The sequence below is a fragment of the Kitasatospora sp. NPDC002965 genome, assembly GCF_040611255.1.
Classification (GTDB): domain Bacteria; phylum Actinomycetota; class Actinomycetes; order Streptomycetales; family Streptomycetaceae; genus Kitasatospora.
Map to the genome: position 1 here is coordinate 1 of NZ_JBEXNT010000055.1, position 54,920 is coordinate 54,920.

48 protein-coding genes and 2 pseudogenes are annotated in these 54,920 nt (G+C 74.9%); 16 read left to right on the forward strand and 34 right to left on the reverse strand.

What is annotated here, in order from left to right; translation table 11 throughout:
- Positions 1-169: 169 nt before the first annotated feature.
- Positions 170-1,423: pseudogene (locus ABZY91_RS21525) on the reverse strand (MFS transporter); the annotation flags it as partial.
- On the opposite strand from ABZY91_RS21525, the gene ABZY91_RS21530 reads away from it, so the two are divergent.
- The 4 genes from ABZY91_RS21530 (at position 1,422) to ABZY91_RS21545 (ending at position 3,467) form a co-directional block, all read left to right on the forward strand.
- Positions 1,422-1,658 (forward strand): DUF2277 domain-containing protein, encoded by a 237-nt coding sequence (locus ABZY91_RS21530; protein ID WP_329879259.1) that lies wholly within the window; start codon positions 1,422-1,424, stop codon positions 1,656-1,658. The pseudogene ABZY91_RS21525 and the gene ABZY91_RS21530 overlap by 2 nt on opposite strands.
- 149 nt (positions 1,659-1,807) lie before the next feature.
- Entirely contained in the window at positions 1,808-2,044 is a 237-nt protein-coding gene (locus ABZY91_RS21535; RefSeq protein ID WP_329879258.1) for a DUF6296 family protein, read from the forward strand.
- A gap of 147 nt (positions 2,045-2,191) precedes the next feature.
- Complete coding sequence (locus tag ABZY91_RS21540; protein WP_329879257.1) at positions 2,192-2,476, forward strand: DUF427 domain-containing protein; 285 nt, start codon at positions 2,192-2,194, stop codon at positions 2,474-2,476.
- Positions 2,477-2,579: 103 nt separating this feature from the next.
- Positions 2,580-3,467, forward strand: a complete 888-nt coding sequence (locus ABZY91_RS21545) for a hypothetical protein (RefSeq protein ID WP_355404480.1) — start codon at positions 2,580-2,582, stop codon at positions 3,465-3,467.
- 242 nt (positions 3,468-3,709) lie between these two features.
- Here the strand turns inward: ABZY91_RS21545 and ABZY91_RS21550 are convergent, their stop codons facing one another.
- From ABZY91_RS21550 to ABZY91_RS21570, 5 genes are all read right to left on the reverse strand, one after another.
- A complete protein-coding gene (locus tag ABZY91_RS21550; protein ID WP_355404483.1) occupies positions 3,710-4,111 on the reverse strand; it encodes a hypothetical protein in 402 nt (133 codons plus the stop codon).
- Positions 4,112-4,220: 109 nt separating this feature from the next.
- Positions 4,221-4,382, reverse strand: a complete 162-nt coding sequence (locus tag ABZY91_RS21555) for a hypothetical protein (protein ID WP_329879254.1) — start codon at positions 4,380-4,382, stop codon at positions 4,221-4,223.
- A 340-nt stretch (positions 4,383-4,722) separates the two neighbouring features.
- On the reverse strand, positions 4,723-5,937 hold the full coding sequence (locus tag ABZY91_RS21560; protein WP_355404486.1) for a cytochrome P450: 1,215 nt from the start codon (positions 5,935-5,937) through the stop codon (positions 4,723-4,725).
- Between the two features lie 142 nt (positions 5,938-6,079).
- Positions 6,080-6,325 carry a ferredoxin gene (locus tag ABZY91_RS21565; RefSeq protein ID WP_329879252.1) on the reverse strand — a complete coding sequence of 82 codons (246 nt, stop codon included), beginning with the start codon at positions 6,323-6,325 and terminating at the stop codon, positions 6,080-6,082.
- Positions 6,326-6,560: 235 nt separating this feature from the next.
- The gene (locus ABZY91_RS21570; protein WP_355404488.1) at positions 6,561-8,105 is read right to left on the reverse strand and encodes an ATP-dependent DNA ligase; all 1,545 of its coding nucleotides are present in this window, start codon (positions 8,103-8,105) and stop codon (positions 6,561-6,563) included.
- A 332-nt stretch (positions 8,106-8,437) separates the two neighbouring features.
- Here ABZY91_RS21570 and ABZY91_RS21575 point away from each other — a divergent pair, with 332 nt between their 5' ends.
- The gene (locus tag ABZY91_RS21575; protein WP_355404491.1) at positions 8,438-8,932 is read left to right on the forward strand and encodes a GNAT family N-acetyltransferase; all 495 of its coding nucleotides are present in this window, start codon (positions 8,438-8,440) and stop codon (positions 8,930-8,932) included.
- A 57-nt stretch (positions 8,933-8,989) separates the two neighbouring features.
- Here the strand turns inward: ABZY91_RS21575 and ABZY91_RS21580 are convergent, their stop codons facing one another.
- Both ABZY91_RS21580 and ABZY91_RS21585 read right to left on the reverse strand, forming a co-directional pair.
- The gene (locus ABZY91_RS21580; protein ID WP_355404493.1) at positions 8,990-9,592 is read right to left on the reverse strand and encodes a dihydrofolate reductase family protein; all 603 of its coding nucleotides are present in this window, start codon (positions 9,590-9,592) and stop codon (positions 8,990-8,992) included.
- A pseudogene (locus ABZY91_RS21585) lies at positions 9,589-9,816 on the reverse strand (ArsR family transcriptional regulator); the annotation flags it as partial. The gene ABZY91_RS21580 and the pseudogene ABZY91_RS21585, both read right to left, overlap by 4 nt.
- A gap of 231 nt (positions 9,817-10,047) precedes the next feature.
- On the opposite strand from ABZY91_RS21585, the gene ABZY91_RS21590 reads away from it, so the two are divergent.
- The 3 genes from ABZY91_RS21590 (at position 10,048) to ABZY91_RS21600 (ending at position 13,995) form a co-directional block, all read left to right on the forward strand.
- Positions 10,048-10,971 (forward strand): RNA polymerase sigma-70 factor, encoded by a 924-nt coding sequence (locus ABZY91_RS21590; protein WP_355404495.1) that lies wholly within the window; start codon positions 10,048-10,050, stop codon positions 10,969-10,971.
- A gap of 139 nt (positions 10,972-11,110) precedes the next feature.
- Positions 11,111-12,154 (forward strand): CAP domain-containing protein, encoded by a 1,044-nt coding sequence (locus tag ABZY91_RS21595; RefSeq protein WP_355404498.1) that lies wholly within the window; start codon positions 11,111-11,113, stop codon positions 12,152-12,154.
- A 221-nt stretch (positions 12,155-12,375) separates the two neighbouring features.
- Positions 12,376-13,995 carry a sigma-70 family RNA polymerase sigma factor gene (locus ABZY91_RS21600; RefSeq protein WP_355404500.1) on the forward strand — a complete coding sequence of 540 codons (1,620 nt, stop codon included), beginning with the start codon at positions 12,376-12,378 and terminating at the stop codon, positions 13,993-13,995.
- 155 nt (positions 13,996-14,150) lie between these two features.
- On the opposite strand, the gene ABZY91_RS21605 is transcribed toward ABZY91_RS21600, so the two are convergent.
- The 4 genes from ABZY91_RS21605 to ABZY91_RS21620 all read right to left on the reverse strand — a co-directional run bounded on the left by ABZY91_RS21605 (position 14,151) and on the right by ABZY91_RS21620 (position 18,103).
- Positions 14,151-14,399, reverse strand: coding sequence for a hypothetical protein (locus ABZY91_RS21605; protein WP_355404502.1), 249 nt, complete (start codon positions 14,397-14,399; stop codon positions 14,151-14,153).
- 92 nt (positions 14,400-14,491) lie between these two features.
- Positions 14,492-15,382, reverse strand: a complete 891-nt coding sequence (locus tag ABZY91_RS21610; RefSeq protein ID WP_355404505.1) for a hypothetical protein — start codon at positions 15,380-15,382, stop codon at positions 14,492-14,494.
- Entirely contained in the window at positions 15,369-15,890 is a 522-nt protein-coding gene (locus ABZY91_RS21615; RefSeq protein WP_329879245.1) for a SigE family RNA polymerase sigma factor, read from the reverse strand. Before ABZY91_RS21615 ends, ABZY91_RS21610 begins: the two co-directional genes overlap by 14 nt.
- A 680-nt stretch (positions 15,891-16,570) precedes the next feature.
- Positions 16,571-18,103: a M1 family metallopeptidase gene (locus tag ABZY91_RS21620; protein WP_355404507.1), complete on the reverse strand. Its 1,533-nt coding sequence runs from the start codon at positions 18,101-18,103 to the stop codon at positions 16,571-16,573.
- Between the two features lie 508 nt (positions 18,104-18,611).
- Here ABZY91_RS21620 and ABZY91_RS21625 point away from each other — a divergent pair.
- Entirely contained in the window at positions 18,612-19,514 is a 903-nt protein-coding gene (locus ABZY91_RS21625; protein ID WP_355404509.1) for a carbohydrate kinase, read from the forward strand.
- 48 nt (positions 19,515-19,562) lie between these two features.
- Here the strand turns inward: ABZY91_RS21625 and ABZY91_RS21630 are convergent, their stop codons facing one another.
- The 9 genes from ABZY91_RS21630 to ABZY91_RS21670 all read right to left on the reverse strand — a co-directional run bounded on the left by ABZY91_RS21630 (position 19,563) and on the right by ABZY91_RS21670 (position 24,930).
- Positions 19,563-20,090 carry a 2'-5' RNA ligase family protein gene (locus ABZY91_RS21630; protein WP_329951768.1) on the reverse strand — a complete coding sequence of 176 codons (528 nt, stop codon included), beginning with the start codon at positions 20,088-20,090 and terminating at the stop codon, positions 19,563-19,565.
- Positions 20,077-20,688, reverse strand: coding sequence for a GNAT family N-acetyltransferase (locus ABZY91_RS21635; protein ID WP_355404512.1), 612 nt, complete (start codon positions 20,686-20,688; stop codon positions 20,077-20,079). The genes ABZY91_RS21630 and ABZY91_RS21635 overlap by 14 nt, the downstream gene beginning before the upstream one ends.
- Before the next feature lie 7 nt (positions 20,689-20,695).
- Positions 20,696-21,346 (reverse strand): GNAT family N-acetyltransferase, encoded by a 651-nt coding sequence (locus ABZY91_RS21640; protein ID WP_355404515.1) that lies wholly within the window; start codon positions 21,344-21,346, stop codon positions 20,696-20,698.
- Positions 21,241-22,083 (reverse strand): hypothetical protein, encoded by an 843-nt coding sequence (locus ABZY91_RS21645; protein ID WP_355404518.1) that lies wholly within the window; start codon positions 22,081-22,083, stop codon positions 21,241-21,243. The genes ABZY91_RS21640 and ABZY91_RS21645 overlap by 106 nt, the downstream gene beginning before the upstream one ends.
- Complete coding sequence (locus ABZY91_RS21650) at positions 22,047-22,703, reverse strand: hypothetical protein (protein WP_355404520.1); 657 nt, start codon at positions 22,701-22,703, stop codon at positions 22,047-22,049. Before ABZY91_RS21650 ends, ABZY91_RS21645 begins: the two co-directional genes overlap by 37 nt.
- Entirely contained in the window at positions 22,700-23,134 is a 435-nt protein-coding gene (locus ABZY91_RS21655) for a hypothetical protein (protein ID WP_355404522.1), read from the reverse strand. The genes ABZY91_RS21650 and ABZY91_RS21655 overlap by 4 nt, the downstream gene beginning before the upstream one ends.
- Positions 23,135-23,294: 160 nt before the next feature.
- Positions 23,295-24,143, reverse strand: coding sequence for a helix-turn-helix transcriptional regulator (locus tag ABZY91_RS21660; protein WP_355404524.1), 849 nt, complete (start codon positions 24,141-24,143; stop codon positions 23,295-23,297).
- Between the two features lie 9 nt (positions 24,144-24,152).
- Positions 24,153-24,674: a DUF6879 family protein gene (locus tag ABZY91_RS21665; RefSeq protein WP_355404526.1), complete on the reverse strand. Its 522-nt coding sequence runs from the start codon at positions 24,672-24,674 to the stop codon at positions 24,153-24,155.
- Between the two features lies 1 nt (position 24,675).
- Entirely contained in the window at positions 24,676-24,930 is a 255-nt protein-coding gene (locus tag ABZY91_RS21670; protein WP_355404528.1) for a hypothetical protein, read from the reverse strand.
- Between the two features lie 325 nt (positions 24,931-25,255).
- Here ABZY91_RS21670 and ABZY91_RS21675 point away from each other — a divergent pair, with 325 nt between their 5' ends.
- Positions 25,256-26,344, forward strand: coding sequence for a MerR family transcriptional regulator (locus tag ABZY91_RS21675; RefSeq protein ID WP_355404559.1), 1,089 nt, complete (start codon positions 25,256-25,258; stop codon positions 26,342-26,344).
- Between the two features lie 242 nt (positions 26,345-26,586).
- Here the strand turns inward: ABZY91_RS21675 and ABZY91_RS21680 are convergent, their stop codons facing one another.
- A complete protein-coding gene (locus ABZY91_RS21680; RefSeq protein ID WP_355404530.1) occupies positions 26,587-27,705 on the reverse strand; it encodes a serine hydrolase domain-containing protein in 1,119 nt (372 codons plus the stop codon).
- Positions 27,706-27,893: 188 nt separating this feature from the next.
- On the opposite strand from ABZY91_RS21680, the gene ABZY91_RS21685 reads away from it, so the two are divergent.
- On the forward strand, positions 27,894-28,553 hold the full coding sequence (locus ABZY91_RS21685) for a TetR/AcrR family transcriptional regulator (RefSeq protein ID WP_355404531.1): 660 nt from the start codon (positions 27,894-27,896) through the stop codon (positions 28,551-28,553).
- 443 nt (positions 28,554-28,996) lie between these two features.
- Positions 28,997-29,968 (forward strand): polysaccharide deacetylase family protein, encoded by a 972-nt coding sequence (locus ABZY91_RS21690; RefSeq protein ID WP_355404532.1) that lies wholly within the window; start codon positions 28,997-28,999, stop codon positions 29,966-29,968.
- A 33-nt stretch (positions 29,969-30,001) separates the two neighbouring features.
- Here ABZY91_RS21690 and ABZY91_RS21695 read toward each other — a convergent pair whose 3' ends face one another.
- Positions 30,002-30,439, reverse strand: coding sequence for a YchJ family metal-binding protein (locus ABZY91_RS21695; protein WP_329951756.1), 438 nt, complete (start codon positions 30,437-30,439; stop codon positions 30,002-30,004).
- Positions 30,440-30,950: 511 nt separating this feature from the next.
- Between ABZY91_RS21695 and ABZY91_RS21700 the strand changes: the two genes are divergently transcribed.
- Positions 30,951-36,107: an amino acid adenylation domain-containing protein gene (locus tag ABZY91_RS21700; protein ID WP_355404534.1), complete on the forward strand. Its 5,157-nt coding sequence runs from the start codon at positions 30,951-30,953 to the stop codon at positions 36,105-36,107.
- Positions 36,104-41,644, forward strand: coding sequence for an amino acid adenylation domain-containing protein (locus ABZY91_RS21705; RefSeq protein ID WP_355404536.1), 5,541 nt, complete (start codon positions 36,104-36,106; stop codon positions 41,642-41,644). Before ABZY91_RS21700 ends, ABZY91_RS21705 begins: the two co-directional genes overlap by 4 nt.
- Before the next feature lie 157 nt (positions 41,645-41,801).
- On the opposite strand, the gene ABZY91_RS21710 is transcribed toward ABZY91_RS21705, so the two are convergent.
- Complete coding sequence (locus tag ABZY91_RS21710; RefSeq protein WP_355404538.1) at positions 41,802-42,443, reverse strand: NAD(P)-binding domain-containing protein; 642 nt, start codon at positions 42,441-42,443, stop codon at positions 41,802-41,804.
- Between the two features lie 160 nt (positions 42,444-42,603).
- Between ABZY91_RS21710 and ABZY91_RS21715 the strand changes: the two genes are divergently transcribed.
- Positions 42,604-44,253: a PQQ-binding-like beta-propeller repeat protein gene (locus tag ABZY91_RS21715; protein ID WP_355404540.1), complete on the forward strand. Its 1,650-nt coding sequence runs from the start codon at positions 42,604-42,606 to the stop codon at positions 44,251-44,253.
- 31 nt (positions 44,254-44,284) lie between these two features.
- Here the strand turns inward: ABZY91_RS21715 and ABZY91_RS21720 are convergent, their stop codons facing one another.
- The 10 genes from ABZY91_RS21720 to ABZY91_RS21765 all read right to left on the reverse strand — a co-directional run bounded on the left by ABZY91_RS21720 (position 44,285) and on the right by ABZY91_RS21765 (position 54,063).
- On the reverse strand, positions 44,285-44,617 hold the full coding sequence (locus ABZY91_RS21720; RefSeq protein ID WP_355404542.1) for a hypothetical protein: 333 nt from the start codon (positions 44,615-44,617) through the stop codon (positions 44,285-44,287).
- 71 nt (positions 44,618-44,688) lie between these two features.
- The gene (locus ABZY91_RS21725) at positions 44,689-46,032 is read right to left on the reverse strand and encodes an aldehyde dehydrogenase family protein (protein ID WP_355404544.1); all 1,344 of its coding nucleotides are present in this window, start codon (positions 46,030-46,032) and stop codon (positions 44,689-44,691) included.
- Between the two features lie 96 nt (positions 46,033-46,128).
- Positions 46,129-47,895 carry an asparagine synthase-related protein gene (locus tag ABZY91_RS21730; protein WP_355404545.1) on the reverse strand — a complete coding sequence of 589 codons (1,767 nt, stop codon included), beginning with the start codon at positions 47,893-47,895 and terminating at the stop codon, positions 46,129-46,131.
- Positions 47,896-47,943: 48 nt separating this feature from the next.
- Positions 47,944-48,489 (reverse strand): hypothetical protein, encoded by a 546-nt coding sequence (locus ABZY91_RS21735; protein WP_329875603.1) that lies wholly within the window; start codon positions 48,487-48,489, stop codon positions 47,944-47,946.
- 40 nt (positions 48,490-48,529) lie between these two features.
- Positions 48,530-49,384: a hypothetical protein gene (locus ABZY91_RS21740; protein WP_355404547.1), complete on the reverse strand. Its 855-nt coding sequence runs from the start codon at positions 49,382-49,384 to the stop codon at positions 48,530-48,532.
- Positions 49,381-50,514: a hypothetical protein gene (locus ABZY91_RS21745; RefSeq protein WP_355404550.1), complete on the reverse strand. Its 1,134-nt coding sequence runs from the start codon at positions 50,512-50,514 to the stop codon at positions 49,381-49,383. The genes ABZY91_RS21740 and ABZY91_RS21745 overlap by 4 nt, the downstream gene beginning before the upstream one ends.
- Entirely contained in the window at positions 50,511-51,740 is a 1,230-nt protein-coding gene (locus ABZY91_RS21750; RefSeq protein WP_355404553.1) for a hypothetical protein, read from the reverse strand. The genes ABZY91_RS21745 and ABZY91_RS21750 overlap by 4 nt, the downstream gene beginning before the upstream one ends.
- Positions 51,737-52,405, reverse strand: coding sequence for a cupin domain-containing protein (locus tag ABZY91_RS21755; protein ID WP_329875611.1), 669 nt, complete (start codon positions 52,403-52,405; stop codon positions 51,737-51,739). The genes ABZY91_RS21750 and ABZY91_RS21755 overlap by 4 nt, the downstream gene beginning before the upstream one ends.
- A 126-nt stretch (positions 52,406-52,531) precedes the next feature.
- Entirely contained in the window at positions 52,532-53,629 is a 1,098-nt protein-coding gene (locus tag ABZY91_RS21760; RefSeq protein WP_355404555.1) for a polyprenyl synthetase family protein, read from the reverse strand.
- Positions 53,626-54,063: a hypothetical protein gene (locus tag ABZY91_RS21765; RefSeq protein ID WP_355404557.1), complete on the reverse strand. Its 438-nt coding sequence runs from the start codon at positions 54,061-54,063 to the stop codon at positions 53,626-53,628. The genes ABZY91_RS21760 and ABZY91_RS21765 overlap by 4 nt, the downstream gene beginning before the upstream one ends.
- A gap of 330 nt (positions 54,064-54,393) precedes the next feature.
- On the opposite strand from ABZY91_RS21765, the gene ABZY91_RS21770 reads away from it, so the two are divergent.
- Positions 54,394-54,807 (forward strand): cytochrome C oxidase subunit I, encoded by a 414-nt coding sequence (locus ABZY91_RS21770; RefSeq protein ID WP_329875617.1) that lies wholly within the window; start codon positions 54,394-54,396, stop codon positions 54,805-54,807.
- Positions 54,808-54,920: the final 113 nt, after the last annotated feature.

The window sequence follows — 54,920 nt, forward strand, 5'->3', positions numbered from 1 at the left end:
GCCCGGTACTTCGAGTCGGTCGAGGTGGTCGAGCTGCACCACGACCGCAAGGCCGACGCGCCCAGTGGCCGCCGGCCCCGGGGGCCGGAGCCGGGCCGGGAACGCCCGACGGGCCAGGCCCGGCCAGTGCCTTCCGGCGGCGGTCGAGGGCCCAGGCGAGCACCGCGATCACCGCCCCCGAGGCCGCCAGCCCGGAGCCGACCAGCGTCGGCGAGGTCCAGCCGAGCCCGGCGTCGAGGGCGAGCCCACCGAAGTACGCGCCCTGGGCGTTGGCGAGGTTGAACGCGCCCTGCACGGTCGCCGAGGCGAGCGTCGGCGCGCCGCGGGCCTCGCGCAGGACCAGGGTCTGTACGGCCGGCACGATCGCGAAGCCGAACAGCCCGACCAGCACCACCGTCACCGCCGCCGACCACTCGGTGCGTGCGGTCACCGCGAACAGCGCCAGTACGGCGGCGAGCAGCAGGAACGCGGCGCAGACGGTCGGTCGCAGCGCGCGGTCGGCCGCGTATCCGCCGAGCACGTTGCCGATGGTCATCCCCACCCCGAACAGGGCGAGCACCAGGGTCACCGACCCGGTCGCGTAGCCGGAGACCTCGGTGAGCAGCGGGGTGATGTAGCTGTAGCAGGCGAAGAACCCGCCGCAGCCGAAGACCACGGTGGCCAGCGCCAGCCAGAGCTGGCCGCTGCGGAACGCGCCCAGCTCGTGCCGGAGGCCGGCCTGGGCGGGGGAGGGCAGGTGCGGGACCAGCCGCGCGATCGCGATCGTCCCGGCCACGCCGATCACGACCACGACCAGCATCGTCGCCCGCCAGCCCAGGTGCTGGCCGAGCAGGGTGGCGGCCGGTACGCCGACGATGTTGGCGACGGTCAGGCCGGAGAACATCACGGCGACGGCCCGGGCCCGCCGGTGCGGGGCGACGAGTTCGGCCGCGGCGACCGCGCCCGCGCCGAAGAAGGCGCCGTGCGGCAGCCCGGTGATCAGCCGGGCGGCGGCCAGGGACCAGAAGTCGGGGGCGACCGCGCAGAGCAGGTTTCCGGCGGCGAAGAACCCGGCGAGTGCGACCAGCACCGTCTTCCGGGGCCGGCCGGCGGCGAGGGCGGTGAGCAGCGGAGCGCCGACCACCACGCCGACGGCGTAGGCGGAGATCAGCCAGCCCGCCTGCGGGATGGAGACGTCCAGGTCGCCGGCCACTTGGGGGAGCAGCCCCATGGCGGCGAACTCGGTGGTTCCGATGGCGAAGGCGGTCACGGCCAGGGCGACCAGCGCGAGAGGCAAGGGGATACTCCGGGACGAGCGGGAGGAGTCAGGATTGTTCGGCCGAAATCCTAATCCGGTCTGATGACCACACCGTGTGGCGGTCATGGCGGACCGGTGACGTACGGGGGTCGCCAGTCGGGCGCTCGCGCGCAAGACTGGGAGCATGTGCCGCAGTATCAAGACGCTGAGACCACCCGTGACGCCCGACGCCTCCGAGGAGGACTTCCGGGCGGCAGCCCTCCAGTACGTGCGGAAGGTCTCCGGTTTCCGGGCCCCCGCCGCGCACAACCGGGAGGCTTTCGACCGGGCCGTGGACGCCGTGGCCGAGGCGACCGGGCGGCTGCTCGACGAACTGGAGGTCCGCGGCGCCGTCGCACGGTCCGCCGGAGCCTCGGCCTAGCACCGGCCACGGGCCCGCACCGGCTCGGCGGCGACCAGCGCCCGGGGCCGTGACGAGAGGCGACGACCAGCGGCAGACCGGCGGTGACCCGGAACGACCCGGAGTGACCGGCAGGACGAGCAGGACGAGCAGGGACCAGGAGGCCGGCGATGAGTTCAGCCAGCCGTTACGCACTCACCTTTCCCGGCACCCCCGGCACCCAGGCCCCGCAGGACGTCGTGGTGGTCGCCCGCACCAGCGCGACCGGCCCCGGCGGCCACCCGGTGTACGAGGACGCCAGCGGCATCGTCCGGGCCGAGATCAGCGACGCGGGGGAGGTGCGGATGCTCGCCAGCGGAGGCCATCAGACGCCGCACTTCCCGGTCCACGCCGAACCGCTGCCCTGAGCCCGCTGCCCTGAGCCCGCTGCCCTGAGTCCGCTGCCCTGAGCCCGCCGCCCTGAGCCCGCGGCCCGCTGCCACCGGGCTCCGTCCACTGTCCGGAACCCGCCCCGACCGCCGGGCCCCGCGTGCGGCGTCGGGCAGAATCGCGGTATGACCACAGCGAGCTGGCAGGGCACGGTCATCGCCGAGAGCGATGACACCACCGTCGTCGAGGGCAACCACTACTTTCCGGCCGACTCGGTGCGCGCCGAGTACCTGCGTCCGTCCGACACCACCACCGTCTGCGGGTGGAAGGGCACGGCGGCCTACTACACCCTCGACGTCGACGGGCTGACCAACCCCGACGCGGCCTGGTACTACACCGACCCGAAGCCGGAGGCGGAGCACGTCCGGGACCGGGTGGCGTTCTGGCGCGGGGTCGAGATCACCGGGTGACGCGGCGGGGCGGCGGCGGGCGGCACGCGGCCGTGGCGGGACCGTCACAGGACCCGGACACCGGTGGTGCGTACCGCGACGCACCACCGGGTACCCGCAGAACATGGCAATCTTCAGGAAGCCGGGACGCGGGAGTGAGCCCGAGCCGACCCCGGACCGTGTCGCCGACGAACTCGCCGAACTGGTCGAGGAGCTGGAACGCCCCGTCCCGGAAGCCCCAGGCGGCCCCGTGGGACAGGTCGTCGAGTACGGCGCAGGCGTCGAACGCGGCCGCCGGCGAGGTGCCCGGCTGGTCGCCGACATCGCCCGTCGGCTCGGCACCCGCGGTCAGGCCGCGGCCAGGGGCGCCGTGTACGGCGGCCGGGCCCTCGCGGAGCAGCTGATCCACACGGCGCCGCGCATCCCCGTCCGCAGCCTCTCGACACTGCGGGCCCAGCACCCCGGTGCCGCCGACCCCGACAAGCTCGCCGAGCTGCTGATCGTCGGCGCCGGCCGGGCCTCCAGCGCCCTCGGCGCCGGGGTCGGCGCCGCCGCGATGCTCCCGGTGCCTCCGGCGATGCCGCTGGAGATCGCCGCCGAGACGCTCGCCGTGGCGGCCGTCGAGATCAAGCTGATCGCCGAACTCCACGAGGTCTACGGCGTCCCCGCCCAGGGCAGCACCGCCCAGCGGGCCACCGCGTACGTCACCGCCTGGGCCAACCGCCGCGGCATCGACGGCTCCCTGCTCGTGAAGCCGGCCGGCCTGGCCGCGATGGCCCTCGGCTCCGAGGTGCGCCAGCAGGTCCGCCGTCGGCTCACCCGCAGCTCGCTGCGCCGGCTGCCCTCCCTGACGCCGCTGCTGGTGGGCGCGGGGATCGGGGCCACGGTGAACCGCCGCGACACCCGCAAGCTGGCCCGCGAGGTCCGCGAGGACCTGAAGGGCCGCCTCCCGGTGGACCCGGGCTACTGGTCGGCCGCCGCCCCGGTGCACCGGGGCGAGTCGCGCGGCTGACCGCTCGCCCCCCGGCGCCGGGCACGGGGCGCCGGGGGCGGCGGGACCGGGCCGGGCAGGCGCCGCCGGGACGCAGGGCCCGACGCGGATCCGCCGTCCGAACCCGGCCGCGGCAGCCGTGCGCGGACCCGGTAGCCGTGCGCGGACGCGGCACCCGTGCGCGGACCCGGTGGCCGGAGGAAGGCCGAAGCCCCCGGGGCCCGGGAAGTCGAGGGAGCCCCGAGAGCCGTCGGCCCGTGCCGTCAGCCCGCCGGGGGTGACGGCGCCCCGGCGCCCCGCCCGGACTTGACGCCGTTGACCATCGCCTGGTGGACGGCCCGCGCCGCGGCCTCGTCGGACGCCGGCACCGGGCTTCCCGCCACGCTGTACCAGTCCAGTGCCCCCGTGTACTGCACGGTGAGGCGGGCCTCACCGTCCACCCACGTGGTGTGCACGGTGAGGTCGCCGGAGATCGGGCCGACCTCCGTGGTGGTCACTCCGCCCGGTCCGCTGATGATCGACTGGGTGGTCCAGGTGGCCCACGAGGCCCGGGGGTCCACCGGCGGATCCACCGGTCCGGCGCCGCGCGTCCCGGCCGGTTCCGGTGCGGCCGGGCCCTGCCCGGCCGCACCGCGCCCTGCTGTGCCCTGCTGCTGTTCGGTCATGCGCCCATCCTCCCTCGCGGTCCGCCACCGCTCGCGGAGCGGCACCGTCGGTCGCGGAGGCCGCCCGTGGGAGCGGGCGGCCTCGTCGTCACTCCCCCGTCGGGAGCGGTCAGTCGCTCGCCCCCGGCTCCGCCAGGGAATCGCCCTCCGCCTGGGAGGTGTCCTGCGCGTGCTGGTTCTGCATCGAGGTGATGCCCTCCTCCGGGTCGGCCGCGCGGACGTCCTCGTCCCGGTCGGCGCCCACCTCGGAGCGTGCGCTCATGTCGGTCATCGCGGGCTCCTCTGCTCGGGCCGGCCGAGCCGCCCCGATCCGGCGCGACACGCCGCCGTGCCGGACGGACACCGGCCGTGCTCTCTCTCGCCCCTCAAGCCTGCCTCCGCGCCCGCGCCACGGCCAACCGGACCGGCCCGGAAGCCGGCGGGAGGTCGTGCGAAGGACGGTGCGGAGGCCCTACGGAGGCCGCACGGGCGACCTTCGGGGGGAAGGCTGCCCGGCCTTTCGAAGAGCATTCCTGTGACTGACCACCCGACCCGGCCGCCCCCCGAGCCCTGCTCCGCGGGACCCCGCCCGCCCCCGGTCGGCCGCCCCCGCCGGCCGACGGCCCCCGAGGTCACCAGCTGACCGGCAGCGACCTCAGCCCGTAGATCACCGCCTCGGTGCGGAAGTCCAGCTCGCTCTCCGGCACCGCGAGCCGCAGCCCCGGCAGCCGCCGGAACAGCGTGGCCAGCGCGATCTGCAGCTCCGCCCTGGCCAGCGGCTGGCCCAGGCACTGGTGCACCCCGAAACCGAAGGCGACGTGCCGTCGGGCGTCCCGGCCGAGGTCCAGCTCGTCGGTGGGCAGCCGGTCCTCGCCGCCGAACAGCCGCTCGTCACGGTTCGCGGTCGACAGCATCGCGATCACGCCCTCCCCGGCGCGGACCGGCGTGCCGCCCAGTTCGACGTCCTCCACCGCCAGCCGCGGCACCCCGGTGTGCACGATGGTGAGCAGCCGCAGCAGCTCCTCCACCGCTCCGGGGAGCGTTGCCGGGTCGGCCAGCCGGGCGGCCTGCTCCGGGTGGCGCAGCACCAGGGCGGTGGAGAGCCCGATCATGTTGGCCGTGGTCTCGTGGCCCGCGACCAGGAGCAGAAGCCCGGTCGTGGCGATCTGCCGGGGGGTGAGGTCGTCGCGGGTCGCGAGCCGGCTGAGGATGTCGTCGCCGGGCCGGTCCCGCTTCCGGGTGGCGAGGTCGCCGAGGTAGTCGAGGAGCTCGTTCTGCGCCCGGGCGACCTCCTCCTTCGCGGCGTTGATGGTGAGCAGCAGCCGGCTGCGCTCCTGGAACGCCTCCCGGTCCGCGTACGGGACCCCGAGCAGCAGGCAGATCACCAGGGAGGGCACCGGCAGCGCGAAGTGGGCGACCAGGTCGGCGGGCGCGCCCTCGGCGGTCATCCGGTCGAGTGCCTGGTCCACGATCTGCTGGATGCCGGGCCGCAGCGCCTCCACCCGCCTGACCAGGAAGTCGCCGGTGACCATCCGGCGGAGCCGGGCGTGCTCGGGGTCGTCGAGACGGAGGAAGGACGGGTTGGTGGCGATGATCTCGCGCTGCCCGACGGTGAGGAACGGGAACTCGGGCCTGCGGGCGTCGGCGCTGAACCGCCGGTCGGAGAGGACCGTGCGGACCTCCTCGTAGCCGGTGACCAGCCAGCAGGAGGTGCCGTCCGGCAGTTCGGCCCGGCTGACCGGGCCGGAGCCGGCCGCTTCGGTGTACACGGGCGGCGGGTTGTACGGGCAACGGGTGTCGTGGCGGGCCGGGAGCAGCGGGGCCGGGGCGGTGGGTGTGCTCGTCAAGGTGAGGTCTCCTCGTATGACGACGTGGGCACAGGTCGACGAAGTGATGTGTGAAGTGATGCGCGAGGCGGGGCACGCGGCACGGTGCGGCGAACGGGGCGCGGCGCGACGGGGTGGTTCGGGGGCGGGGAGGGTCCGGTGCCTACGCCGCGTCGCCGCTCGTCCGGCCGTCGGAGCCCCCGGCGGGGCCGGTGCCCTCGGTGACGGTGATCGCGCCACCCGGGCAGAGCTGGGCGGCGAGCCGGACGTCGGCGAACCGGGAGAGCTCCACGACGACCGGACGAAGCCTCACCAGCCCGTCCGCGTCGTCCTGCTCGAAGAGCTCCGGCACGGTCATGACGCACTGGCCGGAGCTGCAGCAGCGGTCCGGATCGACACTCACGCGCATGGTCGGACACCTCTCACTGGTGTGGCACCGGACTGCCCGGGCCGTGCCGCCCCCGCTGTCGGTGTCAACCTAGCCCCAGTTCCCGTCGCACACGAAGAGTGCGTGGCCGCCTTGCGTAGAATGGCCGGTTTGCCACTGCTCGTGAACGCGTGTGGCAAAACCGACGTTTGATTGCGGATCGGACGGAGTGGCGGGCCGACCGGCCCGGGTGGCCCGGCCCGGTCGCGCGGCGCCCTCACAGCCCTTCGGCGGCGGCGATCTCCCGGACGGCGGCCACGGTGTCCGCCTCGGCCGCGGGCTTGTCGCTCCGGTAGCGCACCACCCGGGCGAAGCGGAGCGCCAGCCCGGCCGGGTAGCGGGGACTGCGCTGCACACCGTCGAAGGCGATCTCCACCACCAGCTCCGGCCGCACCCGTACCGTCCACGCGTCCCGCTCGACCTCACGGGCGAGCAGCGCCGCGGTCTGCCAGGCGAGAGTCTCGTCGGTCAGCCCCTTGAAGGTCTTGCCGAGCATCACCCACGGCCCCAGCCCCGGTTCGGCGCCCGCGCGGGCCCCGAGGTGCAGGTTGCTGAGGAGGCCGCTCCGCCGCCCGCTGCCCCACTCGGCGGCCAGCACCACCAGGTCCAGGGTGTGCCGGGGCTTGACCTTGATCCATCCGGCGCCGCGCCGGCCCGCCCGGTAGCCGGCCGCCGGGTCCTTGACCAGCACCCCTTCGTGTCCGCGCGCGAGGGTGGCCCGGAAGAAGGCCAGCGCCTCGTCGCCGTCGTCGGTCTCGGCGCGCGCCACCCGCAGATCCTCCGGGACGGCCCCGGTCAGGGCGGCCCAGCGTTCCCGGCCGGGCCGGTCCACCAGGTCCTCGCCGTCCCGGTGCAGCAGGTCGAAGAAGTGCACGCTGAGCGGGACCTCGGCGCGCAGGCGTTCCGGGTCCCGGCGGGCGGCGGTCCGGGCGGCGGTCTCCTGGAAGGGGCGCGGGCGCCCGTCGGGGCCGAGCGCGATCGCCTCGCCGTCCAGCACGGCCGACCGGACCGGCAGGGCCAGGGCGGCCTCCACCACCTCCGGGACCCGCGCGGTGATGTCGTCCAGCGAGCGGGTGAAGGCCGCCACCTCGCCGCCGTCCCGGTGCACCTGGAGCCGGATGCCGTCCAGCTTCCACTCCAGTGCCGCCGGGCCGTCGATCCGCTCCAGGGCGGTCCCGACGTCCGGCGCCGAGGCCGCCAGCATCGGCCGGACCGGGCGGCCCACCTCCAGCCGGAACGCGTCCAGCGCCGGCACGCCGCCGGTCAGCGCCGCCGCCGCGACCGCCCGCGCCGAGCCCCGGAACATCAGCGCCCGGCGCACGGCCGCCGCCGGCACCCCGGCGGCGCGCGCCACGGCATCGGCCACCACCGCGTCCAGCGCGCCCTGGCGAAGATCCCCGATCAGGACCGCGCGGAGGAAGGTCTGTTCGGCCTCGGTGGCCTGCTCGAAGAGGCCCGCCAGCAGCCGGCGCCGCTCGGCCTGGGCGCCCGTGCCGTGCACGGCCGAGATCTCCTCCAGGATCCGCTCCGTCTCCCGGACCCCGAGCACGGGCTCGGCCCTGGCGGGCGGCAGATCGCGCAGGGCGGCCGGTCCGATGCCGGTCCGCATCCGCTGGGACTCGCCGGAGAGCAGTGCGACCGCCGCCGGGGCCTCCTCGGGGCCGAGGCCGCGCAGGCAGTCCGCGAGCAGTTCGGTCTTGGCCCGGCGGCCCGGCTCGGCCGCGACGGCTCGGGAGGTCAGGGCCAGGTGCCGGAGCAGCATCGCGGGCTCCTCGGGGAACGGGGGAACGGGTGGGCGGGCGGGGTCCAGCATCGACGACGCGGACCGATCGCGCGCGGCGGACACGCCCCGCTGCCGCCCGTCCCGCTCCCGGTCGGCGGTGCCGGGCGGTCGCGCTGCCCCGTGCCGCGCCGTCCTGCCGCCCTGTCGTCCTGCCGCCCTGCCGTCCTGTCCGCTGCCGCGGTGGAGTGAGGGCGGGACCGTACTTGGCCGGACTGTCGATCGGCTCCGAACCGACGGTCCGTCATGCTGTCCCGCGACCGCAGGACCGCACCAGGACCGCACCAGGACCGCAGCTACCCGGGGAGCCCGCCATGACGTCCGAGACCGCCCCCGCCCGTTGGACCGTGGACGCCCCGGACAGCGGGGACTTCGCCGCCTGGCGGGAGCTGTTCCGGGGGTACTGCGCGTTCTACCGGGTCCCGTGCCCGGAGGAGAAGGCCGAGCTGGTCTGGTCGTGGCTCACCGACCCCGCCCATGAGCTGGACGGCCTGCTGGTCCGCGACACCGACGGCACCCCGGTCGGCCTGGCCCACTACCGCCCCTTCGTCCGCCCCCTGCACGGCGCCGTCGCCGGATTCCTCGACGACCTCTTCGTCGCCCCGGCCGTCCGCGGCGGCGGGGCGGTCGACGCGTTGCTCGCCCGCCTGCGCGCGATCGCCGCCGAACGGGGCTGGAACACGGTCCGGTGGATCACCGCCGACGACAACCACCGGGCCCGCAGCAAGTACGACCAGGTCGCCATCCGCACGATGTTCGTCACCTACGACATGCCCCCGGCGGCCTCCGCCCCCGAGACGGGGCACTGACCGGCCGGGTCTTCGGGTCGCAGGGGCGCCGGCCCGTGGCCGGGCCGGGCGCCCGACTCAGCGGGCCCGGTCGTAGACCACGGCCACCGTGCCGTGCTCGCCCGCGGCCTGACTGGCGAGTGTCCACCTCCCGGTGGGCAGGCCGTCGTCGAAGAGTCGGGGGCCGCCGCCGAGGACGACGGGGAAGACCGTGAGCGCCAGACGATCGACGAGGTCGGCCGCCAGCAGGGCCTTGATGACGCTCGCGCTGGAGAGCACGAGGATGTCGCCGCCCTCGGCGGACCTCAGATCCGCGACCACCTCGGCGGTCGGTCCGTCGACGATCGTCGTGCGCTCCCAGGGCGCCTCGTGGAGCGTGGAGGAGAGCACCACCTTCTCGGTGTCGACGAGCCACCTCGCGAAGCCCACGTCGCGCGGGTCGGCCCCCTCCGTGTCGAGGACGGTGGGCCAGAACCCGAGGAAGCCCTCGGCGTTGACCCGACCGAGCAGAGCCGTCGTCGCCGGTTCGCGAAGGCCGGTGAGGTGGTCGCGGGCGACGTCGGTGTGGGCGTACGGCATCACCCAGCGCATGTCCTGCGGGTCGTCCGGCGCGGCGTAGCGGCCGTCGAGGGAGAGGCTCATGTTGGTGACGACCCTGCGGCGAGCGGTCTGCTTCGTCATTCCGTGCTCCCGGTGTCGGTGGTGTGCGGATCCGTGGCGACGGCCGCCGCGAGCTTGTCGAGGCTCTGGCCGAAGCCGATCTCGATGCCTGCGACGAAGTCCGCCGAGTCGACGGTGCTGTCGGTGATCCGCCAGCGGACGTCGAGGTCGGTTCCGGCCCCGGTGGACCGGAGGTCGAACCCGACGTGGGCGGTGAAGGCGAGGCCGCCGCCGGGCAGCAGGGGGAGAGAGTCGGAGGGATGCGCACCGGCGCCGGGCGGCGTGGCGGAGGGCGCGCGCCGGGTGGCGCGGGGCCGTCGCCGGGACCGGCCGAGCGGCCCGGCGGCGGAGGGCCCGGGGGCTGCGGTTCGGGGGTCGGGGGCCCGTGCCGTCGCACCAGGGGTCAGAATGATCATGGAAAGCCGCCTGCGCCGACGAGGCCGGGCGGGAGGGGTGCAGGGGGAAGGGGAGCCGGCATGGGCAAGGTCGAGGAGTTCGAGGAGCTGAGGCCGCTGCTGTTCTCGATCGCGTACCGGATCCTGGGCAGCGTGAGCGAGGCCGAGGACGCCGTCCAGGACGCCTGGCTGCGGTTCGACGGCTCGGCGACGCGGCCGGCGTCGACCAAGGCCTTCCTGTCGGCCACCGTGACCCGGCTCTCGATCGACGTGCTGCGTTCCGCGCGGGTGCGACGGGAGGCGTACGTCGGGCCGTGGTTTCCCGAGCCGCTGCTGAGCGATCCGTACGAGGACCCGGCGCGGTCGGTGGAGCTGGCCGACTCGGTGTCGATGGCGGCGCTGGTGCTGCTGGAACGGCTCAGTCCACCGGAGCGGGCGGTGTTCGTGCTGCGGGAGGTGTTCGCCTTCGGCTTCGACGACGTCGCCGCGGCGGTCGGGCGTTCGGAGACGGCGTGCCGGCAACTCCTCGTGCGGGCGCGGCGTCACATGGAGGCGGGGCGGCGGCGGTTCGACGTGGACCGCCGGGAGCGTCGGGAACTGGCGACGCGGTTCCTCGGCGCGCTGAAGGACGGCGACGTGGGCGGGCTCCGGCATCTGCTGGCCGCCGACGTGCAGCTGGTCGGGGACAGCGGCGGCAAGGCCCCGCAGCTGGCCAGGGCGGTCGTCGGCGCGGAGAGCGTGGCCCGGCTGCTGGGCACGGTCTTCCCCCTGCTGGCCCGGGTCGACGTGTCGTTCGAACCTCACCAGGTCAACGGCCAGCCCGGTGCGATCTTCCGCGACCGCGACGGCAGGGTCCTGTACGTCCTGGTCCTCGATGTGCTGGACGGGCGGATCCAGACCGTCCGCAGCGTGATCAACCCCGACAAGCTCGGTCACCTCGGGCCGGTCGCCGACGCCTGGGCGGTCGACCGCGAGGCGAAGCGGGCCCGTCGACGGGCGACCTGACCGCGACCGCGTACTCTTGCCGCGCCTGGCCGAGATGCTTCGGAAATTCGTTCGTACTTTCTGTTATCCCCCCTCCGCCGCGGGGTCTCCCAGGTGTCGGCACCCTCCCGACGGACCCGGATACAGGAAGCGTGCGCAGGTGAACAGCGAAGACCGGACGACCATCCTCCCCGCGACCGGACGCCAGGACGGCGTCGGTGGACGCGCCGCGCGGCGGGCCGCCGCACGGCGTCGCGGGTCCGGCCGCCGCGGCCGGCGGGGGGGCGGCCTCGGACCGATCGTGGCGGTGGTCGCAGCCGTCGCGGGGACCGGGGTGATAGCCGCGCTGGCCGGCGCCGGATTCGCGGTGTACCGCGGCGAGGAGGGCACCGACGGCGGGCAGCAGGCCGTGGCCTACGAGGCGCTGATCGCGGCCGAGGCCGGCGACCACGACGGCATCCAGGTCCCCGGGGCCGGCGCCGTCGACCCGGCCGCCGTGGCCGCGGCCTCCCCGGCCTCCGGTGACCCGGCCCGCGCCGCGACCGCGGCCCCGGCCACCGGTGGCGCGTCCACCGGTGGCACGTCCACCGCACCGTCGACGACGCCGTTGCCGTCGGCCTCCGCGGCCGTGCCTGGTCCGTCCGGCTCGGCCGCGCCCGCCTCCGGCTCCGGCACGCCGCGCAACCCCGCCGCGAGCACCTCCGCGTCCGCCACCGCGAAGCCGGAGTCTCCCGCCGCCACGACCGTCACCACCGCCCCCGCCAAGCCGTCCGCGACCAGCGCCCGGCCGACCTCCACCGCCGGACCCGGCGGGTCGAACAGCCAGTACGCGCAGCAGGTGGCGGACCTGGTCAACACCCAGCGCGCCCAGGCCGGCTGCGGGCCGCTCACCGTGGACTCCCGGCTGAACACCGCCGCCCAGGTCCACAGCGAGGACATGGCGAACCGCAGCTACTTCGACCACGCCAGCCCCGAGGGCAACCACGCCGACCAGCGCATCGAGGCGACCGGCTACCGCTGGAGCAGCTGGGGCGAGAACATCGCGCGAGGCCAGAAGGACCCGGCGGCGGTCATGGAGTCGTGGATGAACAGCCCCGGGCACCGGGCCAACATCCTCAACTGCTCCTTCAAGCAGATCGGTGTGGGCGTCCGGACCGGATCCGGCGGCCCCTGGTGGACGCAGGTCTTCGCCTCACCGTCGTGACCGTGTCCCGTGTCCCGTGTCCCGCGCCCCGTGTCCCGCGTCCCGGATCCGGTCCCGCGTTCGGCCCCGGCGGCAGGGGTCGGGGGCCGGGGCCGACCGGGGCGGACCCCCGCTGACCTCGTATTTTCCGAATCCGCGCGAATTGTTGTTATCTGAGCACTCCCCGAAGGTCTCCGAGGAGGCAGCGGCGGACGGACGACAGCAAGACGGAGTGCGGACCCATGAACGTTGACGTGCAGAGCAGGACCGGGACGACCCTGGTGCTCGCGGCCCAGGCGGGCGACCCGCAGGCGCGGGAAGCGCTGGTCGCCGCCTGGCTCCCGCTGGTCTACAACGTTGCCGGCCGGGCGCTGAACGGCCATGCCGACGTGGACGACGTCGCGCAGGAGACGATGATCCGGGCCCTCGACGGCCTGGACGGCCTGCGCGACCCCGAGGCGTTCCGCTCCTGGCTGGTCGCGATCACCATGAACCAGGTCCGTCGGCGGTCGACCGGGCAGCAGCAGGCCGCCGTGGGCGGTCTCGACGAGACCTGGGAGCTGGCCGACCCCCGCGCGGACTTCACCGATCTGACCATCCTCCGGCTCGGCCTCTCCGGCCAGCGCCGGGAGGTCGCCGAGGCCACCCGCTGGCTGGACCCGGACGACCAGGAACTGCTCGCCCTCTGGTGGCTGGAGGCGAGCGGTGAACTCACCCGCGCCGAGCTGGCCGCCGCGCTCGACCTGACTCCCCAGCACACCGCCGTCCGGGTGCAGCGGATGAAGAAGCAACTGGAGGCGGGCCGGGTGGTGGTCCGTGCGCTGACCGCCTACCCGCGGTGCCCCGAACTGGCCGAACTCACCGGAGGATGGGACGGCGCGCCCGACTCGGTCTGGCGCAAGCGGATCGCCCGGCACATCCGGGCCTGCGCCGCCTGCGACGGACTGGGCCGCGACCTCTTCCCGGCCGAGGGACTGCTGGCCGGTCTGGCCCTGGTCCCCGTCCCGATGGACTCCCCGACCGGGCTCGCCCTTCAGGCCGCCTCCGCCGCCTCGGCCGCTCCGCCCGCCGGCTCCGGAGGGACCGGGTCCGGCGCCACGGCGCCCGGCGGCTCCGGTGCGCCCCCGGCCGACCCGGCCGGAGGGCACGGCGGCTGGGCCGAGTTCGCCCGTCGGAAGACCGTCCTGGCCGGCGGAACGGCGGCCGTGCTGGCGGCGGCGACACTCGCCATGGTCTGGCCCCACCACCCGCAGCCCGGTGAGACCGTGCCCGAACCGACCACCCCCGCCGCCGCCCCCGACACCCCGTCGACGGTCTCGATACCCGCACCGCCGGAGCCCCGGCCGGAGACCCCGAGCGCGGTGCCGTCCCCGACCGTCACGGCCGCTGCCGTGCCCGCGCCCGTCGAGCCGCCCGTGCCGAGCACGCCGCCGGCCACGGTGACCCCGAGCAGCAGCCGTTCGGCCACTCCGCCGCCCAGCCCGGAGCGTCAGCTGGTGGACCTGGTCAACGCCGAGCGTGCCAGGATCGGCTGCGGCCCGCTGCGGATCGACCCCAAGCTGCACGCGGCCGCCCAGAAGCACTCCGAGGACATGGTGGCGCGCGCGTTCTTCGACCACATCAGTCCGGACGGCACCCGCGCGGACTCCCGGCTGGGAGCGGCCGGCTACCGCTGGTCGCAGTGGGGCGAGAACCTCGACCGGGGACCGAGCGCCCCGGCCGTCGTCTTCTCCCGCTGGATGGACGGCGGGATCCACCAGTCGAACATGCTGGACTGCGCCTTCAAGGACGTCGGCATCGGCGTGGCCGGCGGGCCGGCCGGCCTCTACTGGACCCAGGACCTCGGCGCGCCGCTCGGCTGATCCCCGGCCGGACCACGCGGTCCGGCCGGGGCCACCGGGCCCGCACGGTCATCGGCGGGGCGACCGCGCCCGCCTGACCGACCGTTGCGCCCACGGTCCGCAGGAGCGTCCGGCCGACTGTCAGGTCGAGTGTCAGGTCGAGGTCAGGTCGAGTGTCAGGAGGGCAGCCCGACCAGCCCGGGTGCCTGGCCCGTCACGTACCCGGTCGCCTCCCCGACCACCCCGCCGGCGTCTCCGACCTGGCCGGGCAGGACGTCCGGTGCCGAGGCCGGCAGCGCGCCCTGGAGCGGCCCGGCCAGGTCACCCTGCCCGCCGACGGCGGAGGCGTGGGCGCTGGGAGCGGTCAGGGAGGCCACGACGCCCACGGCGAGCGAGGCGACGGCGAGCATGCTGCGCTTCTTCATGCCCTGTCCAACGACGCTGCGCCACTCGGGTTACGGGCCGCCCCCGGCTGTCCCGCCCCGGCTCGCTCCGGCTGCCCGGCCCCGGCCCGCCGTCACTCGGGGGCGATGGTCGGGGCGTCCACGGCCCCGCCGGTCACCCGGATCGAGTCGAGGATCCGCTCCACCGCCAGCACCGACACGGCGTCCGACACGCGCAGGCACGCGGTCAGCTCGACGACCGCCGGCCCGGACGGCGCCTGCACCGTCCGGTATCCCCGGAGCGTACGGGTTCCGCCCTGGACGACACAGGACTTCTCGGGTACCGCGTAGAAGAGGGGCCCCGTCTGGCCCTTCTGCTCGCCCGTCACCACCGGGTCCCGGACGAGCGTGAGGCCGACCAGCATCCCGCCGGCGTCGAGCGCCCCGTCGGCCAGGCAGACCCGTTCCCTGGTCCCGTTCCTGGTCGGGCACCCCAGCTCGCCGACGAGGGGCTGGCTGGCGGTGTAGCCGCGCGCGTACGCGGTGTCGTCCTTCCGGCTGTCGGTGCCGGGGACCGACAGCCGGTACCAGTCGGGCGGGATGTCGATGATCACCCCGTCCAGCTCGGGGAACCTGACCGGCCCGCCGGTGTCCGATCCGGTGCTGCGGCTCGGTGACGCACTCGGGGCGGCACCCGGTGACGCACTCGCTGACGCGCCCGGGGGCACCGAGCCGGGCGCGACGGGTCCGGAGGACCCCGGAGCGAGCGCCGTACCCGGGGGGCCCGGTGCCAGGGCAGGGGCGGCGGCCAGCACGGCGGCGGTCAGGCCGACGGCCAGCCCGGTCGAGAGGGCGGCGGTGCGGCGCCGCCGCCGGGTCCGGGCGGCCCGCTCGCGGACCCTGGCCATCCGGTCGTCGGGCGCCGTCAGGTGAGGGGCGGCCAGGTGGAGCAGGATCCGCAGTTCGTCCTCGACCTCGGGGCCGGTCGGCCTGCCGTCGTCCGGGTCGGACTCACGCCCCGTCACGGTGTCCTCCGTGCAGCAGAAGCTCGCGGGTGGGCATCTTGCCCCGCAGGGCCTGAAGGGCGCGGTGCGTCTGACTCTTGACCGTGCCCGGGGAACAACCCAGCACCTCGGAGGTCTCCTCCACACTGAGGTCCTCGAAGAATCTCAGCACCACGACGGCCCGCTGCCGCGCCGGCAGTGCCCGGACGGCGGCGGCCACCACCTGGCCGACCACCACGTCCTCGAACGGGTCCGCGTCGGTCGGCGGCTCGGGCAGCCGGTCGTGCGGCAGTTCCCCGTGCCAGCGCCGGCGCCACCAGGAGACGTGCGAGTTCACCAGCACCCGCCGGACGTACGCCTCGGGCCGGTCGATGGAGATCTGCTCCCAACGGGGCCAGACCTTGGCGAGCGCGGTCTGCAACAGATCCTCGGCCAGATGCGGATCGCCCGTGAGCAGCCACGCCATCCGGAGCAGCCGAGGGCTGCGGGCGGCGACGAACTCCTCGAAGTCCGGTGTCGCGTCCCTCATCCTGCTGCCCCCGCCATGCCGTTTCCGCCGTTGTCTCGGTCGCCTCCGCCGCCGTGCCGGCGACGGAGGCCCTGCAGGTCGGCCGTGGCCGCCGTGTCCTCGCTGTCGTTCTCACGGCTGCTGAACGCGTTGGACCGGGCTTCCGGTTGCCTCGCCGCAGTGACATTCCGAGCCCCGGCCGGACGGGCGGTGTCCGTTCCGACGTCGGCCGGCCGTAGGCCTGCGACCCGGCAGGGGCCGGCTCCACGGTAGGTGAACCGGGAACCGCCCCGTACGGCGCCCCCGGTCCCGCGCGGCGGTGGGTCTCGCGTCCGGTGACCGGTTCTCGAAACGGTGGTCCGTTCCCGAACGGTGGACGGCCCGCGAGCCGGCCGGGACTTTGCCGGGCGGCGGGCGGGCCGTGGACACCACGATCCGCGCGTCCGCCGGGGCCGTCCAGGGGCGCGCGGACGGCGCCAGGGCGCACCGACCCGGCGCGTCGGTCCGCCCGACCGGTCCGGACCGCAGGTTCGGAGGGCCGAACCGGCGGGGATCCGGAGCCGTCCAGGTCTCAGAGCCGCCCGGGTTCAGGGCCGTCCAGGTCTCAGAGCCGCCCGGGTTCAGGGCGGCACAGCTTCATCGCGGCCCAGGTCCGGAGCGGTCCGTGTGGAGAGCGGTCCGGGTGGAGAGCGCTCCGGGTGTCAGAGCGTTCCGGAGCCGCGCGGTGCCTCGGTGCTCCGGCGGGCGGCGCGTTCCACCTGGTCCACCGTCCAGTCCGGGTGGCCCGGCATCGGCGGGGTGTGCTCGCCGTACAGCCACTCCGTCAGGAACCCGCTCAGCTGCTGCCCGGAGACCTCGTCGGCGGTCCGCAGGAAGTCGGCGGTGGTGGCGCTGCCGTTCCGGTGGCGCTGGAGGAAGGCCCGCTCGATCCGGTCGAACACCTCGGCACCGACCCGCTCCCGCAGGGCGAACAGGACCAGCGCTCCGCCGGTGTACCGCTGGCTGTCGAAGAGGGTGGCGGCGGTCGGGGCGGCGACCGGGCCGGAGTCGTGACGCCACTGGTCGCCCTTGGCGTACACCGACCGCATCCGGTCCGCGAGGGTGGTGTAGCCGGACGAGTCCGGCCAACCGCGCTCGTAGCGGTACATCAAGCCGTAGAAGTCGGCGTGGCCCTCGTTCAGCCAGAGGTCGGCCCAGGTGCCGGGGGAGACGCTGTTGCCGAACCAGGAGTGCACCAGCTCGTGCACCATGTGCGAGCCGATCAGGTGCTCGGGCTGGCGGAGGAAGTTCGGCTTGTAGAGCGTGAGCGTCTGCGTCTCCAGCCCGGTGAAGTCGAACGCCGCCGGGTCGTCCGTGTCGGCGGGCATCAGGCCGTACGTCTCGAACGGGAACCGGCCGAGGTGCGCCTCCGCCCAGGCGAGCTGTCCGGGGGTCAGCGCGAGGGCGGGCTCCAGCGCGGCGGCGCGCGCGGTGGGGACGACGTCCCGCAGCGGCAGCCCGCCCGGGCCCCGGCTCTCACGCACCGTGTACCGGCCCACCGACACCTGGACCAGCTCGGTCGCCATCGGCTCCCGTGAGCGGTAGCGCCGCGTGGTGGTGCCGTCGGTGTTCGGCTCGGTGGCGGCGAGCAGTCCGTTGGCCACGCCGTACAGACCGTCCGGCGCGGTGACGGCGACGGCGAAGCGGGCCTTGTCGCCGGGGCGGTCGTTGCACGGGAAGACGGTGTGCGCGCCGTCCGGCTGGCCCGCCACCGCGAAGCCGTCGGGTGTCACCACCCAGCCGGTGTGCGGCAGCGCGGCCCGCGGATCGGCCGTGTAGGCGACCTCCACCCGCAGGGCCGCGCCGCGCCGCACGGGCCTGGCGGGTACCACGGTCAGCTTCTCGTCGTGCGTGCGGAACTCCGCCGGCCGGCCGTCGACCCGGACCGCGTGCACGGTCAGCCCCAGGGCGTCCAGCTCCAGGCTGCGCAGCGCCGTGAGCGCCCGGGCGGTCAGCACGGTGGTGCCGTCCACGGTGCGGGTGTCGGCCCGGTACGTGAGGGCGAGGTCGTAGGCGAGCGCGTCGTAGTCGGTCGTGCCGAGCGAGGGGAACACCGGGTCCCCGGTGCCCGCGGTCGCCTCCGCTCCCACGTCCGCGCCCGGTACCGGGACGGCCGAGACCGGCGGGGCGAGGCCGAGCAGGGCGGTGGCGGTGAGGGCGAGGGCGGCGGCAAGGGCGGAGCGGCACCTCGACAAGGTGATCACCTCTCTCGTGTCGTACGGCGCGCTCCACGGCCTGGGCGCGGCCCGGTCCCGCAGAGCGACCTTCCGGACACGGAACGTAGCAGAGGGGTCCGACAACCCCCAGCCCGTTCGCTCCCGTCGACCCTGCCGCCGCCGCACGACACGCGGCCGTCCCTCGGACGGACCAGTGCGGTAGCCGAGCGGCTGCGCAGTGTCATAGGTTCGAAGAGCCCCACCCCCTGACGGGCGGGGCCACGGTCGCCGGAGAACCTGGCCAGGTCCGGCGGCCGTACTCATGCCTACGGTCGCACCCGCGCTCCCCGGCCGCACCCCTGCGGCCGTCCCCGACCGACCGCCCCGCTGCTCCCGCCGCGCCCGGCCGCGTCCGCCGGTGGTGCAGCCGCTGTCCGCGCGCCCGCCGTCCGCGCCGGACCGCGCCGGTCCGCCGCCTCGTAGGCTGGGCAGCCGTGCCGGCCGCCCAGCAGCCCCGCCGGTGCCCCGGACCGGCAGGAGCAGCCCCGTGACCAGCCCGCACTTCGTGGTGATCGGCGAATGCGTCGCCGACGTCGTCCGCACCGACGGCGCGCCCGACACCGTCCACCCCGGCGGCAGCCCGGCCAACGTCGCGTACGGGCTGGCCCGGCTCGGGCTGCCGACCGCCCTGCTGACCCAGCTCGGCGACGACCCCTACGGAGGCTTGATCCGGGCCCACCTGGAGTCGGCCGGCGTCGCCGTCCTCGCCGGCCCGGCGGAGGGGCTGCGCACCCCCTCCGCGGTGGTCCGGCTCGACGGCGAGGGGCGGGCCTGCTACACCTTCGACATCGGCTGGACCCTCCCGGCCGGTGAACTCCCGCACCCGCCCGGCCACCTGCACATCGGCTCGATCGCCGCAGTCACGGAGCCCGGCGCCGCCTCGGTGCTCGCGCTGGTGGAGCACTGGCGAGGCCGTGCGGGCGTCAGCTACGACCCGAACGTCCGGCCCGCGCTGCTGGGAGGGCGCGACGAGGCCGTCCGCCGGGTCGAACGGTGCGTCGGGCTCAGCGACCTCGTCAAGGCGAGCGACGAGGACCTCGCCTGGCTCTACCCGGGCCGTGACCCCGAGGACGTCGCCCGCCACTGGCTCGGCCTCGGCCCGGCCACCGTCGCGGTCACGCTCGGGCCCGACGGCGCCTTCGCCGTCACCTCCGACGGTCGCCGCAGCGAGGTGCCGGCCCGCCCGGTCGAGGTCGCCGACACCGTCGGCGCCGGCGACGCCTTCACGGCCGCGCTGCTCCACGCCCGCCACACCGGCGCGGGTCTCGACGAGGCGCTGACCCGGGCCGCCACCGCGGCGGCGCTGACCGTCTCCCGCCCCGGCGCCAACCCGCCCGACGCCGCCGAACTCGCGGCAGCCCTGGATACCTCGGCCTCCGCGCCGAACTGACGGTACGTCAGGTAGGCGCGGATCGCGGGGCGTTCGACGATCCGGTCCTCACCCCGCGCCCAGTGGACGGGCCAGCTGCGTCTCGGAGTCGAAGCTGCGGGCCGCGTCGAAGCTGCCGACGTGGTCGGGGTGACGGCCGAGCAGGGTGTGGGCGAGGGCGACGTCCTCGGGGGTGAGGCGGCGGGTGAGCGACAGATGCGGGGACCAGCGGCCCGGCACGTAGTGCTGGTCCGGGTCCTCGGCCCCGTCCAGCGCCTCCCAGACGCGGTGGTGCAACAGGACCAGATCGAGGGTCGGCACCACCGGCAGGCTCAGCACCCGCCGTCGGCTGCGCGCGCTGAACGAGAGCAGGCCGGTCAGCCGGACCGTCAGCGGCAGGGCGTCGCGGAGCAGCCGGTCGAGCCGCTCGGTGGCGCCGTCGGGCATCCGGGCGCACGAGGCCAGGGTCAGGTGCGGGCGGTGACCGGGGTGGGTGTTGTGCGCGAGGCTGTCCACGCCGCCGTCCGCCAGCCGCTGCCAGACCGTCCGCACGGCGCGGTCGAACGGCGCGTCGCAGAGCAGCTCAACGGTCTGCACGGTGCCCGCCGACCGCCGGTGCCGGCACGCTGCGTCCGGCCGGGGCGGAGCCCCCGGCCGCGCCGTCCGTCCGGCCGGGCGCGAGGTCCTTGCCGTACCAGACCTCGGCGTAGGGGCTGGTGCTGTAGGCGGGAATGTCCCGGTAGCCGTGCCGCAGGTACAGCGTGCGGGCCTCGACCAGGTCGAGACGGGTGTCGAGCACGACCCGCGCGGCGCCGAGCTCCCGGGCCGCCTCGTCGACGGCGGCCAGCAGCTGCGCGCCCCCGCCGGTGCCGCGCCGCGAGGGACGTACGTACACCCTGGTCAGCTCCACCGTCCGGGGGTCGAGCACCCGCAGGCCGGCGCAGGCGTCGGCCGCGCCGTCGTACCGCCCGAGCAGGAACACCCCGGTGGGCGGGGCGAGGTCGTCGCTGGGCGAGTCGGCCAGCCCGGTCTCGATCTCCTGCGCGGTGCCCTCCCGGCCGAGGTGGAGCCGGTAGTACCGGTTGGCGACGTCCACGTAGTACTCCCGTAGCAGCGCCAGGGCCTCCGGGGAGCCGACGTCGGCGGCCGAAACGGTCCAGGATTCCGCGGTGCCGCGTGGCGTGCTGTTCGTCATGCGCGCATTATCGGTGTCCCGCGGCCCCGGCTGCGAGCCGTTTTCGATCATGCCGGACACCGGACGCCCGGTTGGACAGGGTGGGGATGACGCCCCTCTGGGGATGCCGAATTGCGTAGGTCGCGAACTCGGCGTGGCCCCCGGTGGGTGCGAAGCCCGCCTTGCGGAGGACCCGGCCGGAGGCGAGGTTGTCCGGTCGGTGCTTGGCGTGGATCTCCGGCAGTCCCAGGTGGCCGAGCCCCAGGGCGAGGATCCTCCGAACACCCTCAGTGGCGTGGCCCCGGCCCCAAGCGTCCGCGCGCAGGATGTAGCTGATGGTCGCGGTCGGGCGGTCCAGGTGGAGTTTGACGATCCCGAGAAGGTCGCCGTCCTCGGCCAGGCCGAGTGTGTACAGCCCGCGTGGGCGGCGTGCTGCCGCCGTCAGGGCGCCGGCCACGTACTCCCGGGCTTCGGAGGTGTTCATCGGTCCCCGTCCCAGGAACCTGACCGATTCGGGACCGTAGACGAGCCGGACCGCGTCGGCGTCGCCGGGGATCAGCTCCCGTAGGGCGATCACCCGCCGACCGCCTCGACAAGCATCTTCAGCTCGGCGGCGCTCGGCCGGTCGTCGGGACCGGCGAGCAGGACGTACCGCAGGCGGGTCTGGAGGGAGGGCCACGGCATCACGGTGGACATCGGGACGGCTCGACGGGCGATGGCCCTGAGCTTTTCCTCGACCGGGGCGTCCTTGTCGACACCGCCGGCCTCGTAGTCCAGTGGCCACTTCCCGGTGATGCAGGTCCACAGGGTGCCGGTGAGGGCGTACACGTCGGCGGGTCGGGTCGTGTTGACGGGCTGCGGGCCGTCGAGGATCCGGGCAGCCAGTTCAGGGGCGGTGAGGTGGACCATCGTTCCGCCGAACGTCCGCCACGGGGTGATACCGACCTGCCGGGACCAGGCGAAGTCCAGGAGACGGACACCGCCCTCGGTGTGAATACCGTGCTGGGGCTGGAGGTCGCCGTGCACCCAACCGGCCCGGTGCAGGTCCGCGACGGCACGGCACAGTGCGACCGCGGCTTCCAGGGCTTCGTCCCGTCCTCCGGCGTCCTTGCGGACAGGCCGGAACACGTCCCAGGTGGACGGCCCGACCAACCACGGGGTGACGTACCACACCCCGCCGTCGAAGCGGCCGGCCGTCACGGTGTAGCCGGGGATCTGGTCCAGTACGGAGGCTTCGCGGGCGGTGACCTCGGCGGCCTCGCCGACGCCGAGCTTGATGCCCACCACCCCGCGCGGGCCGCTGGCCCTCCACACCGCCGAGCCCCGCCGATCACTGATCTCTTCCAGCTTCAGGGGACCGCAGATCGCCTCCGCGACCGTCAGCGCCTCTGCGGCATCGGAAGTGAACTCGCCCATTCTCTGACTGCCTTCCATTCGCAAGGGATGTGCTCGAAGACGTTTCGCCCGTCGTCGACCGCCACGGACAGTGCCGTCGCGAGGTCGGGCGTAGCCTCCAGGAACCTCGGGTCCAGAGGCCGGACCCCGGCCCGTACCGGGAGGAACGAGAAGGACGGTGGCGGAATGCTCCGGCCGCGCCGGCCGGTCTCGGCGGCGCCCTGGGTGAACTTGCCGAACATGACCCCGACCGGCCCGTACAGGTTCTTCAGCGCCCAGTGCGGCCAGGCCGTCAGCTCCCGGTGGTCCGCGCCCTCGCAGTGCCCGACCAGCACCACGTTCTCGCAGGTGAGAACGCCGTACGGGCGCCCCATCAGCGGGCGGACCCATTCTGCGGCCTGCACTCCGGCGTAGAACAACTCGGCTTCCACGGCGTACCGGTGGCTGCCGGGGGCGATCTCGTAGACGGTCCACCCGGTCATGCCCCGTCGGGTGGACGGGCGCAGGAACGGACAGTGCTCGTACAGCCCGGTGAGGTAGGCGTCCACGTCGATGCCGGTCGGGTTCTCCGTCCGGGCTTCGGTGAGGCGGAGCGCCCCGGCGGTCGGCCGGGACGCTCCGTCACGTGGTGCTGTGATCACTGGTGGGGCGTCGCCGGGGCCAGGTCGTCCGGGGCCAGGTCGTCGCCGTCGCCGGGCTCGGGGCCACAGTCCCACTCGGCGACGACGGTTCCGGTCTCCCGGTACTGCGTGAGGGCTGCGGTGTTCACGGTGCCGTCGGCGCTCGTGAACCAGATCTCCGGCAGCGGCCCGTACGCCTCCTCGTACGCGGCCACCCACGTGATGGGACCGAAGCCCTTGGTCTCGACGTGTTCGAGCCTGCGGCCGGCGTGCAGGAGCACGAACGCGTCGTGCGCGGCCGGGTCCGCGACGAGGGTGTGCCACGCGGAGTCGATGGCGGCGGAGAACATCTCCGGCGCGGTCTCGCCCGCATCGATCCGGCGTGCGGCGATCGTGAAGAACCTGCCCAGTTCGGCCAGCTCGGCGCTGGGCTCGATGGTGGCGGTGCTCATGTGCCTCTCCGATCGGGTTGGCTCTGCTCGCCCGAGGTGGGCGAGCAGAGGTGCGAGGTGGAGCAGCCCGGCCCGTCAGATCCGCTCGGGGGGGTGCGTGATTGACCGTAGGAGTTGCGTACGACCGCTCTCCAGCGAGTTGCACACAGTTGCACGCCGATCACCCGAGGGTGTCTGTAGCCCGTTTGATCAACTCACGAGCGGCCGGCCCGTACACGGCGGAAGCGGAGAGGTCCCGGTACCGTTCGGCGTACAGGGCGATCTCTGACGGCTGGGTGATCGTGAGGTACCCGGAGACAAGCTCGACATTGACCTGGGCGTTGTCGAAGAGCCAGAAGCCCTCGACGTGCATGGACACGCGGTCGCGGCGATGAGGAATGATTCCGAGGCTCACGTTCGGGAGGGACGCGCGCGCCAGCAGGTGCCCGAGCTGCTCGGCAGCGGCCGCTTCACCCGCCAGGCCCGACAGCAGGACCGCCTCTTCGATCAGGAAGGCGAAGGTCCGTTGAGGGTCGCCGAGGAGGAGTTGCCGGTCCATACGAACCTCGACAGCGGCCTCGACGTCGTCCACGGCGACCCGCCGCCTCTGCGTGGCACGGAGCATCGCCGTTGTGTAGGCGCGCGTCTGCAACAAGCCCGGGACGATGCCCGGTTGGTAACAGCGGAAGCGACTGGTCCGCTCGAACAGGGGGAGGACGGCTTCCTGTGCCCTCCTGAGTCCCGTGCGCTCCATCCGCTTCCACTCCACGAACATGCCCTCGACGGACTGGAGGCTCGCGGCCAGGTCGTTCGTCCGGTCATCGGCATTGCAGGCGTGGCACCAGTCACGGATGTCTTGTTCGGACGGCGCCGTGATGGCGTTCTCGATGCGGGACACCTTGGATTTGTGCCAACCGCAGCGTGCGGCCAGGGCGAGTCCGGTCAGGCCGGATTGCCGGCGAAGTTCGCGCAGCCGGTCGGCCAGTACCTTCCGGGCCTGCTGGACGCTCGATGAGCGAGAGGTTCGCATGACACTTGACTACTCTGGCTCGTACTCCTGGTGGGGGGTGGCGAGGTCCCAGAGTGAACGAAAGGCCGAAGCGAAGAAGCGCACCAGCTCCGGCTCCTCGGCTTCGCCGACAACCTCGCGACGTCTGATCTCGCCGTCTCCGGTGAAGTGGTTGACGACGGCCTGTGCGCCGTCGAACAGCCAGAAGTCGTTGGCGGGAAGGGCCGTGGCCCTGATCCTCGCGCGCCGGAGCCAGCGGACCTGCTCGCCGACCGCGACGTTGAGGTAGGTGACGTGGTGCTCGTACTTGACGTAGTCGGTGACCGGCTCGGAGACGATTCGGAGCCGTTGCACGGCGACACCCCGGGACACCGCCTCCTGGACCGCAGCCCCCCACGTCCGGAACCACTCGGGTCGGTCCTCGGGCGTGTAGCGGTGGCCCTGCCGCCACCTCTGGAACTCGGGATCGCTCGCACCGTAGGCGTCACGCATCTCCAGGTGGACGGCTGTTCGCGTGGCCTTGGCCAGCCCTTCACGGGTGGGCGATGTCACGTCACTCCTTTGCGCCCTCGCCCAGGGCGAGGATGAACTGGATCATGACTTCGGGGAGCCGGATCACGGCCTCGTGCTCGGGGACCTTGGTGGAGTGGCCGGGGATCGAGCCGACCTCCTCGCACCGGCGCAGATCTTCCTCGCCCGCCTTGTAGGACTGGATGAGGAGGTCCCCGTTCTCCGGGTCGCGCCAGATGGTCGGTGAGTCCTCGGTCGGGGTGTTCGGGATGATTCCCAGAAACTCTAGAGGCTGCACGATGCTCCCTGTGAACTGAGTTCCGTGTAGATGCACAACCGGTGGGCCCATCCTGGCGCGTGCACGGCGGACCTGTCAGGCGGTTCGTTCTGATGGAGTGCCGGCTCGACAGCCGGGGCTTCGCCACGGCCGCGGCCCGAGCTGCCGGAGGTAGGACCCCGTCCCTCGTGTCCCCCGAGGAAGGGCGGGGAGCCGGGACCGCGATCACCCTGGATGGCGGGGTGGCCGCACGAGGTGCTGCGGGGGAGAGAGTTGGGTGCTTGACCCTCACGCGGCGTCATGCGGCATCGTCGGCGGCGTGGAGGAGCACCTGACCGTGGGGCGTGTGGCCGAGCTGGCCGGCGTGAGTGTCCGCACGTTGCACCACTACGACGGGATCGGCCTCGTGCAGCCGTCCGCGCGGACCGGGGCCGGGTACCGGGCCTACGCGGCGGCGGACGTGGAGCGGCTGCGGGAGGTGCTCGCCTACCGGCGGCTGGGCTTCGGACTGCGGGAGATCGCGGATCTGGTGGACGACCCGACCACCGACGCGGTCGCGCACCTGCGCCGGCTGCGCGGCCTGGTGCTGGAACAGCGCGACCGCGCCGTCGCCACGGTGGCGGCGATCGACAGGGAGCTGGAGGCGCGGGCCATGGGGATCAGGACGACACCGGAGGAGCAACTGAAAGTGTTCGGAGCGCAGTTGTACGAAACCATCGGATCCGACTACCCGGCGACGCGGCGCACCGAGCCGCGGATCGCCGAGAGGGTCTGGGACGCGCTGGGGGACGCCCGGACGGTCCTGAACGTCGGGGCCGGAACCGGTTCCTACGAGCCCCCGGACCGCGACGTCACGGCGGTGGAACCGTCGGCGGTCATGCGGGCGCAGCGACCCGGGGGCGCGGCGCCGTGCGTCGCCGCCAGTGCGGAGAACCTCCCGTTCGAGGACCGGTCCTTCGATGCCGCGATGGCCTTCAGCACCGTCCACCACTGGCACGACCCGATCGCCGGGCTGCGTGAGATGCGGCGGGTGGCCCGGCGCGTGGTGGTGTTCACCCACGACGCCAGTGACGTCGGCTGGCGTCACCGGTTCTGGCTCACCCGCGACTACCTGCCCGAGGTGGCCGGCCTGGTCGCCGGCCGGCCCCCGGTGGACCGGCTGGCCGCCGCGATCGGGGCCCGGCTGGAGCCGGTGCTCATCCCGTGGGACTGCGCCGACGGCTTCCTGGAGGCCTACTGGCGCCGGCCCGAGGCGTACCTGGACGAGCATGTGCGCCGCGCGGTGTCGGTGTGGACCAGGGTCGGGCCCGAGGCCGAGCGCCGGGCCGTGGACGGACTCCGCGACGACCTCTCCTCGGGCCGCTGGGCCGAACGCAACCGCGACCTCGTCGCCCTCGACGCGGCCGAGCTCGGCCTGCGCCTGCTCATCGCCTGAACCGCCGTACGTCTCGGACGTCCGTGAAGTCGGGCGCGAGCCGGACGAACGCGTCCTCCAGCTCGTGGAACAGCGCGTGGCGCGCGTCGAGCTCGGCGAGGGGGTTGGCCGAGCTCGACGCGGAGGGCGCGGCTGTGCTCGACCGGGACGGTGAGGACCCGGTTGCCGCCGATCACGAGGGTGGGGCTCGATGCGCGGGAGCAACTGGTTGATGTCCACCCGGAGGTCGTGGGCGGTTTCGGTCAGCCGTACATCGCGACCCGGTACAGCGTCGCAAGCGCGTCGTCGATGGGGTGAGGCTGCGGCCTGCCGGAGGAGTCGAGCCTGTTCCACCTCTGCATGTTCACCGCGACCGCCATCTGTCGCTTGCCGTCGGCACGGATCATGGCCAGTGCCCCGCCACCCCAGACCGTGCCGCCGTGGCCCCAGAAGGTGCCCTGACCGGGACTCTCCACCGGGTACAGGCCGAGGCCGTAGTCGATCGTCTTCCCCTCCTGGGAGATGACCGGGCCGGTGTGTTGCATCTGTGCCAGCGACGACGGGCTGACGATCTTCCCGGCCAGCAGCAGGCCGTAGAAGCGGTTGAGGTCCGCGACGGTCGATATCAGCGAGGCCGACGGCCCCACCCACGACATGTCGTAGACGCTGTAGTCGCGCGGCGGGTCGATCATGCCGAACCACGCCTCGTAGAGCTTCGAGTGCGGCCCGGTGACGTGCGGCCCGGCGGGGAGTTCGGTGTCCCGGAGCCCGGCGCGCTCGATGACGTTCCGGGTGATGTACCGCTCGGCCGTAGTGCCGGTCACGTGTTCCAGGAGTTGGACGAGGAGCAGGTAGTTGGTGTTGGAGTACACGCCCGGAGTGCGGCCCGGGACACCGACGGCCGGCGCGCCGACCCCCATCTCGATCAGTTCAGCGGGGTCGAACCGCGTGAGGCGATGGTCGTCCAGGCTCTGCGGTCCGGTGTCCGCGAGGGCGGGGAGCGCCTTGAGGGAGGGATAGGCGTACGGAAGGTACTCGGCGAGGCCGCTGGTGTGGTTGATCAGCATCCGGACCGTGATGGCGTCACCGCGTTCGCCGGGGACCAGCTTCGGAAGGTACCGGCCGATCGGTGTGTCGAGGCCGAGGTGACCGCTCTCGACCTGCTGCAGGACGGCGGCGGCGGTGAAGGTCTTGGTGATGCTGCCGACGCGGTGCCGCATGCCGGCGGTGACGGGGCGGCCGGTGGTGACATCGGCGACCCCGGCGGCGCCGCGCCAGACCTGGCCGTCGTCCCGCACCTCGGCGAACAGGCCCGGCATCCCGGCGCGGTGGACGTCCTCGATGGCGGCGTCCAAGGCCGCGGAATCCAGTGGGTTCTTCACGTCATGCGTCCTTTCGTGTTCCTCGGGGTGAGCTCCGCACCGGCCGCCCGACCCGGATGACAGGGCCAGGCACGGCACACCGGCCCGTCTCCTGCCGGGCCGTGCGGCACATCCATGTCCTCATTATGCACGCGGTGCGTGCAACGCCAAGTGCATGGGTTAGGCTGAGATCCGGCGAGAGGAGCAAGATGGCAGGCCGAAGGCGCTGGTCGACCGAAGAGATCCTGGATGCGGCGGCGGAGCTGCTGCGCACGGGCGACGCGGATTCGTTCAGCGTGCGCAAGCTGGCGGCGGCCCTCGGGACCGACTCCTCCAGCCTCTACCGGCACTTCCGCAGCAAGACCGAACTGCTGCGCGCGGTCGCGGACCGGATCCTTCTCGCGGCCATGGACGGGCACCGCCCCGAGGGTGACTGGAAGCAGCGCATCACCACCCTGGCCCTGCGCGTGAGAGAGGCCTTCGGCCGGCAGCCCCAGCTCGCCGCGGTCTGGGGACGCTACGCGTCGGGCGGCACCGGTTCCCGGCTGGTCATGGAAGAGGTGCTGGAGGCTCTGCGCGCGTCGGGACTGCCGGACGAGGAGATCCCGGCGCGCTACCACCGGATCGCGGTCCTCATCGCCGCGTTGATCGCCTCCGAGGCCGGGGTCAGCACCGTCACCCCCGAAGAGTACGAACAGGGCATGGAGCTGTTCCGCGTCGCGGTACTCGGCGCCGACCCCGAACGCTTCCCGGCCCTGGCCCACTTCGCCCGCGACGTCCGCCCTCTCGGGGCGGACCGCCGCGCCGCGTTCGAAGAGATCCTCGCCGCCCAGCTCGCCCACATCGAGGCCGCAGCCGGCCCGAGCTAGCCCTCCCCGTCGGATCCTGCCGGGTGCACGAGGCCGGGCATCCTCCCCCGGCCTCCGGCCGGGGGAGGTGCTCCCACCTGCACGCATCGGCGAATCATCCACGTACGACCCGGTACGAGGACGGTCCGCAGGCACGCCCGACCGGGCGCCCGGCACCGCGCTGATCCGACGAGAATCCGGCAGGGAGAGCGCCCGCCACGGTTGATTGATCCCCGAGGCCGCAAGCCGGCTGCCCGCCGGACGGGCGGGTCCCCTGGATGAACAGGCCGCGGGCGTCTGCCGCCTGCCCCGGGCCGGGTCCCGGGGGGCCGGCCGGGCTCCGCCGCTGTTCCGTCGCCGCTGCGCCGCTGCTCCGGGCGGGTGATGGGGGGATTGGGGTGTGGGCGTGGCGGGGGAGCAGTGGGGCTATGGACAGACCATCAGATTGTCGTATTAGCGAGGGTTTGGCCGGGCGTCACCGGAGCCGCGCCGGGCTGGCCGCCGCGGTGTGCCTGGCGGCCGTCGTGGCGGCGGGCTGCGGCGGGCCGGCCGGGGGTTCGGCGGCGCCGGAGCCCGCGGTGGCCGGGGCGGGCGCGGTGACCGGGACCGGTGCGGCGGCCGACCGGGACGGGCCGCACCCGCCCGCCGTGCCGCTGTCGCTGCCGGGGCCGGCGCGGGCGGAGGAGGAGACCAGCAGCGAGGCGGTGGCCCGCAAGGCCGCGACGGTCCGGACCGCGCTGGAGACCGCGCGCCGCTGGGGCCTGGAGCGCCCGCCGCTGGCCGCTCCGCCGCGCCCGGCCGGCCGCCCGGAGCTGCGCGCCGGGCAGGGGGTGAAGCTCGCGGAGGGCCTGCCGCCGGTGGTGTACCGGGTGCCCACCGAGCAGAAGATCGTCTTCCTCACGGTCGACGACGGTGCCGAGAAGGACCCGGAGTTCAACCGGATGGCCGCCGAACTCGGGATCCCGCTGTCGACCTTCGTCGCCGACTACCTGGCCCGCTCCGACTACGGCTACTTCCGCCAGCTCGCCGCCCAGGGTGACGCGGTGAACAACCACACGATCAACCACCGCAACCTCAAGGTCCTCGGCTACGAGACGCAGCGCGACGAGATCTGCCGCCAGCAGGACCAGCTGGAGCAGCAGATCGGCGCCCGTCCACGCCTGTTCCGGCCCCCGTACGGGGAGTACAACGAGGACACCCTGCGGGCCGCCGCCTCCTGCGGCATCGAGGCGGTGCCGCTCTGGAACGAGGAGGCGTTCCCCGACCGGATGGAGTACCGCCAGCTCGACCAGCGGCTCCACTCGGGCGACATCATCCTCACCCACTTCCGGGGCACCGACCTGTGGCCGGGCACCATGACCGACCTGCTCCGCAAGGTGGTCGACGAGGTCACCGCGCAGGGCTTCGCGCTGGCCCGGCTGGACGACTACCTGTAGCGCTGCGGGCCCGCCCGCCCCGGGGCGGGCGGTTCAGTCGAGCGAGAGGGCGTCGAGGTACACCCAGGCGCCCTCGTGCCGGACGAAGCGGCTGTGCTCGGTGAGAACCCCCTCCTCCCGGCCCTCGACGTAGTGGGCGCGGAAGGCGACCGTGCCCTCGCTGTGGAACGGCCCGCCCTCGGAGCCGGAGAGCACCTCCAGGCGCACCCAGCGCAGCCCCGCGTCGAACTCGACCGAGTCCGGCCGGGTGTCGGGGTGCCAGGTGCGCAGCAGGTAGGCCTCGTCGCGGGCGGCGAAGGCGCTGAACCGCGAGCGCATCAGGGCCTCGGCGGTGGTGGCGGCGGCCTGCCCGCGGTGCAGGAGGCCGCAGCACTCCCCGTACGTGCCGGGCAGGCCGCACGGGCAGGGGGAGGAGGGCAGCAGGCGGGGCGCGGGCGCGGCGGCGCGGGGCGCGGGGCGTCGTCGTGACATGGCGTACATTCTGGCCCCTGCCCGGAGCGGATCCCGCCCACCCTGCTCGGACGGCTCCCGCCCACCCTGCCCGGGACGGCTCCCGCCCGCCGTGCCCGGAGCAGCGCCCTCCGGGGCGGACCGGGGGGCGCTCCGGGCGGACCGGCGGGCCCTCCGGGGCGGGGGTTCCGTGCGCTCCAGGGGGTGTCAGGTATCTGACAACGCGGAGGTCAGAGGCTCTGCCGGGTCGCCGGCGGAATCGCGGCCACGCCCCCTCGTCGGGTCGTTGGCGACGACCGTAGCGCCACTGGGCCGCGATGCCAAGGGTCCTGACAATCTGTCCGAAATCGCCGACGAACCGTCACACTCTCGCGCCGATGACGAGCGCGACGGAGGTGATCTTTCCGGCATATCGAACGAGTGACGGAAATGTGCTGGTCATTCGAAGATCTTTACCCCAGCATCTCCGAGGGCACACCGCCCGTTTCCCCCCGGCCACAAGTCGGAGCAGCATCACCCCCCAGGAGAGTTGATGAGTTCGACGGGACATCCACCGCTGGACCCGGCAGCATCGCCGGCCGAGTTGTTCTCCGCTCAGGCCGAACGCACCCCCGACGCCCTCGCCGTGATCGACGGCCACCGTCGGATGACCTACCGCCAGTTAGATCTCGCCGTGCAGGCGGTGGCGGACCGGCTGGCAGCCGCCGGGATCGGTCCGGAGGCCCTGGTCGGGGTCTGCCTGCCGCGAACGGCAGACCTCGTGATCACCCTGCTGGCGGTCCTGCGGGCCGGCGGCGCGTACGTGCCGCTCGACCCGGCCTACCCGCGCGACCGCCTCGAACTGGTCGTCGGCGACGCCCGGGCCTCCGTGGTGGCCACCGACCGTGCGCACGAACACCTGCTGGCCGGCGCCGGTGCCACCCTCCTCCACACCGGCGGGGACGCCCCCGACGTCCCCGCCACCCCGGCCGTTCCCGCCCCCGCCACTCCTTCGGCCCCCGGCCTCGCCGCTCCGGCTCCGACCGGCCCCGCCGCCGACCCGGCGGACCCCGTCGCCCCTGCCGACGCGCTCGCCTACGTCCTCTACACCTCGGGCTCCACCGGCCGCCCCAAGGGCGTGTCGGTCACCCGGCGCGGCGTCAACGCCATGCTCCGCTGGGCCGCGCGGACCTACACCCCGGCCGACCTGGCCGGCGTGCTCTTCGGCACCTCGGTCTGCTTCGACATCTCGGTGTACGAGCTCTTCCTCCCGCTCGCCGTCGGCGGCACGGTCGTGGTGGCCGAGAACGTCCTCGCCCTGCCGGAGCTGCCGGCCCGCGACGAGGTGACCCTGGTCAACACCGTGCCCAGCGCCATGGCCGCGCTGCTGCGCGGCGACGGCCTTCCGGACGGCGTGCGGGTGGTCAACCTGGCCGGCGAGGCACTGCCCCGGCACCTCGCCGACAAGGTGTACGCCCAGCCCAAGGTGGAGCGGCTCTACAACCTCTACGGCCCCACCGAGGACACCGTCTACTCCACCTGGTCGCTGGTCGGCCGCCACGAGGACGGCGAGCCGGTCATCGGCCGCCCGCTCGACGGCACCCTCGCCCACGTCCTCGACGAGCGGCGGGCGGCCGTGCCGGACGGCGGCATCGGGGAGCTGTACCTCTCCGGCGAGGGCCTGGCCCGCGGGTACCACGGTCGGCCCGACCTCACCGAGGAGCGGTTCGTCACCGTCGACGGCGTGCGCTGCTACCGCACCGGCGACCTCGTGCGCCGGCTCCCCGACGGGGACCTGGAGTACCACGGCCGCGTCGACCACCAGGTGAAGGTCCGCGGCTTCCGGGTCGAGCTCGGCGAGATCGAGGCGGTGCTCGCCGCCCACCCCGCGGTCGAGGCCGCCGCCGCCGTCGTCCAGCGCGACGAGGCCGGCGAGTACCTGGCCGCCTTCGTCCAGCCCGCGCCCGGCCTCGCCGAACCGGCGCCCGCCGACCTGCGCGCCCACTGCGCCACGGCCCTGCCCGGGTACATGGTGCCGCTGGCGGTCGCCGTGCTGGAGCACCTGCCGCTCACCCCCAACGGGAAGACCGACCGCAAGGCGCTGCCACCGGCCGCCCGCAGTCGCGCGGGCCACGAGCTGTTCGTCGCGCCCCGGACCCCCGTCGAGACCCGCATCGCCGGACTCTGGCAGGGCCTGCTCGGCGTGCCCGAGGTCGGCGTGCACGACGTCTTCCTCGACCTCGGCGGGCACTCGCTGCTCGCCGCCGGGCTGCTGGGCCGGATCGAGCGGGAGTTCGGCACCCGGGTGCCGCTCGCCGAATTCTTCGCCGCGCCGACCGTGGCCGCGCTGGCCGTCCGGGTCGCCAACGGCGGCGGCGGACGCCGCTCCGTCGCCCCGCCCGAACGCGAGGCCCACCTGCCGGCCCGCGCCACCGGCTTCCAGCGCGAACTCTGGCTGCACGAGTCGATCCAGCCCGGCAGCTCCCTCTACAACGTCCCGCTGCGCGTCCGGGCGGACGGCGTGCTCGACCGCGAGGCCCTCGGCCGCGCGCTGACCGAGGTGGTCCGCCGGCACGAGGTGCTGCGCACCGCGCTGCGCGGCGTCGCCGACCCGCTCGGCGAGGACGAGAACGAGGTCACCGCGGAGATCGTCGCGCCCTACCCCGTCGACGTGCCGCTGCTCGACCTCACGGGCGCCGACGACGAGGCCCTCGACGCCGCGCTGCGCGCCGAGGCGGCCCGGCCGATCGACCTGACGACCGGCCGGCTGCTGCGCGCCCTCGCCGTGCGCACCGGCGAGGACCGGCACGAGCTGCTGCTCACCGTCCACCACGCGGCGATGGACGGCTGGGCCGCCGGACTGCTGCTCGACGAGATCGCCCGCGCCCACCGGGACGGCGAACTGCCCGAACCCGCCCTCCAGCTCTCCGACGTGGCCCGCTGGGAGGAGCGCGCCGTCGCGGCGGGCCGTGACGCGGCCCGGCGCTGGGGCCTGCAACTGCGCGGTCTGGACGCCGAACAGCACCTGCCGGGCGACCGCCCGCACCCCAACCCGCAGGACATCGCCGGCCGCCGGATCGCCCGCCGGATCGACGCCGACCTGGTCCGCTCCGTCGAACGCCGGGCCGCCCAGGAGGGGGCCAGCCTCTACATGGCCGTGCTGGCCGCGCTCGGCGGTGTCCTGCACCGCTACACCGGCCGCACCGACCTCGCGGTGCTCAGCCCGTTCGCCGTGCGGCCCGTCCCCGAGCTGGAGCAGGTCCTCGGCTCGCTGATCAACACCGTCGCGATCCGCCTGGAGGTGGCCGGCACCGACACCTTCCGCGACCTGGTTGCCCTGGTCCGCCCGGCCGTGCTGGAAGCCGCCGAGCACAGCGGTCACCCGTTCGTCGACCACGCGCGCCGGTTCGGCCGCTCGGCCGGGCTCACCGCCTCGCCGGTCTCCCAGGTGCTGCTCGCCGTCCAGAACCACCCGGTGGCCGCCGTCGAACTCCCCGGCCTCAGCCTGCGGTTCGTCGCCGAGGTGTGCAACGGCACCGCCAAGACCGACCTCTCGATCTTCCTGGAGTTCCCGGCCGACGGACCCCTGCTCTCCGCCGAGTACCGGACCTCCCGCTACGACGAGCGGTCCGTCCGGGCCGTGCTCGACCACCTGGTCGCCCTGCTCTCCGCCGCCGTCGCCGAACCCGACCGGCCGCTCGGCGAGCTGGCCATGCTCTCGGCGGCCGAACTCGCCGCCGACGATCCGGTCAACCGCACCGAGGCGCCGATACCCGACGCCCCGCTGCACCGGCTGGTGGCGGACCAGGCGGCCCGCACCCCCGACACGGTCGCCGTCTCCGCCACCGACGGCGCCCTCACGTACGCCGAACTCGACGACACCGCCGACCGGTTGGCCCACCTGCTCGCCTCGCGCGGTGCCGGGCCCGGGGCCGTGGTCGCGGTCGCCGTCCGGCGCGGCCGGCTGCTGCCCGCGGCCCTGCTCGGCGTGCTGCGCAGCGGGGCCGCCTACCTGCCGCTCGACGTGGAGCAGCCGCTCGCCCGCAACCGCGGCGTCCTCGACGACGCCGGTGTCACCCTGCTGGTCGCCGAGAGCGCGACGGCGGGCGACCCGCTGCTGCACGGCCGCGAGGCCGTGCTCGTGGACGGCCCCGAGCACGCCGCCGCCCCCGCCGCGGCGCCGGCCGTCACCGTCGGCCCGGAGGACCCCGCCTACCTGCTGTACACCTCCGGCTCCACCGGCCGCCCCAAGGGCGTCGCCGTCCCGCACCGCGCGATCGTCAACTTCCTCACCTCGATGGGCCGCGAGCCGGGCCTCACCGGGCGGGACGTGATGGCCGCCGTCACCACCGTCACCTTCGACATCGCCGGTCTGGAGCTCTGGCTGCCGCTGGTCACCGGCGCCCGGGTGGAGATCGCCGACCGTGCCACCGCCACCGACGGCCACGCGCTGGCCGGCTGGCTCGGGTCCCGCGGCGTCACCCACCTGCAGGCCACCCCCGCCACCTGGCGGATGCTGCTGGAGGCCGGGTGGTCCGGCCGTCCCGGTCTGACCGCCCTGTGCGGCGGCGAGGCGCTCACCGCGGACCTCGCCGAGGCGCTGCTCCCGCGCGTCGGCGCGCTGTGGAACCTGTACGGGCCGACCGAGACCACCGTCTGGTCCACCGTCCAGCGGGTCACCCCCGAACTCGCTTCCCACGGCGGGGTGGTGGCCCTCGGCGCGCCCGTCGCCAACACCCGGCTGCACCTGCTGGACTCCGCCGGAGGCGCCGTTCCGGTCAACGGCGTCGGTGAGCTCTGCATCGCCGGCGCGGGCGTCGCCCTCGGCTACCACGGCCGTCCGGAGCTCACCGCCGAACGGTTCACCGCCGAGCCCGGCGGTCCCGAGGGCGCGCTGATGTACCGCACCGGTGACCTCGCCTGCCGCCGCGCGGACGGCCGGTTGGAGTACCACGGCCGCGCCGACGCCCAGGTGAAGCTCCGCGGCTTCCGCATCGAGCTCGGCGAGATCGAGGCCGCGCTCACCGCGATCCCCGGGGTCACCGCGGGCGCCGTCCGGCTCGTCGGGACCCCGGCCGGCCCGGTCCTCGCCGGGTACGTCGTCACCGGCGCCGAGCCCACGGGCCGCGGGTCCGCCGACGCCGGGTCCACCCGGAGCGCGCTCACCGAGGACGAACTGCGCATCACCCTCGCCGAGCGGCTGCCCGACTACATGGTGCCCGCCGCGCTCGTCCTGCTCGACGCGCTGCCGCTGACCCCCGGCGGCAAGGTCGACCGGGCCGCGCTGCCCGCGCCACGGCTCGGCGGCGCCGGCTCCCCGCCCGAGGGGGACTGCGAGGAACTCCTCGCCGACCTCTGGCAGGAGGTGCTCGCCGTCGAACGGGTCGGCCGGCACGACGACTTCTTCGCCATCGGCGGGCACTCGCTGCTCGCCACCCGGCTGCTCACCAAGGTGCGCGACACCTTCGAGACCGAACTTCCGCTGCGCACGATCTTCGAGGCCCGCACGCTGGCCACGCTGGCCCGCCGCATCGAGGAGCGGATGCTCGCCGAGATCGACGAACTGGGCGACCTGAACGACCTCGACGACCCGACCGACCCGACCGACCCGACCGGCCGGAACGGCCGGAACCGCCCCGGTGCGCCCGGGGTCCCGCACGACCGCACGGCCGACGGCACCACCGGTGCCCGGACGGGGGAGACCGCATGACCGACCAGCCCACCACCGGTCCGGCCCCGGACGCCGAGGCCCGACGGCAGGAACTGCTCCGCCGCCGCCTCGCCAAGGCCAAGGCCGCCAAGGCCGCCGCCGCGGACGGCGCCGCCGACCGCTACGCCGTCACCCCGCGCCCCGCGGGCACCCCCGCGCCGCTCTCCTCGGCCCAGCGCCGGATGTGGTTCCTGGCCCAGTACGAGCCCGACAGCGCCGCCTACCACATCCCGCTCGCCCTGCACATCGACGGTGCGCCCGACCCGGCCGTCCTCGGGGCGGCCCTCACCGACGTCTTCGCCCGGCACGAGGTGCTCCGCACCGTCTACCCGACCGTCGACGGCGAGGTCCGCCCGGAGCCGCTGCCCGCCGAGCGCCTCACCCTCACCGTCGCCGACGTCCCCGCCGACCGGGTCGACGCCTGGCTGGAGACCGAGGCCCACCGCCCCTTCGACCTCGCCGCCGACCTGCCGCTGCGCGCCGCCCTGCTGCGCACCGGCGACGGCGCCGTGCTCAGCCTGGTGCTGCACCACATCGCCGCCGACGGCTGGTCGATCGGGGTCCTGTTCACCGACCTCGCCACCGCCTACGCGGCCCGGCGGGAGGGCCGCGCCCCGGGGTTCCCGCCGTTGCCCGTCCAGTACGCCGACATCGCGTACTGGCAGCAGACCGGGCTCGCCGCCGAACTCGACCGGCAGCAGACCTGGTGGCAGGAACGGCTGCGCGGCGCGACCGCCACCGTCACCGTGCCCCCCGACCGCCCCCGGCCGGCCGTGGCCGGGACCGCCGGCGACCGGTTCACCGCCGAGCTCGGCGTCGAGCGCACCCGCCGGATCCGGGCGCTCGCCGAACAGACCGGCACCACCGTGTACATGGTGCTCCTCGCGGCCCTGCAGACCGTCCTCGGCCGCTACACCGGCAGCGAGGACGTGACCGTCGGCACCCCGGTCGCCGGGCGCACCCGCAGCGAGACCGAGCCGCTGGTCGGCTGCTTCGTCAACACCCTGGCGATGCGCACCGACCTCTCCGGGGACCCGACGGTCCGCCGGCTGCTCGACCGGGTACGGGAGTCGGCCCTCGGCGCCTTCGGGCACCAGGACCTTCCCTTCGAGCGGCTGGTCGACGCGCTCGGCCCGGAGCGCGAACTGGCCCACACCCCGCTGTTCCAGGTCCTGCTCAACGTCCACAACCAGGCGCAGGCCCGGCCGGGGCTGCCCGGCCACGCCGTCGACTGGCGGCCGATCGGCACCGACACCGCCAAGTTCGACCTGTCGGTGGCCGTCGTCGACACCGGCGGCGAGCTGGTCGCCGACCTCGTCTGGCGCACCGAGCTGTACGACGAGCCGACCGTCCGGCGCGTCCTCGGCCACCTCACCACCGTCCTCGACGCGATGGCCGAGACCCCCGACCGCCCGCTCTCCGGTCTCCCTCTGCTCACCCCGTCCGAGCAGCGGCAGATCGCGGACTGGGACGACACCGCGCGCGACTGGGACCTCGGGGGCACCCTGCACGGCCTGGTCGAGGAGCAGGCCCGCCGCACCCCGGGCGCGCCCGCCGTCCGCGGCGCCGACGGCGTCCTCGACTACGCCGAACTCGACCACCGCGCCAACGCCCTGGCCCACCGGCTGCGCGCGCTCGGCGTCGGGCCGGACCGCCCGGTCGGGCTGCTCGTCGAGCGCTCCGCCGCGCTGGTGGTCGGCATGCTCGGCATCCTCAAGGCCGGCGGCGCCTACCTGCCGATCGACCCGGTCTACCCGGACGAGCGCATCCACGGGCTGCTCGCCGCGGCCGGGGCCGCCGCGGTCGTCACCACCGAGGACCTCCGCGACCGGCTCCCCGCCGGGATCCCGGCGGTCGTCCCGGACGGCTCGGCCACGGCCGAGGCCCCCGAGGTGGACGTCCGGCCCGAGCACCTCTGCTACCTGGTCTTCACCTCCGGCTCGACCGGCACGCCCAAGGGCGTCGCCGTCGAGCACCGCAACGTCCGCAACTACCTGCACGGCCTGCGGGAGCGGATCGGCGGTGACCAGGACGGCTGGAACTGGGCGCTGGTCTCGACGTTCGCCGCCGACCTCGGCATCACCAACGTGTTCGGCGCGCTCACCGGCGGCGGCTGCCTGCACCTGCTCACCCGCGATCAGGCGACCGATCCGGAGGCCTTCGCCGCCTACGCGGCCGAGCACCGGATCGACGCCATGAAGCTGGTCCCCAGCCACCTGGAGGGACTCGCCGCGCACGGCGCCGGCCTCGGCGGGATCCTGCCCGCCCGGCTGCTGATCTGCGCGGGCGAGGCCCTACGGCCCGACCTGGTCGCCCGGATCCGCGCCGCCCGGCCGGACCTGACGCTGCACAACCACTACGGTCCCACCGAGACCACCGTCTCGATGCTCGGCGCACCCGTGCCCGCCGACCTCGGGGACTGCGCGACCGCCCCGCTCGGCCGGCCGTTCGGCAACGTGGGGGCGCACGTCCTGGACGCCCTCCGCCGTCCCGTTCCGGTGGGTGTCCCGGGCGAGCTGTACGTCTCCGGCGCCGGCGTGGCCCGAGGCTACCTCGGCCGCGACGACCTCACCGCCGAGCGCTTCACCGAGGTGGCCGGCCGCCGCTGCTACCGCACCGGCGACCTGGTCCGGCGCCGCCCCGACGGCGCCGTCGAGTTCCTGGGCCGGATCGACCACCAGGTCAAGATCCGCGGCTTCCGGGTCGAGATCGGCGAGGTCGAGGCCGAGCTGACGGCCCGGCCCGAGGTCCGCGAGGCCGTCGTCGCCGCCCGGGGCGAGGGCGCCGCCCGCACCCTGGTCGGCTACCTCGTCCCCGCCGATCCGGCCGCCGCCCCCGACCCGGGCACGCTGCGCGCGGCCCTGCGCACCCGGCTGCCCGACTACATGGTGCCGGCCGTCCTGGTCGTCCTGGCGGCCCTGCCGCTGAACGCCAACGGCAAGGTCGACCGGGCCGCGCTGCCCGAGCCGGTCGCCACCCGGCCCGTCCCGGCGGGCGGCGGTGAGCCGGCCACCGCGACGGAGCACGCGGTGGCCGCCGCCTACCGTCAGGTGCTGGTCGCCGAGGAGGTCGGCGCCGCCGACGACTTCTTCGCCCTCGGCGGTGACTCCTTCTCCGCCGTGCACGCCGTCCGGCTGATCGGCCGCGGCCTCTCGGTGATCGACCTGTTCCAGCACCCCACCGTGCGCGAACTCGCCGCGCTGCTCGACGCCCGGGCCGGCGGCACCGCCGACGAGGGCCCGCGCACCCTGCTGCACAAGCTCACCCGCGGGAACGCCCCGGCGACGGTCAACGTCGTCTGCGTCCCGTACGGCGGCGGCAGCCCGATCACCTTCCAGCCGCTCGCCGACGCACTGCCCGCCGGCCACCGCCTCTACGCCGTCGAGCTGCCCGGCCACGACCCGAGCCGCCCCGACGACGACCTGGTCGAGCTCGACGCGCTGGCCGACACCCTGACCGCACAGATCCGCGAGCGGATCGACGGTCCGGTGCTGCTCTACGGGCACTGCCTCGGCGGCGCGCTCGCCACCGCGCTCGGCTCCCGGCTGGAGGCGGCCGGCGCCGACCTGCGCGGGGTCGCGCTGGGCGGCACCTTCCCCGCCGCCCGGCTGCCGGGCCGGTTCGCGGAGTGGATGGCCCGCAGGCTCCCCGGCGACCGGATGCTCTCCAACCGCTCCTACCTCGACTACCTGCGGGCGATGGGCGGGTTCACGGACGTCTACGACCAGGCCGAACAGGACTTCCTGGTCCGGGCGCTGCGGCACGACGTCCGGCAGGCCGAGGACTTCTACACCCGCGCCTACGGGGACGCCCGCCCGGTCGCGATCGGGGCGCCGATCCTCTGCGTCGTCGGCGAGAAGGACCGGGCCACCCTCCTGTACCAGGAGCGGTACACGGAGTGGGAGCACTTCGGCGAGACCGTCGACCTCGCCGTCGTGCCCCGCGCCGGGCACTACTTCCTCAAGCACCAGGCCGGCGAACTCGCCCGCGTACTGGTCGAGTTCGCGGCCACCGGCGCGGTCTCGGGCGCGGACCGGGCCGACGCCCGGCGGCCGGCGGCCCGCGCCGAACTCGCCACCTTCGCCAAGGTGGCGATCGGCCAGTTCGTCTCGATGATCGGCACCAGCCTCTCCACCTTCGCGCTCGGCGTCTGGGTCTACCAGCAGACCGGCTCGGCCTTCGACTTCGCGATGATCGCGGTGGTCGCGGTGCTGCCGGCGGTCCTGCTGCTGCCGATCGCCGGTGCGCTCGCCGACCGGGTGGACCGCCGCCGCATCATGATCGTCACCGACACCGTGGCCGCCGCCGGCATGCTCGGCCTCGGCGCACTGCTCTGGGCCGACCTCCTCCAGGTCTGGCACATCTACGCGGTCGCCTGCACCGGGGCCGTCTGCTCGGCCTTCCAGCGCCCCGCCTACCTGGCCGCGATCACCCAGCTGGTACCCAAGCGCTACCTGGGCCAGGCGAACGGCCTCGCCCAGCTCGGCACGGGCGCCGGCGACATGATGGCCGTCCTGGGCGGCGGCGTGCTGGTCTCGCTGATCGGCCTGCACGGGGTGGTGCTGTTCGACATGGCCACCTTCCTCACCGGCGTCACCTGCCTGCTGCTGGTGCGCTTCCCGGACGCGATGTTCGACCGGCAGGAGGAGCCGCTGCTCCGCGAGGTGGTGACCGGCTGGCGGTACATCGTGCGCCGGCACAGCCTGGTCGCGATGGTGGTCTTCTTCGTGGTGTTCAACTACCTGTTCGCCGTCGCCACCGTGCTCATCACCCCGATGGTGCTGGCGGGCGGCTCGGCGGTCCAGCTCGGCGTGATCACCGCGCTCGGCGGGCTCGGGGCCATGACCGGCGCCCTGGTCATGGCCCTCTGGGGCGGCACCCGCAGACGCACGTTCGGCATGATCGGCTTCACCTCGGTGGTCGGTCTCGCCGCCGTCCTGACCGGCAGCCGTCCCGAGGCCGCGCTCACCGCCTGCGGGCTCTTCGTCCTCTGGGCCGCGATGATGATCCTCAACTCGCACTGGATGGCGCTGATCCAGACCAAGGTCGGGATGGAGCTCCAGGGCCGTGTCCTGGCCACCAACCAGATGCTCGCGATGTCGATGATGCCGCTCGGCTTCCTCACCGCGGGGCCGCTCTCGGACCACGTCTTCGAGCCGCTGATGCGCCCCGGCGGCGCGCTCGCCGACTCGGTGGGCCTGGTCCTCGGTACCGGACCGGGCCGCGGGGCGGGACTGCTGCTCGTCGTGGTCGGCCTGGTGCTCACGGTCTGGGGCGTGCTGGGACTGGCCTACCGGCCGCTGCGGCTGCTGGAGGACCTCCTCCCGGACGCGCTGCCGGACGCCGAGATCGGCGACAAGGACGCCATCCAGGCCGAGGCCGACCGCCGGCTCGCCCAGACCGAGGCGGCCCGGGCCGGGCGCATCGGCCGCACCGGGCGTCTCACCGGTGCCCGGGTACCGAGACCGGCCGGTGCCCCCGAGCCGGTCGAGGACGATCCGGCCGACCGGGTCCACGCCTCCACGGCCCGCCGCTAGCGGCCACCGGGCCGGCCCCCCGGGCCGACCAGCGGCCTCACCCCGGAAGACGCGCCCGCTCCCGAAGGAGGCTCCCCTTCCCGGAAGGCGCGTTCCCGGAAGACGCCCCCGCCCTCCCGCTCCGACGAGCGGGAGGGCGGGGGCGTCCGCGTGGCGGCTACTTCGCGCGCGTGAAGGAGTAGTTGAACTCCGCCGTGCCGAAGGACTGCATCAGCCGGATCCAGAACGGCATGGTCATCTCCAGCGCCCGGGCCCCCGCGATGTCCCCGAGGTCGATCACCGAGCCCGCCGGCCAGCCGAACTCCGCCAGCACCGCCACGACCTCGGCCTTGGCGTCGGCGTCGTCCCCGGCCACGAAGACGTTGTGCTCGCCCGGCAGCCGGGCCGGGTCCACCATCAGCGGCGCGGTCAGGGTGTTGAGCGCCTTCACCACCCTGGTCCGCGGGAACTCCCGCTGGATCCGCTCGCCGACACTGTCGGTGTTGACCGGGTCCAGCGTCACCGCGCCCTCGGGGGAGAACACCAGCGGGTTGGAGAGGTCGATCAGGACCTTCCCCGCCAGCCGGTCCGCACCCGCCGCCCGCAGCGCGTCCAGCGACACCGTCCCGGCGGTCGCGTTCACCACCACCTCGCCGAACTCCGCGGCGTCCGCGAACGTGCCGGCGTGCCCGGTCGGCCCGGCCTGCTCGGCCCAGGCCACCGCGTTCTCGTTCCCCCGGGAACGCGAACCGATCGTCACCTCGTGACCGAGTGCCACCAGCTTGTCCGCAATCGTCCGGCCCACCCCACCGGTACCCATGACCCCGTACCGCACAACCGCACCACCCGTCACTCGGAAACCTGCCGCGACGAACATAGAGCAGCCCGCCCGGCCTGTCCGGTGAACGCCGCGAACGGCCGACCGCCGAGTGGACCACCTCCGCTGGTGGCCCCACCCGCCCCGCCGAACCATGGGCGCCATGAACCGAACCACCCACCCGTGCCGGACCGCCCTCCGGGGCCCGACACCGCCCCGCCGCCCGGGCACCCGCCGCCTGCCGCGCGCCGCGGCCGTGCTCACCGGCCTCGCCCTGCTCGCCCCGGCCGCCGCAGGCACCGCCCGGGCCGACGTCAGCACCGTCTCCTTCTCCGCCGACCGCACCGCCTGGGACCGCGACGAACCCGCGCTGAGCCCCGCCGAGGTCGGCAAGTCCGACTTCGGCGTCCGCTTCTCCACTCCGCTCAACGGCCAGGTCTTCGCCCAGCCCCTGGTCATCGGCCCGACCGTCGTCGTCGCGACCGAGACCAACCACGTCTACGGCATCGCCGCAGGCACCGGGAAGATCACCTGGCACCGGGAGATGGGCCCCGCCTGGGCCTCGGCGGCCATCGGCTGCTCCGACCCCGGCCCCAACGTCGGCACCACCTCCACCCCCGTCCACGACCCCGCCACCGGTACCGTCTACCTCACCAGCAAGGTCGACGACGGCCCCGACGACAAGCACCCGCACTACTACGTGCACGCCGTCGACGCCCAGACCGGGGCCGAACGCAGCGGCTGGCCCGTCACCGTCCAGGGTGACCCGGTCAACGCGCCCGGCAAGCCGTTCAACGCCTACCGCTCCCTCCAGCGCCCGGGGCTGCTCCTCCTCGACGGCCGGCTCTACTTCGGCTTCGGCTCGCTCTGCGGCATCGGCGACTACATCGGCACGCTGGCCGGCCTCGACACCCGGACCCGCAAGCTCACCCTGTTCTCCACCGTCGCGGGCTCCGACACCCAGCGCGCCTCGATCTGGATGGCCGGCAGCGGCCTCGTCTCGGACGGCCCCGGCCGGTTCTTCCTCACCACCGCCAACGGCCAGGGCTCCGGCGCCTCGCCGGCGGTGGGTCCGGGCAACCGGCCGCCCGGCGGCCTCGGCGAGTCGGTGGTCCGCTTCGCCGTCGACGCGGACGGCGGCTTCGCGCCCGCCGACTTCTTCAGCCCCACCAACAACGCCACCCTCGACAAGCGGGACACCGACCTCGGCTCCGGCGGCCCGGTCGCCCTGCCGTCCTCCTTCGGCACCCCCACCCACCCCCGCCTGCTCGTCCAGGTCGGCAAGGACGGCCGGATCTTCCTGCTCGACCGCGACGACCTGGGCGGCATGGGCCAGGGCCCCGGCGGGACCGACAAGGTGGTCGGGCTCACCGGCCCCTACGGCGGTGTCTGGGGCCACCCGGCGGTCTGGGGCGGCGACGGCGGCTACGTCTACACGGTCGAGAACTTCGGCAAGCTGCGCGCCCTCAAGTACTCGGTCACGGCCGCCGGCAGCCCGCAGCTCAGCAGCGCCGGCACCAGCGCCGGGGACTTCCTGAAGATGTCCGGCTCGCCCGTGGTCACCTCGGACGGCACCCGCTCCGGCTCGGCCCTGGTCTGGGTGATCTGGTCCGGCACCGGCCAGTACGGTGAGGGCGGCGAACTGCGCGCCTACGACCCCGTCCCGGTCGACGGCGTCCTCAAGCTGCGCCGCTCCTTCCCGCTCGGCACGGTCAGCAAGTTCTCCGTCCCGGCCACCGACAAGGGACGGATCTACGTCGGCACCAAGGACCACCGCCTGGTCGCCCTCGGACGCCCGGGCGCCTTCGCCTGAGCGGTGGCCGTTGCCCCGCGTCCGCCCGGCCTCACGTGCCGGGCCCGACGGAGAACAGCACGGCCACCGCCGCCACCAGTGCGGCGCCCGGCGCCAGGCCCGCCCACAGGCGGGCCCGGCGCACCAGGTAGGCCAGCGGCCACTGGACCGCCAGCAGCACCACGGTCGTGAGCAGCAGACGGTCCGACAGGGCCAGTCCCGCGTAGGTCTCCGGGCAGGATCCGGGCTCGAAGCACGGGTCGGTCGTCATCTCCGCCACCCCGCGCAGGGGCAGCGCGAACAGCAGGCACGCTCCCGTCACCAGCGTCGAGCGCACCGGCACCAGCCACCACCCGGTCCGGTCCCGGCCCGCGATTCTCCTCATGGCCGGATCCTGCCCGGCCGCACCGCCGCCCCGTCAGCGCACGGGTACTCAGTTCCCCGTGCGCGAGGTACTCAGAGCCGGGCGGTGACCGTCTTCGGGCGCCGGTACTCCTGGAGGGCGAGGACGGAGAGGTCGGTGCCGTGGCCGGAGGCGCCGCGACCGCCGTGGGGGAGTTCGGCGGTCTGGACGAGGTGGCAGTTGATCCAGGTCTCGCCTGCGTCCAGGCGGGCCGTGAGGTCGAGGGCGGTGGGGAGGTCGCGCGTCCAGACGCTCGCCCCGAGGGCCTGCGGGACGGAGTTGGCGAGGGCGAGCGCGGCCTCGACGGTGGGGGCGTGCTGGACGGTGAGCAGCGGGCCGAAGACCTCCTCCAGGACGGCGGGGTCGTCGTCCGGGAGGTCGGCGAGCAGGCGGGCCGGGCGCCAGAGGCCGTCGGTCCGGCCGGGTGCGGCGGGCGAGCGCTTGGCGGCGGACGCGTCGACGATGCGGTCGTAGCGGGCGGCCTGGTCGGGGTTGTTGAGCGGGCCGAAGTCCCGGCCGGCCTGCCGCTCGGCGAACGCGGCGGTGAGCGCGGCGAGGACGTGCTCGTAGTGGTCGGACAGGGTGATCACCCGGGCGGGGGCGGCGCAGCTCTGGCCGGCGTTGTAGGTGCACGCCTCGGCGAGCGCGGACCAGGTGTGCGCGGGGGCGTCGGGCAGGACGAGGACGGGGCTGTTGCCACCGAGTTCCAGGCTGACCCGGCGGTGACCGGCCCGGGCGGTGACGTCGGCGCCGGCGGCGGCGCTGCCGGTGAAGGCGATCAGGTCGACGTCGCCGGCGACCAGCAGCCGTCCGGTCTCCCGGTCGCCGGGCAGGACGGTGAGCACGTCCTCGCCGAGCGCCTCGGCGGCGTGGGCGGAGAGCAGGGCGGCCGACTCGGTGGTGGTCTCGGCCGGTTTGACCACGACGGTGTTGCCCGCGGCCAGCGCCGGGGCGCCCCGCCAGGCGGCCATCAGCAGCGGGTAGTTCCACGGGACGACGGCGGCGACCACGCCGACCGGCTCCCAGCGCACCCAGCTCTCGTGGCCCGGGAGGTAGCGGCCGGCGGCGGGCGCGCTGTCGGTCCGGGCCGCGCCCGCGTAGAACCGGAACAGGTCGGCGGCCTGCAGGATCTCGCCGGTCGCCTCCGCCTCGGGCTTGCCGGTGCCGGCCTGCTCCAGCACGGTGTACTCGGTGAGGTGCCGTTCGACGAGGTCGGCGAGCGCGTCCAGGCGGCGCTCGCGCTCGCGCGGGGTGAGCGCGCGCCAGCGCGCCCCGGCGGCGCGCGCCCGGGCGACGGTCTCGGTGACCCTCCCGGCGCGGGCGGGCACCAGGGTGCCGCGGGTGTGGCCGGTGCGCGGGTCGGTCAGGTGGATCGAGGGTTCGGTGGACGGTTCCATGGGTGGGCCTCCCGGGCCGGGGCAGCAGGGGGTTGCGGAGCGGTCGGTGGTGGCGGGGCGCTCACCGGTGCGGGGCGGGTCCGGTGGCGGGCGGTCTCACAGGTCGTAGGCGCGCAGCCAGAGTTCGAGCGTGAGCACCAGCCAGAGCTTGCCGCCCTGACGCGGTAGCAGGGTGCCCTCGCGTCGCATCCAGGTACGGACGGTGTCGGGGCGGACCAGGCCGCGCTCGCGGGCGGTGCGGCCGAGCAGCAGGTCGCCGGAGAGGTCGCGCAGCGGGCCGTGCAGCCACTGCTGGACCGGCACCCGCATGCCGCTCTTCGGCCGGTCGACGACGGCCCCCGGCAGCAGGTCCCGGACGGCCTCCTTGAGCACCCACTTCTCCACCGTGCCGCGGAGCTTGAGCGTCGGCGGGGTGGCGAAGGCGTGGTCGACGACGTGCCGGTCGAAGAGCGGGGAGCGGCCCTGGACGCCCTGCGAGGCGGTCAGCCGTTCGACCTTGGTGAGGATGTGGTGGGCGCCCTTGGTCCGCAGGTTGCAGTGGAGCAGCTGGTTGAGGAGCGTGTGCATCGGCCCGGGCCGCAGGTACGGGGCGACGAAGCGGCGCGGCTGCGGCTCGCCGGCCAGCGCGCGCAGCGCCTCCGGGGTGAGCAGCCGGGGCAGGTCCTCGTAGCACTTGCGGTAGGACCGCAGGTACGCCTCGGCCCGCGCCTCGGGGTCCGGGTCGTCCCGGTGCATCTCGTGGACCAGCATCGGCAGGTTCTTCGGGCCGCCGAACACCGGGTCACCGCCCTCGCCGTTGAGCGAGACGGTGATCCCGTCGCCGGAGACGGCCTCGGCGAGCATCAGGTTGGGGACGGTCAGCGGATCCCCGACCGGGCTGTCGAGCAGGGCGACGGTGTCGGCGAGCCGGGCGGCGACCTCGGTGCCGGAGACGGTGAGGACCCGGTGGGTCGTCCCGCAGTGGCTCGCCACCAGGCCCGAGTAGCCGAGTTCGTTGGGGAGGTCGTCGCCGAAGCTGATCGAGTAGGTGTGCACGGGGCGGTCGTGCAGCCGGGCGGCGAGCGCGGTGACCAGGGAGCTGTCGACGCCGCCGGAGAGCAGGACCGCGACCGCCTCGCCGGCCGGCAGCCGCCGCTCGGTGGCCCGTTCCAGCAGCGACCGCAGCTCCTGCGCGTACCCGGCGGGCGGGACGAGCCCGTCGTCGGGGAGCAGTTCGGCGGGCTCCCAGTAGGGCTCCTGGTGGGCGGAGCCGTCGGACGCGAGCCGCAGGACCCGCCCGGGCAGGGCCTCGTGGACGCCGCGCACCAGGGTCTCGTCGCCGGGCAGGTAGGCGAAGGTGAGGAAGGAGCGGACGGCGGCGAGGTTGAGCCCGGTGTCGAGCGCGGGCCAGTGGCGCAGCGTGCGCAGCGAGGTGGACGCGGCCCAGCACCCGTCGGCGTGGGCGTAGAAGAGCGTGCGGGCGCCGGCGTGGTCGCGGATCAGGACGAGGTCGGGGCCGTCGACCACGGCGAGGGCGAACATCCCGTCGGCGCGCCGGACGCCGTCGGAGCCGAGCCGGAGCCAGAGCCGCAGCAGGAGTTCGCCGTCCGGGCAGGTCCCGGGTGCGGGGGCGCCGGCGGCGGCGAGGGCGGAGTGCAGCTCTGGCCGGTTGTGCAGGGTGACCTCGCCGACGGCGGTGGTGCCGTCGACGGTGAACGGGCCGGTGGCGAAGCCGGGTTCGCCGTGGATCAGGGCGGCCTGGCCGCCCCGGACGCCCCCGCCCGCCGGGGCGCCGGGTCCGGGGAGGGCCGTGCCGGTGAGCGAGGCGAGGTGGGCGCGGGCCCGGTCGGCGTCGGGGCCGGCGCAGGCGCAGCAGCGGGGCATGGGGGAGTGGTGCCTTTCGTCGAGGGGCCGGCGGCGGGGCGCGGCGGGTCAGCCGAAGTCGTCGCCGTCCCAGTCGTCGCCGGAGTCGTCCCAGCCGTTGTCGGTGTCGTCCCATCCTGCGTCGGACCCGGTGTCGGACCCGCCGCCGTCGGAGCCCCCGCCCCCGCCGCCGTCGGAGGTCTGCTGCCGCTGGGCGGCCTGGCGCAGCGCCTCCTCCTCCGCCTCGGACAGCGTCTCGGGGGGCAGTTGCGCGGCGGTGATCGCCGCGGCGCCGGCCACGCCGAGGGCGCCGACCACCACGCCGAGCCGGCCGCTGAAGGAGGTCCGGTTGACGGTGACGTGTCCGCCGGCCCAGACGGTGCGCCCGTACCCGATGTCGCGGCCGTACTCGGTGGTGCCGTCGGTGTGGAGCCGCTTGACGAGGTCCCGGCCGAGCCGTTCGTCGGTGCCGGACCGGCCGAGGCTGTCCTGCCAGTGGACGAGGTGGCCGGCGCCGCGCCGGCGCCACTCGCTGCGGCCGTCCTCGTACCGCCGGTGCAGTTGGCCGTCGGCCAGCAGTTCGTCGCGGTAGCCGAGGTGGCGTGCGTTGCTCATGGTCGAGGGGTCCTCACACGTCGGGGGGCGGGTCGGTCGGTCAGGGGGTGGGCCAGCTGAGGAAGCCGGCCTCGCGGGCGGTGCGGACCCGGCTCCGCAGCGGGGTGCGGCGCGGGCCGGTGGCGCCGCCCCGGACCTGGCGGATCACGGTGTGCAGCAGCCTGGCCGGTCCGACGGCGGCCAGTTCCACGGTCCGGCCGCCGCCGAGCCAGGCCCGCTCCTCGGGGCGCAGCCCGGCGGGGAGCAGGCCCCGGTAGGCGTGCGGGCCGCGGCCGGTGGTGAGGTGGAGGGCGGTGGCGTGCCGGGGGACGAGGCCCATCGAGCGGACCCGGACACCCGCGGGCCCGTCCACCGCGCCGCCGCTGCCGTACTCCGCCCGGACCCGCTCGAAGCAGGCCAGCCCGGCCGGGCTGGCGTCGTGCAGCACGTGGACCACGGCGTCGCCCGCCCGCTCCAGGGCCGCCGTCAGCCGCGGGTCGAGCGGCAGCCCGTCGGCGGCGACGATCGGGCAGGCGGCCTCCAGGTGCAGGTCGTTGGCCACCAGCATGGCGGCGATCGCGGGACTCTGGCAGACCAGCAGCCGGGGCAGCCCGTAGTCGTAGAGGTCGCCCTCGGCGGCGGTCCGGGTGCCGGGGGCCACGGCCGCTGCGGGATCCAACGGCGGTAGCAGGCCCGGCAGTTCGTCACGCCGGGTGGCCAGGGCGGCGGCGAACCGGCCGTACCGCACCGGTGGCGCCAGGGTGTACGGGATCCGGCGCGGGCCGGCGTGCAGCGGCTGGAGCACGCGGCACAGCTCGTAGTAGAGCTGGCGTTCGGTGTAGCGCAGGCCGCCGGGCGCCCCGGCCCGTTCGGCGGCGAGGGTCAGTGCGCCGTCCAGCAGCGGACGCAGGGTCATGCGGTGCCCTTCCGGGTGGGCCCGGGCCCGTGGCCGGGCTGCTCCTCGGGCCAGGTCAGGAAGCCGACGGCCAGAGCTCGCCGGCGGGTCTCGATCGGGTTCTCGGGCCGGTCGGGCCGCCGGGGCGCCGGGATCCCGGCGGGGCCGCCGGCGGTGCTCCGCCCGCCGGCCCGTTCGGCGGCCCGGACGGCGACGGCCAGCAGCCGCTTCGGCGGCAGGGCGGCCAGCGGGCTCCACCAGCCCTCGGCGAACCAGGCGCGCTCGCCGCCGGTGAGCCCGGGCACCGTCCGCTCCAGGCGGGCCTGCAACTCCTCGGAGCGGTGCGGGTCGCGCAGCAGGACGAACTTGTCCTGGTCGACGAGCACCGTGCGGACCGGGAGGCCCGCGTCGAGGACCCGCCGGCCGCGCAGTGCGGCTCGGGCGTCGGCCACCAGCAGGCAGCCCTGCGGCGAGGCGTCGTGCAGCACCACCACGGGAAGGCCCGCGGGGACGGCGCGCAGGTCGGTCACGAGCAGCGCGCGGTGGCGGCGGGGGTAGTCGTTGGCCTGGAGGAAGGTGGTCACCGTCCGGTCCGGGCAGAGCAGGACGAACGCCGGTTCGGCGGGCGGCGGGCCGGGCCGGACGAGGTCGTCCTCCACCAGCCCGGACGGCAGCGTCCCGTAGACCTTCTTCCACCGGTCGACCACGGTGCGCCGGAAGTCGTCGGCGTCCCAGCGCAGCTCGACCGGTGCGGGCGGCGCGGGCGTGTCGGCGAGCCAGAACTGGCGGACGCCGGTGCCGATGAGGACCATCCCGCCGAGTGCCAGCAGCACGGTGAGCGAGCCGTTCAGCGCGAGGCCGACGACCATGGCCGCGATCCCGAGCACGCCCAGGCACGAGCCGCCGCCCCGGCTGCCGAGGAAGGACGGCTCGGGCCGGCCGCGCCGTTGCAGGGCGTACCGCAACTGGCCGACGGTGCAGGCCAGTCTGCCGTCCAGGGTGAGCTTGGCGGTCAGCTTGCGGATCCGCAGGTCGTTGAGCCCGGTGCCCTCGGACTTCGGGTCGAGGGCGAAGTCCTTGCGGCAGTACGAGCAGCGGTGCCCGCCGCGCTCGCGCTGGCGCAGGCTCTTCGCACAGTGCGGGCAGATCATCGGGGCACCTCCGGGGTCGCCGTGTCCGGATCCGTCGGGGGGTCGGGCCAGCTCAGGAACCCGAGGTCCGAGGCCGGCGCGCGCGCGTCGGCGGGCTCGTCGGCCGGGCCGGGGCGCTTGTCGAAGGTCTTCGCCACGGCCCGCTCGGCGGCCTGCTCGGCCGCCGCCAGCACCCGCTTGGGCGGCTGGGCGGCGATCGGGCTCCACAGCCCCGCGGTGTACCAGGCGAGTTCCTCCCGGGTGAGTCCCGGGAGCCGCGCCAGCTGTTCCGCGAGGGGCTCGCGCTGCCGGCGTTCGTACAGCTGCACCGTCCGCTCGCCCCCGGCGAGGGCGGTGCGCGCCGACAGCCCGGCGTCGACGACCCGGCGGCCGGGAAGCGCGGCGCGGGTGTCGGCGACCAGCAGGCAGCCCTGCGGGGAGGCGTCGTGCAGGACCACGACCGGCAGCCCGGCGGGTATCTCCTCCGGACGGCCCACGAGCAGGGCGCGGTGGCGTCCGGGGAAGTCGTTGGCGTGCAGGAAGGCCGTCACCGTCGGGTCCGGGCAGAGCACCGCGAGAGCCGGGGTGCCGGCCGGGCGGACCGGCAGGACGGCGGCGTCGTCGACGACGCCCGTGGGCAGGGCGCCGTAGGTGCTCGTCCAGGAGGCCAGGACCGAGTCCCGGAACCGCCGGGCCGTCCAGTTGACGGGGGTCAGGAGGGGATCGGTCCAGCGGCGCTGCTCGTCCTGCCACTTCCGGAGCTGCTCGGTCCACCGGTCGTGCGAGCGCTGCCACTCCCGCCGCAGGCGCGGGAGCTTGCGGCGTTCCTGCACGATGACCAGCAGGCCGAACAGGAACCAGAGGCCGAGTGCGGCCGGCGCGAGGGCGAGGAGCCGGTGCCCGGGCACCAGGACGGCCCAGAGGACGGCGGCGGCCAGCGGGACGACGGCGCCGGCCGTCGCGCAGCCCGGTCTGTCCGCGTCGGCGGTGGGTTCGGGCGGGGCCTGCGGCGGGCGGGCCTGCTCGGCCCGGGGGAGCTGCCGCGTCACGACGGACCAGCGGAGCTGGTCGGTGGTGCAGACGAGCCGGCCGCCGTCCGTGAGCCGGTCCGCGTGCTGCCGCAGCCGGAGGTCGGTCAGGCCCTGGTCGAGCTTCGGTTCCAGGGCGAAGCGGCGCCGGCAGCGGGCGCAGCGGCGGTCGGTGCGCTCGCGCCGCAGCAGCCGCTGCCGGCAGTGCGGGCAGATCACCGCGGCACCTCCAGGGCGGCTGCCAGGCGGCGCAGCCGGGCGGCCAGCCGTTCGCGGGCGCTGACCCCGCCCACCTGCTGTCCCCGTTCCACGGCCCGCAGCGCCTCGGCGAGTTCGGTGTCCTGCCGGCGCTCCGCCTCGGCGGCGGTGATCGCGTAGTCCTCGTGATCGATGCCGTAACCGGTGTTGGCGGCGAGGATGTTGAGCGGTTCGGTGCCCCGGTTGGCGAAGGAGTGCGGCATCAGCTCGGGGATCCGGATCAGCAGCCCGGGTGTCAGCGGGACGTCCACCACCCGGCGCCGTTCGGCGTCGTACAGGCCGCAGGCCGCGTGGCCGAGGCTGAGCACCAGGTGCTCACCGCCGTGGGCGTGCGGGGTGAAGGCGCTGCGCGGGGCGACGATGCCGAGTTTGTAGGTGGCGTTCGACGGCCGCTCGGGCGAGGTCTTGGCGTCGCCGACCAGGTAGTGGGCGAACTGGCCCTCGTCGATGAAGCGGAGCAGTTCCTCACCGGCGGGCCCGTGCACGGTGTCCGGGCCCAACTCCCGTGCGCCCTCGCGGTCGGCGAGCAGGACGCGGCCGTCCGGGCGGAGCCGGTACAGGTCGACCCCGGCCGGTAGCCGCCCGGCGAGCCGTTCGAGCTCGCGCAGCCCGGATTCTATGGACATCGGCCACCCACCCCCACGTTGACCGCAGCGACGTCATCCCCGGTGACGTCGACCGACCTGTGACCGGTTCCCGTCCTCCGGGGCCGGCCTTGTGGATCTTACGCAGGGTGGGTGAACGCGCAAGGGTCAGCGTCCGCGGGCGACCACGAATCCGGGCAGGGCCAGCAGGAACTCCCGCGCCTCGACGGTCCGCTCGACCGCGTCGGCGTCCTCGCCGGCCGGTTCGGGCAGGTCCGCGACCACGCCCTCGATCTCCCGCTCGGCGGCCGCGACCAGCCCGGCGGCGGCCTCCTGGGCGCCGGCCACGCAGTCGTACGCCGCCATCCGGTCGAGCAGCCAGTGGACGTCGTCGGCCGCGTCGGGGCCGCGCCGGGCCCGGGTGCTGCTCAGGTACCGTACGACCCGGGCCCGTTCGGCGGGGGTGGCGCGTTCCAGCAGGTGGATCAGCATGAGGGTGCGCTTGCCCTCCCAGAGGTCCCCGGCGATCTCCTTGCCGTACTCCTCGGCCGTTCCGACCAGGTTGAGCACGTCGTCCTGGATCTGGAAGGCGGCGCCGAGGTACCAGCCGAACCGGTCGAGCCGGGACGCGTCCGTGGAGGCCCCCTCGGCGACCAGCAGGCCGGAGCGGCACGGGTAGAGGAAGGTGTACCAGGACGTCTTCTTGAGGCACATCCGGTAGTAGTCGGTGGCGGTGAGGTCGCAGACGTTGTCCCGGATCCAGCCGATCTCCAGCGCCTGTCCCTCCAGCGACTGGCGGCACATCAGCTCGGTCTCCTCGAACAGCCGCCAGGCGAGCTCCCCGCCGAGCGCCCGCCGGTTGGCCATCACCCGGCGCAGTCCGAGCAGGTTGGTCGCGTTGCCGACGTTCAGCGCCACCTCGACGCCGTACCGGGCGGGGAGCGTGGGCGACCCGCGGCGCAGCTCGCTGCCGTCCTGGATGTCGTCGTGGATCAGGAAGGCGTTGTGGAACAGCTCGACGGTGACCGCCGGGTTGAGCGCCCGCTCCGCGGAGCCGCCGAACGCGGTGCAGGTGACCAGGCAGAGCGCTGCGCGCAGTCCCTTGCACGGGCGGGCCGGGTAGTCGGCGGTGAGCTCGTAGAGGTACGGCGGGCTCTGTTCGGGGATGTGGCGGAGCAGCTCGGTGACGGTCCGCTCGCGGTACCGGGCGAGGACCCGTTCGACCAGCGGCGCCCCGACGGCCGTCGGACCGGCCGCCGTGCTCACCCGTTCGGCCGGGCGGAGGAGCCGTCGCCGGTGGCGTCCCCGGCCCCGCCGGTCGGCCCGCGCTGCGGACCGAAGGCGCTCTGCATGGTGCGGTTGGCGAAGCCGGGGGCGAGGCTGCTCAGGTTGAGCAGCAGGTCGAGGACGTCGTGCGCGTTGGTGGCGAGCCGCTCGGCCTGATCGGACACCTCGCCGGTGGTGGCCGCGAGCACCCGGGTGCTGACCGCGTCGATCAGCTGGTGGGTGTTCTCCGAGACCCGGCGGACCAGTTGGTCGAACTCCTCCTGGTCGACGCGGTGCTCGCCGGTCAGCCGGGCGGTGGCCGCCTTGGCGTCCGCCAGTCCGGCGGAGAGCTCGCGTTCCAGGACGGCGGCGGCTTCCATGACGGCGCGCGAGCCCTGCTCGCCCAACTCGCTGAACCGACCGGCGTCGGGCATGGCTGACCTCCTGGTTCGCGCCCCGGACGGGCCGGGGCGGGCCGGGCCGACGCGGAGCAGGGCGCCGGTCTCGATGGCTGATGGTACACGGCCATGTGCGGAGCGTGTCCGTGGTCCTCCGGTGTCGCCGCGCCCCTGCGCACCCGTGCCGACGTGCGCCGGAGCCTCCCCGGCGCGCGTTGTGCGCCGCGCGCCGGTGCCCTGCGGGCCGGGCGGCCGGCGGTCCGGCGCGTCTGGCGCCGACCGCCTCCGGTCACTGGTAGTAGTTGCGTGGTCGCGGATCGGTCCGCGCCCGGGGGGTGCTGGACGACGACGGCACGAGGAGCGGTCATGGGTGGCAGAGAGCGCCCGCCGAAGGCGCGGAACGCGCGTCCCGGCAGGCGGGCGACGGGCCCGCAGGCGGGCGGGCAGGCGGTGGACGCCCGGGTGGAGATCGCCCGGCTGGAGGGCTACCTGGCCTGGGAGGCGGAGGTGGCGGCGGCCGAGCGGGACGCCCGGGCCTTCGCCGACCGGTTCCCCTGGCTCTCGCCCGACGACCGGGAGGCCCTGGAGCGCGCCTACGCGGACGACCGCCTCCGGTACGCCGAGGAGGTCGTGGACCGGGCGGTCGAGCGGTGCCGGCAGCTCGCCGCCCGCTACCGCTCCGAGTGCCGCCGGATCTGCGCGCGGTGGGCGGCCGTCTGCCTCTCCGTGGCGCTGGCGGCGGCGCTGCTCGCCGCCCTCCCGGCGGCCCTGCACGGCTGACGGCCGCCGGTTGCGGGGCCCGGGGGCGGCCCACCCCCGCGGGGGGGGGCGGGGGGCCCCGGCGCGGGGGGGGGGGCGGGGGAGTGGGGGCCGCGGGCGCGGGGGATGTGCGC

What these genes read in the sequence shown, in the direction of transcription:
- ABZY91_RS21530 (WP_329879259.1), top strand. Translation starts at nt 1,422, where the DNA reads ATGTGCCGCAGTATCAAGACGCTGAGACCACCCGTGACGCCCGACGCC.
- ABZY91_RS21715 (WP_355404540.1), top strand. Translation starts at nt 42,604, where the DNA reads ATGAACCGAACCACCCACCCGTGCCGGACCGCCCTCCGGGGCCCGACA.
- ABZY91_RS21705 (WP_355404536.1), top strand. Translation starts at nt 36,104, where the DNA reads ATGACCGACCAGCCCACCACCGGTCCGGCCCCGGACGCCGAGGCCCGA.
- ABZY91_RS21590 (WP_355404495.1), top strand. Translation starts at nt 10,048, where the DNA reads ATGGGCAAGGTCGAGGAGTTCGAGGAGCTGAGGCCGCTGCTGTTCTCG.
- ABZY91_RS21575 (WP_355404491.1), top strand. Translation starts at nt 8,438, where the DNA reads ATGACGTCCGAGACCGCCCCCGCCCGTTGGACCGTGGACGCCCCGGAC.
- ABZY91_RS21695 (WP_329951756.1), bottom strand. Translation starts at nt 30,439, where the DNA reads ATGTCACGACGACGCCCCGCGCCCCGCGCCGCCGCGCCCGCGCCCCGC.
- ABZY91_RS21615 (WP_329879245.1), bottom strand. Translation starts at nt 15,890, where the DNA reads ATGAGGGACGCGACACCGGACTTCGAGGAGTTCGTCGCCGCCCGCAGC.
- ABZY91_RS21555 (WP_329879254.1), bottom strand. Translation starts at nt 4,382, where the DNA reads ATGACCGACATGAGCGCACGCTCCGAGGTGGGCGCCGACCGGGACGAG.
- ABZY91_RS21635 (WP_355404512.1), bottom strand. Translation starts at nt 20,688, where the DNA reads ATGACGAACAGCACGCCACGCGGCACCGCGGAATCCTGGACCGTTTCG.
- ABZY91_RS21730 (WP_355404545.1), bottom strand. Translation starts at nt 47,895, where the DNA reads ATGCCCCGCTGCTGCGCCTGCGCCGGCCCCGACGCCGACCGGGCCCGC.
- ABZY91_RS21545 (WP_355404480.1), top strand. Translation starts at nt 2,580, where the DNA reads ATGGCAATCTTCAGGAAGCCGGGACGCGGGAGTGAGCCCGAGCCGACC.
- ABZY91_RS21720 (WP_355404542.1), bottom strand. Translation starts at nt 44,617, where the DNA reads ATGAGGAGAATCGCGGGCCGGGACCGGACCGGGTGGTGGCTGGTGCCG.
- ABZY91_RS21660 (WP_355404524.1), bottom strand. Translation starts at nt 24,143, where the DNA reads ATGCGAACCTCTCGCTCATCGAGCGTCCAGCAGGCCCGGAAGGTACTG.
- ABZY91_RS21645 (WP_355404518.1), bottom strand. Translation starts at nt 22,083, where the DNA reads ATGGGCGAGTTCACTTCCGATGCCGCAGAGGCGCTGACGGTCGCGGAG.
- ABZY91_RS21605 (WP_355404502.1), bottom strand. Translation starts at nt 14,399, where the DNA reads ATGAAGAAGCGCAGCATGCTCGCCGTCGCCTCGCTCGCCGTGGGCGTC.
- ABZY91_RS21565 (WP_329879252.1), bottom strand. Translation starts at nt 6,325, where the DNA reads ATGCGCGTGAGTGTCGATCCGGACCGCTGCTGCAGCTCCGGCCAGTGC.
- ABZY91_RS21745 (WP_355404550.1), bottom strand. Translation starts at nt 50,514, where the DNA reads ATGATCTGCCCGCACTGTGCGAAGAGCCTGCGCCAGCGCGAGCGCGGC.
- ABZY91_RS21540 (WP_329879257.1), top strand. Translation starts at nt 2,192, where the DNA reads ATGACCACAGCGAGCTGGCAGGGCACGGTCATCGCCGAGAGCGATGAC.
- ABZY91_RS21570 (WP_355404488.1), bottom strand. Translation starts at nt 8,105, where the DNA reads ATGCTGCTCCGGCACCTGGCCCTGACCTCCCGAGCCGTCGCGGCCGAG.
- ABZY91_RS21740 (WP_355404547.1), bottom strand. Translation starts at nt 49,384, where the DNA reads ATGACCCTGCGTCCGCTGCTGGACGGCGCACTGACCCTCGCCGCCGAA.
- ABZY91_RS21735 (WP_329875603.1), bottom strand. Translation starts at nt 48,489, where the DNA reads ATGAGCAACGCACGCCACCTCGGCTACCGCGACGAACTGCTGGCCGAC.
- ABZY91_RS21765 (WP_355404557.1), bottom strand. Translation starts at nt 54,063, where the DNA reads ATGCCCGACGCCGGTCGGTTCAGCGAGTTGGGCGAGCAGGGCTCGCGC.
- ABZY91_RS21700 (WP_355404534.1), top strand. Translation starts at nt 30,951, where the DNA reads ATGAGTTCGACGGGACATCCACCGCTGGACCCGGCAGCATCGCCGGCC.
- ABZY91_RS21535 (WP_329879258.1), top strand. Translation starts at nt 1,808, where the DNA reads ATGAGTTCAGCCAGCCGTTACGCACTCACCTTTCCCGGCACCCCCGGC.
- ABZY91_RS21685 (WP_355404531.1), top strand. Translation starts at nt 27,894, where the DNA reads ATGGCAGGCCGAAGGCGCTGGTCGACCGAAGAGATCCTGGATGCGGCG.
- ABZY91_RS21725 (WP_355404544.1), bottom strand. Translation starts at nt 46,032, where the DNA reads ATGGAACCGTCCACCGAACCCTCGATCCACCTGACCGACCCGCGCACC.
- ABZY91_RS21755 (WP_329875611.1), bottom strand. Translation starts at nt 52,405, where the DNA reads ATGTCCATAGAATCCGGGCTGCGCGAGCTCGAACGGCTCGCCGGGCGG.
- ABZY91_RS21550 (WP_355404483.1), bottom strand. Translation starts at nt 4,111, where the DNA reads ATGACCGAACAGCAGCAGGGCACAGCAGGGCGCGGTGCGGCCGGGCAG.
- ABZY91_RS21770 (WP_329875617.1), top strand. Translation starts at nt 54,394, where the DNA reads ATGGGTGGCAGAGAGCGCCCGCCGAAGGCGCGGAACGCGCGTCCCGGC.
- ABZY91_RS21710 (WP_355404538.1), bottom strand. Translation starts at nt 42,443, where the DNA reads ATGGGTACCGGTGGGGTGGGCCGGACGATTGCGGACAAGCTGGTGGCA.
- ABZY91_RS21580 (WP_355404493.1), bottom strand. Translation starts at nt 9,592, where the DNA reads ATGACGAAGCAGACCGCTCGCCGCAGGGTCGTCACCAACATGAGCCTC.
- ABZY91_RS21600 (WP_355404500.1), top strand. Translation starts at nt 12,376, where the DNA reads ATGAACGTTGACGTGCAGAGCAGGACCGGGACGACCCTGGTGCTCGCG.
- ABZY91_RS21655 (WP_355404522.1), bottom strand. Translation starts at nt 23,134, where the DNA reads ATGAGCACCGCCACCATCGAGCCCAGCGCCGAGCTGGCCGAACTGGGC.